Below are 57,671 nucleotides of genomic sequence, written 5' to 3' on the forward strand. Positions count from 1 at the left end.
CTCTATTTCGCAGCATTTTTATAAAGTTGCCGACAATGAAGAGCGTATACAAGCGTTACGTTTGTTATTATTAGAGCACCAACCAGAGTCTTGTGTGGTATTTTGTAATACCAAAAAAGATGCGCAAATAGTGGCGAGTACTTTAGTTAATTATGGCTTTAGCACGTTAGAGTTACATGGTGATTTAGAGCAAAGAGACCGAGATCAAACTTTAGTTCGTTTTGCCAATAAAAGCGCTAATATCTTAGTTGCAACCGATGTAGCAGCGCGTGGTTTAGATATCGACGCTCTTGATTGTGTGATCAACTTCCATATAGCACTCGACAGTGAAGTTCATATTCACCGCATAGGCCGTACAGGGCGTGCAGGTAGTAAAGGTATTGCTTGTTCGTTATTTAGTGAACAAGAAGGCCACAAGGTTGCATTGCTTGAAGACTATCTTGATAGAAAAATAGTGGCTGAAACTTTACCTGATTTTAATACCTTAAGTAATCCGGTTATGCGCCCAGATATGATCACTATTCAAATTGATGGTGGTAAGCGTGATAAAGTGCGCCCGGGGGATATTTTAGGTGCGTTAACCGGCGATAAAGGCATTAAAGGTGACCAAGTAGGTAAAATCAACGTGTCTCAAAACTTCTCTTATGTTGCAATAAAACGTGCAGCCCACAAAGTAGCTTTTAAAAAGTTAGAACAAGGTAAACTTAAAGGTAGAAAGTTTAGAGTTCGTGTTATTCGCGGCTAGAGCTCTATTAACCAGTTCAAGGCAGGGATTGTTTTATCTACCTCTGTCTTGATGCAAATACTTGCTATTATTCCATTAAGCATTATTTATGCTATCCTCAAAAGACAATGTTAATAATATATTACAACAACTTTGAGGATTAACCATGAAACCAATCTTATTACTGTTAACTGTTTTCAGTTTTGCTAGTGTTGCCAGTGAGCCTTTATCTCCACTTGAAGTTAAAGAAGTACAGAAGTTACTTGCTGAGGCAGCAAGTAAAGCTAAGTATGTGGATGAAATTTGTGAAATGCCTATCAGCGCTGAAAAATTTAAGGAACTATCTAAGATTAAAGCATTCAGTGAAGGTTATGAAACTATTGAAGGCATTAGTTGGGAAGCGGTTAAGGATATAGCCCTTAAAGAATATGATGAGTTGAAAAAACAAGCGCCAGATGGCCAATATTGTGATAAATATTTAGCAGACTTAAAAGGTAACTACCGCTTTTTAAAAGATACCAGCGGTAAGTAAAGTTTATCAATGCAAGATAAAGTAAAGGCAGATAGTAATTATCTGCCTTTCTTGTTTTAAGCGGTTTACAAGTCCGTATTGTTATTTTCGCTGCTTTTTAGCAATATATTTTGTCATCGTCTTACTTACAGCAAAAAAAGCAAAACTAGCCGTTACATGCGTTGCTGCGCCAAAACCACCACTACAATCTAAACGCATAGCGCCATCATTACTTTGCTTGGCTAAGCAAACTTCGCCATCGTTTTTCGGATAAATAAGTTGTTCAGTAGAAAACACCGCATCGATAGAAAACTTTCTCTTTACATTGCGAGGGAAGTTGTAATCTCGGCGTAATTGATTTTTTACCTTAGCAAGTAAAGGATCTTGATAGGTTTTACTTAGATCGCTAATTTCTATTTTAGTTGGATCTATTTGTCCACCGGCACCGCCTATAGTGACCATTGGCAACTTCTGGCGTTTACAATGTGCAATTAACGCAGTTTTTACCCGAACTGAGTCTATGGCATCAACCACATAGTCAAATTCACTAGTGATAAGCTCACTAAGGTTTTCCATAGTAATAAAGTCTTCAACTTCATTAACAATACAGTCAGGGTTTATTTGTTTAATACGCTCAGCCATTACCTCTACTTTGCTTTCGCCAATGGTATCGGCAAGGGCATGGATTTGGCGGTTAGTATTGGTTATACATATATCATCTAAATCAATTAAGGTTATTTGACCAACGCCATTACGGGCAAAGGCTTCAGCAACCCAAGAGCCAACGCCACCTATGCCAATAACGCAAAAGTGTGCTTGTTGAATATGTTTAGCACCATTAACGCCATATAAGCGTTCAATACCACCAAAACGTAATTGATAATCTGACATGTAAAATTAACCCTAGTAAAAAACGCCGCCATTATAACCAAAATCAAGGTGTCTGACACCTTGATTTTAATTTGATCAAAGTAGGTTAAGCTTTGATAACTTTACCAACAATAGCTTTGGAGTTGCGGATCATTATTGAGGTTTTTGCTTTTAGTCTTAATAATAAAACATAAGCAAGAGGCACTAGGTACAAACTCGTTATAGTTGAAAAGGTTAGCCCGCCAATAATGGCTATAGCCATAGGAGCGTAAGTTGGGCCGTCACCACCAACCTGGGTATTACCTAGTGCTAAAGGGATTAATCCTAAAATTGTCGTTGATACTGTCATTAAGATAGGGCGCAGACGATCTTTACAGCCTTGTATAACTGCAGGTTCGATAGCTACTCCTTTTTCAATAAGTTGATTTATCCTATCAACCAGCACTATGCCATTATTAACCACGATACCCATTAAAATAAGCATGCCTATCATGCCCATCACAGACATAGAATTACCGGTTAATAAGAACGCCCAAAATACGCCAACAAATGAGAATAATAACGATGTTATTACCGCTGTTGGCAGCAATAAGCTTTCAAATAAAGCTGCCATAACTATGTATATCATGCAGATTGCTAGGATCATATTTTGGCCCATAACATTTTCAGTTTCATCTTGGCGAGTAAAACTACCGTCTAAGTTATAGTGGTAACCACTTGGCAAGCTAACTGAAGAAAGTACTGACTCAAGCTTTTCCTTTGCTTCATCTAAGGTGATCACATCAAGGTTTGCTTGGATGGTAATTGCTGTTTGTCTGTTATAACGACGAATTTCACTTAACCTAGGTTTAACCGTTAAAGTGGCTAAATTATCTAGTGTTATGGTTTTACCGTTATGCTCAATAATTGGCAGTTTTTTAAACTCATCAATGGATTTACGCACTTTTAAGTCATAGTTAAGCCAAATATCAATTTCGCCAGTATCACCATGGCGGTATGTGCGCAGAGGTTGGCCTCGAAGTGCAAGTGCAATTGCACTGGCAACATCTTGTGTGCTCAAACCATGTCTAAAGGCTGCGGTTCTATCAACCGATATTTGCATTTCTTGTTTTTGGCCGCGTATATCAGAGGTAACATCGGTTATCCCGTCGATATGCTCAATCATTGGAATTAAGTTGTTTTTAAGTTCAATTAAAACATCGGTAGATAAGCCAGTTAAACTAATTTGAATGCCGCCACCATTACCTTGGTCAAAGCCAAAACGTGGTGTTACGCGTACAAACTTAGGCAGGTTTTCTCTAATTTTATCTTTAAGTTGATTCATCGAAAGCGGTAAATCGCCATCTTGTAATATCAAGGTTGTTTGTATGCTGTGACTTGCATAGTAGCTGTAGACAGAGTCTATTAAGAACTCTTCTTTATTGCTGTATAAATAAGCTTCCATCTTATTAATGATGCTTTCGGCAGTATCATAATTAAACTGGTCGTGTATTTCCCAGCTAATAAATAAGCGGTTGTCATTAAAGTTTTCTTCCTCATCACCGGTAACAAACTGCATAGGAATAGCAATACTAAATAAAATCAATAGAGCAATAAATGAAGTAATCACTTTGTGTTTGTGAGTCCAGTTTAAGCTCTGCAAGTAGTAAGCCTCGAAGCGACTTTGTTTAGCTTGCTTTACTTTAGCTTGGCTTTTAATTTTACTGGTCAGTAAAGGAATTAAGGTTTGAGCTATTATTAACGAAGCAAATAATGAGATACAAATGGCGATAGCGACATGCTCTAAAAAGATAGTAATATCTATTTTAGTGCCAACGATGTTAGGTAAAAATACAATCATTGTTGTTGCTGTACCGGCAATTACCGCAAGTGATACTTTATTAACGCCTTTCTTTGTTGCTTCAACAATATCATCTGATTTTTGTTTTTCTTGAAATATCGACTCAGTAATTACCACCGAATTATCAACTAACATACCAACAGCTAACAAAAGCCCCATCATAGACAGAATATTTAAGCTATAGCCAGCAAAGTACATTACACCAAGAGTGATACAAATTGAGATAGGCACCGATAAGACCACTATCATGGTGGTCACAAAGTGGCGTAAGAATAAATACAATACGCCGACTGATAAAAATGCGCCTAAGATACCTGCGTTAAGTAAATCTGATAATGAGTTGGTTACACCTTCTGCAGTATCGTCCATAACGTATAAGTTGATACCATTAAATTGCGGATTTTGGTTTACCTGATCAATTACTTCTAAAACACGTTTAGACACTTCAACTAAGTTGGCATTCGATTCTTTTAAAATATTCATGCCTATGGCATAAGTTTGGTCTAAATGGCGACCTTCCCAAGGGATTGGCAATGTCATTTCGATGGTGGCGATATCTTTAAGTTTGATATTATTTTGAATTATTAAGTTTTTAATTTCATCAACACTGCGATATTCACCAACAGGGTTAACCATTACTTTTTTGCCGTTATCATAAAAATGTCCAGCCGCCATCGAAAAGTTATTTTCATTAAGCTTTGCTACCAACTTATCCCTATCTATATGTAGCGCTACCATTTTATCTGGGTTTAAGCGGATCATTATTTGACGTTTATCTACGCCGTATAGTTCAACTTTACTTACCCCTTGGACACGCTCAATAGGGCGCTTAAGATTACGATCGAGCAGGTCATATGCCATTGATAAATCTTGTTCTGAAGAGATACGTAATTGAAAGATTGGCATGTCATTAGTGTTAAATTGATACACTAAAACACGCTCCACATCTCGCGGTAGTAAATGCCTTATCGCATCAACATTTTCACGAGCTTCAATGCTTTTGGCGTTGATATTTTCTTCCCAATCAAACTCTAATTGAATATCTGCACCGCCTTCATGAGAGGTGGAACGCATACGTTTGATCCCTGAAATAGTCGCGAGCGACTCTTCTATCGGTCTAGTAATTAAGCGCTCTACTTCCGCAGGAGAAGCATCTGGGTAGGGTACGTTTATCCAAAGCTGCGGGATATCAATTCCAGGGAATTTTTCAAGAGGTAGTAACTGGCTTGAAATTACGCCAGTTAATAGCATAGACAAAAACAGCATGATCACCGTAATAGGGCGCTTTAAAGCAAATACGGCTAAGCTTGCTCCAATTGACTCTTTCTTTTGCTCTGCGTTGATTGGTGCCTCTGCTTGTGCTGATGGTTTATTTAAATTAGTCATGAGCACCTCCAAAACGCTTACGGTCAAACAGGCTGTATAAAACAGGGATAAAGAATAGAGTAAGCAAGGTTGCAAATAACAAACCAAATATAACGGTAATCGCCATAGGTGAGCGGATCTCAGAACCTTCACCCATGCTGATGGCTAGTGGTAATAAGCCTAGCGTTGTCGTTAAGGTGGTCATTATGATTGGGCGTAAACGTGATGTCGCCGATGACATAATCGCTTGCGTCTTTTCCATACCCGATTCACGTAACTGATTTATTCTATCTACAAGTACAATGGCGTTATTAACCACAATACCCGCAAGCATGATCAAACCAATAAAAACAATGACACTAAGTGGGGTATTGGTTAAATACAATCCGTAAATAGAGCCTGAAGCTGCTAAAGGCACAGTGAATAAAATAAGTAATGGATGCAGTAAAGATTCAAACTGTGAAGCCATAACTAAGTACACTAAAAATACCGCTAATAATAAGGCAAATATAAGTGAGGTAAATGATACGTCCATTTCCTCATTTTGACCGGTTATATCGGCGCTAATATTTAGTGGTATTTGCATATCACTGATAATGGTTTTTAGCTCAGCTACCGCATCATTGATGTCGCCATAAGCAAAATTTGCTGACACTATTGCAGCTCGCTGTTGGTCTATACGAGTGATTTCACTTGGACCAACTGATAAGCGTACATCGGCCACTGCTGATAAAGGAATTGGTTTATCACTTTTTGGGTTAACGATTATTTGCTTAATATCAGTAACCGAGTCGCGGCTACTTTCATCTGCACGTACTAAAATATCAATTTTTTTATCTTTAATAGAGTACTGGCTAGCGATTGTGCCACCGACTTTAGTTGCTAATAGTTTTGATACTTGTGGCGCACTTAAACCAAGCTGTGCCAAACGTTGATGGTCAAAAAATATCTTGATTTCAGGATGACCATTTTGCAATGACGTTTTTACGTCGATAAAACGTTTGTGCTTGGTAAGCGTATCGTTAATTTTATCGCTATAGCGTTTTAATAAATCAAGATCATAGCCTGATAATTCAACTTCGATAGGTGGCTTAAAACTAAATAGTTCAGGCGTAGAAAATTTCATTTGTACACCGGCAATGTTTTGTAAATAATCTCGTAAACTCACCATAACGGCTTGCTCATCAGCTTTGCTGGCATTGTTTTTTAATACCACGTTCAAACGTCCCCAGTAGTCTCCTCCTTGTGCTGGCGATGCATTCATCAAACTACCGGTGCCTGCTAGGGCATAAGTGCGCTCTACTTGTGGCAGTTTATCTGCAACATTAGAGAGTTTAATTAATGTTTCATCCGTTTTTTCAAGAGGAGTTCCTGGTTGATGACTTACTTCGACAAAAAATTCACCCTGTGATAATTGCGGAATAACTTCCATATTAAGTTGCTTAAATAAAGGCAGTGCAGAAGCACTGATTGCAATAATACTAATTAAAACTAGAGCCGGTTTCGCTAAAGCTTGAGTTAACAGAGTTTGATAGAATTTGGCAAATGCGCCATAAAACTTATCAAATAACCAAAGTAATGGTGCAAACAGCTTACCTAATGCAAGTTTAAGTACTCTAAAAGCGAGGGTAATTAACATGGTTAGCAAAAGGGGAAGGTAATAAAATACTCCTCTAAATAGCCAAATAAAAGGTGAAGCTAAGTAAAAGCCAAGCTTTTTAAATAAGCTTGCATCTGGCTTTAACTCTCTTTTTGTCGATTTTTCATCGATAGTTTCTTCGGACTTGAAGTTTCGAGATGACAACATAGGGATCAGAGTTAAAGCAACAATTAACGAAGCTAAAAGGGCAAATGTTACGGTTAAAGCTTGGTCTCTAAATAGCTGTCCTGCAATACCTTGTACAAAGACTAATGGGAAAAACACCGCCATAGTCGTTAGAGTTGAAGCCATAATCGCAGTTGATACTTCTTTCGTACCTATGGTTGCGGCTAGTTTGTTATTGTCACTTTCATTCGATCTGTTATCAGCATTACTTAGCTGCTCTTTATGGCGAGCTATGTTTTCTAATACGACGATGGAGTTATCTACGAGTAAGCCTACCGCTAGAGCGATACCGCCTAAGCTCATTATGTTTAGGCTAATATCGTTACCGTACATTAAATTAAATGTAGCAATAACCGATACCGGAATAGAAATAGAAATGATCAGTGTTGCCCAAATATTTTTCAGGAAGAAAAACAACACCAACATAGCTAATAAGCCACCAACAATCGCAGCACTTTTTACTTCATTAATCGCATTAGCGATAAACGTTGATTGATCGTAAGTTTTGATTAACTCGAGATCGTCAGGAAACTCTTGGGTTAGTTGCTCAACTCTAACATCAACCTTTTTAGCTACATTAACGGTATTAGCATCACCTTCTTTGTAGAGTGCAACCTCTACTGCTTCAGTGCCATTAATACGTGTAATTGATGTACGCTCTTTATGAGCATCGATAACTTGAGCTATATCAGATAAACGGATGTGGTTACTACCTTCACTGGTAATGTATACATTACGAATATCGTCTAGATTTTTAAATTGGTTTAAGGTGCGTACTAAAAACTCTTGTTGGCCATCTTCAACCTTACCGCCAGATTGATTGATGTTTTCTTGTTGCAGGCGATCAATGATTAGCTGACTATCTATGCCCAGTTGGCTAATTTTGTGTTGGTCGATAAGAATTTGTATTTCTTTTTCTAAACCGCCACCAATTTTTACCGAAGCAACGCCGCTAACAGACTCTAGTTTGCGTTTTAATTCTTCTTCTGCATATTCTCTGATATTTTTTAATTTTGTCTGATCAAGAGTTTCACTACCTCGTTTAGTTTTTAAAGCAAAGCGGATAATAGGGTCTAGGTTAGGGTTAAACTTTAATAATAATGGCTTTTTGACATCTAAAGGTAAGCGAATAACATCGAGCTTTTCACGAACCTCTAGGCTAGCCATATCCATTTCTGTACCCCATTCAAATTCGAGTAATACATCGGATTGTCCAGCTTTAGATATTGACTGTACGTTGCGTACACCCTTAACAATACCTATTGCTTCTTCGATAGGCTTAGTGACTAATTGCTCTACTTCACCAGGTGCAGCGCCGATATAATCAGTACGGATCGTTAGAGTAGGGTAAGAAAGATCGGGTAATAAATTTACCGCTAATCTGGAAAGTGACACCATACCAAACAGTAATACAGCAAATGTAAACATCCATATAGTTACTGGTCTTTTAACTGCAACATTAACTATGTTCATCGCAAGTTCCTAATATTTATTATTGTTTTATACCAATTTGATAAATCAAATTGGCATTAGTTTTATTAAATAGCTTCTATTACTTGAATTACAGCTTGGTCTTTTAAGTTGTTTTGACCTGTTGTAACAACTTGCGAATTAACATCTAAACCTTCAATCACTTCAACAAACTGGTCATCTTCATAACCTAAGGTAACAATCGTTTTATGTGCTTTATTATCATTGATGGTAAATACGGTATGCTTGTTATCCATAGAAATTAGTGCGCTCTTTGGTAAAAGCTTTATATCGTTATGAGTGTCGTAGATAATTTTAACTTGCGCAAACATGCCTGACTTTAATTTGTTATCGGCATTGTTAATGGCTAATTTCACGCTAAATGTACCTGTATCTGAATCAACAACTGGGCTAATGCGTTCAACATGAGCAACAACATCTTCATTAGGAAATGCGGTAAAGCGTAATTTAGCGGCTTGATTTACTCGTAATTTACTTAACTCTTGCTCAGGTAAATTAACTGTACCTTCTAATACTTCTAGTTTTACAATATGAAAAAGTTTTTTACTTTGGTATTGCTCTACTAAGTTGCCTTCTTTAACGTAGCGTTTTGATATAAAACCTGAAATAGGTGCAAGTATTTTTGTTTCATGTAGGTTTAATTCGGCTAACTTAAGGTTTGATTTAGCGATTTCATACTGCCATTTAAGCTTGTCGAAAGTATCGGTTGAAACTAGTTTTTGACTATGAACCTTATTGATTCGATCAAGCTCTAGTTCAATGCTTGATAGCTCAGAGCGAGCTTTATCTAAGTTTAGTTGAAAACGTTCAGGTTCAATTTTTGCCAATAAAGTACCAGCTTCAACAAATTGGCCTTCTTCAACATATAAATTTTGAATAATACCTGATGCTTTAGAAATAACATCGGCTTCTTCTTTAGCCTCAAGTACTGTGGTTGTTACGTAGTTAGAGCTAATACTACCTTGAGTTACGCTAGCAACCTCTACCGGAATGGCAATAACTTCGGCAACTTTTTTATCTTTATCAACTGCTTCGGCATTATTACAACCAGATAATACTAATGAACCTGTCATCATAGTTACTAACAAAAATACATTTTTTACATTGAAGTTGGTGTTTTTCATCACTTTAAACCTATTAAATCTTTAATTGGTAGTTACGTTGCATCGAACGTGCCAAAATTTAATTGTTAATTTAATCGTTTAAAATCAGTGGCTTATTATGGTGAGTAGGGAGAGGTGATAAAGTTAAATAAATCTTAGTGGCGTAATTAACAATATATTAGCAAATATTACCAATTGTAAAATGTCAAAAAATCAAGGGGGTCAGATCAACTTGAAATCATCAGCTGGACTCGATGGAGGCAAGACAAGTTAAACAAATAGTTATTTCACTTGCTATTAGTACAGTCGCATCCTGAATTTGATTTCTAGATGGTTTAATGCTGAATGTTAAAATAAAAATGCGCTAACCATATTGGTTAACGCATTAAGTAAGACTAGCTAAGTTTTTCCTAACAAGTATTAGTAAGCAGGCATAGTTACGGTAAACTCAGTATAGGTATCATCAATAACAGTGAAACCAATACTACCTTTTTGAGCTTCGGTCATTAATTTGGCTGAGTAAGCACCTAAACCTGAACCTCTAATATGATTTGAACTTGAGTATTTTTCGAATAAGGTGTCTCTTAATTCAATTGGGATAGCACCTTTGTTGATCATTTTAAACTCAATTTGCTCGTTTGCTTCTCTAATAGTGATGTTTATTTCACTATCATCAGGTGAAGCTTCTACTGCATTTTTAATTAAGTTATTAAATATTGATAAACACAATAACTCTTCAGCATCCATATAGGTTGAGTTTTCAACTGAATCAATATTGATGGTAATATTTTTCTTAGTACACAAACCGTGAACCGCTTTAATTGCTTTATCTACTAAACGGTTTAAATCAACCATATCCGGGTTGAGTGGGTAGGTACCATTTTCTATTTTAAATATATCTAAAGTGTTATTGATCATATTTAAAACATTGTTTACTGATTCATCGATCGACTGGGCCACTTCTTTATCAGCAATTTTAGGTAACTCGAATAAAATTACCCCTAATGGACCTTTTAAATCGTGGTGAGTTAGTTTCTCAATGTCTTCACGTAATTTAGAGTTCTCAATTAAGGTCTCTACTTGCTTCTCTAAAGCAATTTGGCTTTGACGTAAGGTAACATGAGTATTGACTCGTGCTTTGAGTATTTCTGGTTGCAATGGTTTAGTAATGTAGTCTACTGCGCCAAGAGCAAAGCCTTTAGTGATATCGCCAATCTCTGCTTTTGCAGTTAAAAATATTACAGGTACATTGGCAGTTGCTTCATTTGCTTTTAATTGTGCACAAACATCATAACCGTCCATTTCAGGCATCATAATATCGAGTAATATCAAGTCGATATTACGGTCGGCTTGTGCAATTTTTAAAGCTATTTTGCCATTGGTTGCGGCTTTTACTTTATAGTTGTCTTTTAACAGAGCAGAGGCAATATCTATGTTGCCAGGTTCATCATCTACAACTAAAATTGTAGGTTTGTGCTCGCTCGAAGTTATTAAAGTTGTACTCACTGTTACCCTTTACTGTTAAATTTTCTTGGTTACATTTTTAATTTATTGGTTATTTAGAATTAAAGCAACATATACCGTCATTTCAATTAATTATTTTGATATTTATAACCCAAATAAGTGTTGATGAAATAGATAAATAAAGCTTTAAAAAGTAAAAAGGCAGCTACTAGCTACCTTTTTCAAAACATTATGTTTTGCTAACTCGTCAATAATAAATTATTTATGAGAATCTAATGGCGTAAATTCTTTATTTAATTCACCAGTGTAATTTTGACGAGGACGACCAATTTTTTGACCTGGTTGAGTTAACATCTCATCCCAATGTGCACACCAACCAACAGTACGTGACATAGCAAAAATTACTGTGAACATGCTTGTTGGGATACCAATTGCTTTAAGAATGATACCTGAGTAGAAATCTACGTTAGGGTATAATTTTTTCTCAACGAAATACGGGTCTTCTAAAGCTACTTTCTCAAGAGCCATTGCAACATCTAATAATGGATCGTTAATGCCTAACTCTTGTAAAACTTCGTGACATGTTTCACGCATTACTGTTGCGCGAGGGTCGAAGTTTTTGTAAACACGGTGACCAAAGCCCATTAAGCGGAATGGATCAGCTTTATCTTTTGCTTTTGCAACGTATTCATCAACACGGTCAACACTGCCAATTTCTTCTAACATAGTTAGACATGCTTCGTTAGCACCACCGTGAGCAGGGCCCCATAAAGAAGCAACACCAGCAGCAATACATGCATATGGGTTAGCACCTGAAGAACCAGCTAAACGTACAGTTGAAGTTGATGCGTTTTGCTCGTGATCAGCATGAAGGATAAAGATACGATCCATTGCTTTAGCAAGCGTTGGGCTAACTTTGTATTCTTCAGCAGGAACAGAGAACATCATGTGTAAGAAGTTTTCTGCGTAAGATAAGTCGTTACGAGGGTAAACAAATGGCTGACCGATGCTGTATTTGTATGCCATTGCTGCGATAGTTGGCATTTTAGCAACTAAACGGTGTGCACAACGTTTACGTTGAGCTTGGTCAGTAATATCTAAATCTGAGTGATAGAAAGATGATAATGCACCAACTACACCACATACCATAGCCATAGGGTGAGCATCGTGCATAAAACCGCGGAAGAAGTTAGCTAACTTCTCATGAACCATAGTATGGTTAGTAATAATACCTACGAACTCATCATATTCTTCTTGGCTTGGTGCTTTACCGTTAAGTAATACATAACATACTTCTAAGTAATCAGCTTTCTTAGCTAAGTCATCAATAGCATAACCACGGTGTTGTAGAATACCTTTGCCGCCGTCAATGAAAGTAATTTCTGATTCACATGAAGCCGTTGCTAAAAAGCCAGGGTCGTAAGTAAAGTAGCCTTTACTGCCTAAAGTGCGAATGTCGATAACGTCGTTACCTGCGCTACCTGAAAGAATTGGTAATTCTGCTACTTCCTGTCCTGCAATGCTCAGCGTGGCTTTATTGTCAGCCATAGAAAATTCCTCTCTAAAATGTTGGTGTTGTAATTAAGATTTCTGAATATATTTTATAATAGTTTTACGCGTAATCATTCACGAAAATATTGTCGTTACACTTATATAACACTTACGTTAATGAATTGTTATGCGACTTTAGTCAGTAATCATCTAGATTTAATTGCGTACATTCTACTCTAAATATGGGGTTAGAAGTCAATTGAAAAATGTGACAAATGTAATTTTTTGTGCAAAAACTCTAATTTTTCTTTTTTTAAGGCGTGATTAATTGTAATTCAATTTATACATCTATATAATTCTCCCGATCTGTTTGTCGGTAAATCATTTATCATAAGCTATAGATAAGCGGAAAATTTAACCTAAATACTTTACTAAAGTAGGGGTATCTTTTTTGTCAAATTATCGACAATAATAAGATACATTTAAAAATAATAGTTAGATCAACAACCCTTTAGGCAAGAAAACGTGAAAAAACAACGACCTGTAAATCTTGATTTGTCAACAATCAAGTTACCAGCAGCGGGCAAGGCATCAATATTACACCGTATTAGTGGTGTGATGATGGTTTTCGCTGTAGGTATTCTAATCTGGACCCTTTCAATATCTCTTTCATCTGCTGAAGGATTCGCTTCAGTTAAAGAATGTTTAGAAGGTGGCTTCTTTAAATTCATCATCTGGGGCATCGTTTCAGCTCTTACTTATCATATCGTTGGTGGCTTCCGTCACTTAATTATGGATATGGGCCATTTAGAAGAAAAAGGTTCAGGCCAAACAAGTGCTAAATTTGTTATTGCTCTTTGGATTGTTCTTTCAGTATTAGCAGGAGTTTGGATATGGTAGGCAACGTAGCAACTTTAGGCCGCAATGGTATTCACGATTTTATTTTAATTCGTGCAAGTGCTCTTGTATTGGCAGCATACAGCATATTTATGCTGTGCTTTTTCATCTGTACTCCAACAGTAACTTATGAAATTTGGCAAGGACTTTTCGCTAACCTTGCAATGAAAATATTTACAATTCTTGCCGTTATTGCAGTGCTTTTCCACGCTTGGATTGGTATTTGGCAAGTATTAACAGACTACGTAAAAAATATTAAAGTACGTGGTTTATTACAATTTATCTTTACTATTACGCTATTCGTTTATGTTTTAGCTGTATTGTTAACAGTGTGGGGTGTGTAAGTGAACAACGTTCCTGTTCGTGAATTTGATGCCGTAGTGATCGGCGCTGGTGGTGCAGGTATGCGCGCCGCTTTAGCAATCACTGAGTCAGGCCAATCTTGTGCCTTGATTTCAAAAGTTTTTCCTACTCGTTCTCATACGGTATCTGCGCAAGGTGGTATCACTGTTGCTCTAGGTAACGCTCATGAAGATCATTGGGAACAACACATGTACGATACGGTTAAAGGTTCTGATTTTATCGGTGACCAAGACGCAATCGAGTACATGTGTAAAACAGGTCCTGAAGCAATCATTGAGTTAGACAGAATGGGTTTACCTTTCTCTCGTACTGAAGAAGGTAAAATTTACCAACGTCCATTCGGTGGCCAATCTAAAAACTTTGGTGGTGAACAAGCTGCTCGTACAGCTGCTGCCGCTGACCGTACTGGTCACGCGCTGCTTCATTGTTTATACCAACAGAACGTTAAAAACAAAACTAACGTATTTTCTGAGTGGTACGCACTAGATTTAGTTAAAAATGATGACGGTAACGTTGTTGGTTGTACTGCTGTTTGTATCGAAACTGGTGAAGTAGTTTACTTCAAGTCTCGTGCTACTGTTTTAGCAACTGGTGGTGCAGGTCGAATTTTCGCTTCTACTACTAATGCTCACATCAACACTGGTGACGGTGTTGGTATGTCACTTCGTGCTGGCGTGCAAATGCAAGACATGGAAATGTGGCAGTTCCACCCAACAGGTATTGCCGGTGCTGGTGTACTTGTTACAGAAGGTTGTCGTGGTGAAGGTGGTTACCTTCTAAATAAAGACGGCGAACGTTTCATGGAACGTTATGCACCAAATGCTAAAGATTTAGCAGGTCGTGACGTTGTTGCTCGTTCAATGATGACAGAAATTCGTGAAGGTCGCGGTTGTGACGGTCCTTGGGGTCCACACATTAAGCTTAAGCTTGACCATCTTGGTAAAGAAACGCTTGAAAAACGTTTACCAGGTGTTTGTGACTTATCAAGAACGTTTGCTCATGTTGACCCTGTAGAAGAACCAATTCCAGTTATCCCTACATGTCATTACCAAATGGGTGGTGTACCTTGTAACGTTAACGGTCAAGCTTTATCTGTTGCCCCTGATGGCACAGAAACTGTTGTTGAAGGTTTATTCGCTGTAGGTGAGATTGCTTGTGTATCTGTACACGGCGCTAACCGCTTAGGTGGTAACTCATTACTTGATTTAGTTGTATTTGGCCGCGCAGCAGGTAACTTCTTAGGTACTTACTTAAAAGATACTGAGAGCGGAAAAGATGCTAGTCAATCAGATCTTGATGCGGCACTTGCTCGTTATAATCGTTGGGAAGCTAGCGATAAGGGTGAAGACCCAACGCAAATCCGTAAAGACTTACAACAATGTATGCAATTAAACTTCTCGGTATTCCGTGAAGGTGATGCAATGGCGCAAGGCATGAAAGAGTTAACGGAAATCCGTGAACGCTTACAAAATGCTCGCCTAGACGACAAGTCATCTGAATTCAACACACAACGTATCGAGTGTTTAGAATTAGATAACTTAATGGAAACAGCTTTCTGTTCTGCAAAAGCGGCTAACTTCCGTACAGAATCGCGTGGTGCACATGCCCGTCAAGATTTTACTGAACGTGATGATGAAAACTGGTTATGTCACTCAATTTATTCACCTCAAACTGAAGAGATGACTAAACGTGACGTGAACATGAAGCCAGTACACCGTGAAGCTTTCCCACCGAAAGCAAGAACATACTAAGGAGCCGTTGACATGATTCAGAAGTTTTCAATTTATCGCTACAACCCTGATGTTGACGCGAAACCTTACATGAAAGAATACTCACTGGAAATTCCAGAAGGTTCTGACATGATGGTATTAGATGCTCTTATCTTATTAAAAGAGCAAGATCCTACATTATCTTTCCGTCGCTCATGTCGTGAAGGTGTATGTGGTAGTGATGGTTTAAACATGAATGGTAAAAATGGCTTAGCATGTATTACGCCATTATCAGATGTTAAAGCGAAAGTTATCGTTTTACGTCCATTACCTGGTTTACCGGTAGTGCGTGATTTAATTATTGATATGACTCAGTTCTATAATCAATATGAAAAAATTAAGCCATACTTAATTAATGATGGTCAAAACCCTCCAGCTCGTGAGCACCTTCAGTCGATTGAAGAGCGTGACAAGCTAGATGGTTTATACGAGTGTATTTTATGTGCTTGTTGTTCAACTTCTTGTCCTTCGTTCTGGTGGAATCCAGATAAATTTATCGGACCTGCTGGTTTATTACATGCTTATCGTTTCTTAATCGATAGCCGTGATACTGCAACTGATGAACGTTTAGACGATTTACAAGATGCGTATAGTGTATTCCGTTGTCATGGCATCATGAACTGTGTTGACGTATGTCCTAAGGGTCTTAACCCAACTAAGGCCATAGGTTCAATTAAGTCTATGTTGTTACAAAGAGCGGTATAACTAATACATTAAATTTTAGTTTTTATAGCTAAAATATATAAGGTATATCGCCGGGTCTGTGAAAGCAGACCTGGCATTTTAGTTTTAACTTAAATAGTTTATAACATTTACTATAGCTGCATTAAACTATTAGTCTTGTTATGAATGTTTGATTAAACGTCTATTGGTTATAACCAATTTATAGGAACAGGAAATGCCTGAAGGTGTAATGAAGGCTTGGTTAGAGTCTTCCCATTTTAGCGGTAACAACGCTGAATATATTGAAGAGTTATACGAATCTTACCTAGAAAATGCACACTCTGTATCTGATGAGTGGCGTAAAGTGTTTGATGAATTGCCAAAAGTTGATGGCGTAAATACTGAAACGAACCACAGTGTTGTTCGTGCAGAATTTCGTCAATTAGCTAAAGAGAACGTGAAACACGTTACCGTTGGCTCTGAATCTGATGCAAAGCAAGTTCGTGTACTACAACTTATTAACTCATACCGTTTTCGCGGTCATCAAAATGCCAATCTAGATCCTCTAGGTATTTGGCAACGTGAACGTGTTCGCGACCTTGAGTTATCTCATCATGATTTATCTAAGTCTGAGTTTGATAAAGAATTCAATGTTGGTTCTTTAGCCGTAGGCCAAGAATCAATGAAGTTGGGTGATATCTACACTACGTTAAATAATACGTACTGTGGTTCAATCGGTGCAGAATACATGCACATCACTTCAACTACCGAAAAGCGTTGGTTACAACAACGTCTTGAATCTGTGCAATCAAAACCTAAATTCAGTAAAGCAGAAAAAACTGAAATTTTAAAAGGCTTAATTGCAGCAGACGGTTTAGAAAAATACTTAGGTGCTAAATTCCCTGGTGCAAAACGTTTCTCATTAGAAGGCGGCGATAGCTTAATTCCAATGTTAAAGCAGTTGATCACTCGCGCAGGTGAGCATGGCACTAAAGAAGTCGTACTTGGTATGGCTCACCGTGGTCGTTTAAATGTATTAGTTAACGTTATGGGTAAAAACCCAAGCAAACTTTTTGACGAATTCGCCGGTAAAGTAGATCAAATCGGTTCCGGTGATGTTAAGTATCACCAAGGTTACTCTTCTGATTTCGTAACCCCAGGTGGTAATGTTCATATCGCACTAGCGTTTAACCCGTCTCACCTAGAGATAGTTAACCCAGTTGTTATTGGTAGCGTACGTGCTCGTTTAGACCGTCGTGATTGTGACAAAGGTGACTTAGTATTACCTATCACTATTCATGGTGACTCAGCTATTGCTGGTCAAGGTGTAGTACAAGAAACCTTCAATATGTCACAAGCTCGTGCATATAAAGTAGGTGGTACTATCCGCATCGTAGTGAACAACCAAGTTGGTTTTACTACTTCCAAACCAGAAGATACACGTTCAACTGAATACTGTACTGACATTGCAAAAATGGTACAGGCACCAATTTTACACGTTAATGGTGACGATCCTGAAGCGGTTATCTTAGCAACTCAAGTTGCTCTTGATTACCGTAACAAGTTCAAGCGTGATGTGGTTATCGATTTAGTTTGTTATCGCCGTCATGGCCATAACGAAGCTGATGAGCCAAACGCAACACAGCCGTTAATGTATCAAAAAATTAAAACTCATCCGACACCTCGTCAAATGTACGCTGATAAATTAGATGCAGAACGTACAATGACCAGTGCTGAGTCGAAAGAGTTAGTTGCTTATTACCGTAAGCTGCTTGATGAAGGCCAATGTACTGTTGAACAATGGCGCCCAATGACAGAGCACTCTGTTGACTGGACTCCATACATTGGTCACGACTGGGATGATGAATACGATCATAAAATTGACGTTAACAAGTTAAAATCACTTGCCTCTAGCATCAGTGTTTACCCTGAAGATCATAAACTACAATCACGTGTTAAGAAGATATACGATGATCGTAAGAAAATGGCTACGGGTGAAAAATTACTGGACTGGGGGTTTGCTGAAAACTTAGCTTATGCTTCAATCGTTGATTCTGGTGATCGAGTTCGTATTACTGGTCAAGATGCAGGGCGTGGTACATTCTTCCACCGTCATTCTGTACTTCATAATCAAGACGATGCGTCTACTTACATGCCTTTACAAAACATCAGTAAAGAGCAAGGGCCATTTGAAGTATACGATTCTGTATTATCAGAAGTTGCGGTATTAGCATTTGAATACGGCTATACAACGGCTGAACCAAGTGGTTTAACTATTTGGGAAGCACAGTTTGGCGATTTCGCTAACGGTGCCCAAGTTGTATTTGACCAATTCTTATCATCTGGTGAGCAAAAGTGGGGCCGTTTATGTGGCTTAACTATTTTATTACCACATGGTTATGAAGGTCAGGGGCCTGAGCATTCATCTGCTCGATTAGAGCGATTCTTACAATTATGTGCTGATCACAACATGCAAGTATGTGTGCCTTCTACTCCGGCGCAAGTATTTAACATGTTACGTCGCCAAGTGGTACGCCCAATGCGTCGCCCATTAATTGTAATGTCGCCTAAGTCTTTACTTCGTCATCCTTTAGCCGTTTCTTCGTTAGAAGAATTAGCTGACGGTACTTACCATAATGTTATTGGTGAAATCGACGAGCTAAAAGCAAAAGATGTAACACGCGTTGTATTGTGTTCTGGTAAAGTTTACTACGAGCTACTTGAACAACGTCGTAAGAACGATCAGAAAAACGTAGCAATTGTTCGAATTGAGCAATTATATCCGTTCCCTGAAGCAGAATTAAAAGACGTTATCGCACAATATCCAAACGCGAAAGATTTCGTTTGGTGTCAAGAAGAACCTCAAAACCAAGGTGCATGGTACTGTAGCCAACATCATTTCCGCAGTGCAATCCCTGAAGGTTCAACATTGACATATGCTGGTCGTAAAGCGTCAGCAGCACCAGCATGTGGCTATATGTCTTTGCATGTTAAAGAACAGCAAGCATTAGTAAATGATGCGTTAACTATTAATAAAGCTTAACTGCAAAGCAGTTAAGCAATTTGAATTTAAGATTTCTAAGGAATAAAAATGACAACTGAAATTAAGGTTCCAGTTTTACCAGAATCAGTTGCTGACGCAACGGTAGCTACATGGCATGTACAAGTTGGTGATGCAGTATCACGTGATCAAATCCTAGTTGATATTGAAACTGATAAAGTAGTATTAGAAGTAGTAGCACTTGAAGATGGTGTTATTAGCGAAATTAGCCAAGAAGAAGGCGCAACCGTACTTGGTGACCAAGTTATCGGTGTTATCGCTGCCGCAGATGCAAAAGCTGCTCCTGCGAAAGCAGAAACTAAATCAGCAGCACCAACAGCTGCCGGTTCAGTAATCGATATTAACGTACCTGTTCTTCCAGAATCAGTTGCTGATGCAACAGTTTCTACTTGGCACGTTAGCGAAGGTGAAGCGGTAACTCGCGACCAAAACCTTGTTGACATCGAAACAGATAAAGTAGTTCTTGAAGTTGTGGCTCAAGAAGATGGCGTAATTGGTAAAATCATCCACGCTGAAGGTGACACTGTTTTAGGTAACCAACTTATTGGTCACTTAAACGCTGGCGCAACATCAACAGCTACAGCGGCTCCTGCTGCTGAAGAAACAGCAGGTGACGATATTGCATCTCCATCTGTTCGTCGTTTATTAACTGAAAACGGTTTAACTACCGCTCAAGTTAAAGGCTCAGGTAAAGGCGGTCGTATTTCTAAAGAAGACGTTGAAGCACACTTAGCTGCTGCTAAAGCGCCAAAAGCTGCAGCTCCTAAAGCCGCTGCTGCAACTGCTCCTGTTGTTGCACAAGGCGAGCGTAGCCAAAAACGTGTTCCTATGACACGTCTTCGCAAGACTATTGCAAACCGTTTATTAGAAGCGAAAAACTCTACAGCAATGCTTACTACGTTTAACGAAGTAAACATGAAGCCTATTATGGACCTTCGCGCTCAATACAAAGATTTATTCGAGAAAACTCATGACACACGTTTAGGTTTCATGTCTTTCTACGTTAAAGCAGTTACTGAAGCGCTTAAACGCTACCCAGCAGTTAATGCATCAATTGATGGCGATGATATTGTTTACCACAACTTCTTCGATATCTCTATTGCTGTATCAACACCACGTGGTCTTGTTACTCCAGTATTACGTGACGCTGACCAATTAGGTATGGCTGGTATTGAAAACGGTATCCGTGATTTAGCAATTAAAGGCCGTGACGGCAAGCTAACTATGGACGAGATGCAAGGTGGTAACTTCACTATCACTAACGGTGGTGTATTTGGTTCACTAATTTCAACGCCAATCCTTAACTTGCCACAAGCGGCAATTTTAGGAATGCACAAAATCCAAGACCGCCCAATGGCGGTAAATGGTAAAGTTGAAATCTTACCTATGATGTACTTAGCATTATCATACGATCACCGCTTGATCGACGGTAAAGAGTCAGTAGGCTTCCTAGTAACAATTAAAGAGTTACTAGAAGATCCAGCTCGCCTTCTTTTAGATATTTAGTACTAGATATTTAATTTAGATATTTAATCGTAAAATTAAGAAGCCGCTTTTTAGCGGCTTCTTTGTGTCTGGATTTTGTAAAATCAAAGACCGCGCTCAAATGTGAAGTGAAGGGAGCTTCTTAATATAAGCCGTCTTCCCGTCATGTTTTTGGACGGGATCTCCTGTAATAGATAGTGCTTATGTAAAAACAATTTCACTAACTTACTGCTTAATTCAATTGCACATTGTTAATACCCAATTGCTACATCATAGAACATCGATCAATATTTTTTGTTTAACCGCTGCTGTAAGTTGCTGATATTTATAGGTTTGATTGTTTGGCATAAACTTTGAATAGATTCATTGGTATTATTATTATGTTCAGCAATTTATGAAATCAAAAAACACTCTTTCACTTGCAAGTAAACTTAAAGTATTACTTGTTGAAACAGACAGTGATAAAGCACAAATTTTAGAAGGCGTGTTGCAAAGTGCTCGATATGACGTTACGCGAGTGATTAATTCTGGTATCCCTTTACTTAAACAAGTAGAGACTACGCAGCCTGATATCATTATTATTGATATGGAGTCACCTGACAGAGATATGCTCGAAAACTTACATCGTATATCTCACTCAACGCCAAAGCCTGTTGTTATTTTTTCAGAAGAAGAAGATCAAAATACCATAACACAATTGGTTAAGTCAGGGGTAAGTGCCTATGTAATTGGCGGGATCGATTACAGCAGGGTTAAATCGATAGTCGATATTGCCGTTGCACGTTTTGCCGAATACCAAGGTTTAAAAGATGAACTCAAACTTACCAAGCAAAAGTTAACTTCACAAAAAAGCATAGAAAAGGCGAAATTATGGTTAATGCAAAGTCGCAACCTTTCCGAAAATGATGCTTATCATTTTATTCGAAAAACAGCGATGGATAATAGCCAGAAAGTTGAAGATGTCGCTAAAAATATGCTTGCCATGGCCGACATGTTTGCAGGGGAATCTGCTTAATGGTGGATTATCAATTACAAAAAAAGAGCCATAGCTCCATTGAAAAAGTAAAATTAACGTTAGGTTTTATGCCACTTACTGACTGTGCTCCTTTAATTGTCGCCAAGGAATTAGGTTACTTTGCAAAGTTTGGCCTCAATGTCTCCTTGAGTAAAGAAAACTCATGGGCAAGTATGCGAGATAAACTGGCTACTAACGTATTAGATGCAGGACAATTACTTGCTCCAATGCCTTTAGCAGGTGCTTGTGGTTTTGACCCTCATTGCCAGGACTTAGTTGCTCCATTTGTTTTAAGTCGCAATGGTAATGCTATTACCTTAAGTCGTAAATTATTTGAAGCCGTTAACCCAACAAGCAGTACAACATCTTCGTTAAATGCTAAAAGTCTTTATCAACAAGTCTCTGAGCTAAAAAAAGTGGGTAAGAAACTCACCTTTGCAACCGTGTATCCATACAGTTGTCATTACTTACAATTGATCAGTTACTTTAAACAAGGCGGTATTGATCCTAACGATATTAATATCGTTATTATATCGCCAGTGAATATGGTGTCTGCATTAAGGCATAATGATATTGATGGTTTTTGTGTTGGCGGACCTTACAACGCTAAAGCTGTTAGGGAAGGGGTTGGGGTTACAGTTGCTACATCGATGGATATATGGCCTGATCTTCCTGAAAAAGTATTAGCGTTTAAACGCCAATGGTATGTACAAAATCCGACAACGGCTTATGCTTTAATTAGTGCATTATCATTAGCCTGCCAGTGGCTAAGTAATATCCCTAATCGTTTTGAAGCCGCAAAATTGCTGAGCCAAAAGCAATATATCAATACGCCAATTGACGTGATTGCGCCAAGTTTATTAGGCAGTTGTTTAACTATGCAAGGCGAAGCTCCTAGAAGTGTTGATTTATATAATCGTTTTACTTCTAGCGAAGATATTTTTGCTAATCAACCCCTAGAATCTGATGTATATCAGTTGCAGGAGTATTTTGCATCGGCCTTTGTCGAACAGGGAGCTGATGCAAACAAGTTAACGATCATAGAATTAAAAAATATATACAGTGCCAGTATTTACCAACAAGCGATGGACTGGTTGCAACAATACGAACAAGCGTGCGATAAAAATGTTGAAATTGACGCACTAAAACAGAACGAGTTTGGGCAAATTTGATGCAATTAAGATCTTTTTAAATAAGAAGATATCGTGCAAAGCCCTAGTTTACGGCTTATTAAAGTTTGGCACAGTAACTGCATTGTATACTGTAGTTAAGTTAAAAGACTCTTTATTGCTCCAACAGCGGAGGTAAAGAGTACCGCTAAAAAGTTTATCCTTTTAGCACATACAAAATTCAAAACTAATTAACTGCAACGACGTAGTTTTACATTAGTTTGGCATAGAAGCCTGTCACTCTCCATTTGTTATGGATAAGAGTGCCAGGCTTTTTTTATTTTTAAGTTTTAGTGATGAGGAATAACACATGAAACATTCAGTAAAAAAAATAAAGCAGCAAGTATGTCAGGCCGTGTTTGCGGCGACGGTTGCTTTGTCAACAATTAGCGTAAGCATGTCTGCTTCAGCAGAGAAGTTAGGCTACCCAGAAAAAGAAGAATTAAAGTTTGGCTTTATTAAGCTTACCGATATGGCGCCTATTGCGGTTGCTTATGAAAAAGGTTTTTTTGAAGATGAAGGCTTGTACGTAACCATTGAAGCACAAGCAAATTGGAAAGTATTACTTGATGGCGTTATTGATGGCCGTCTTGATGGCGCACATATGCTTGCAGGTCAGCCCATTGCTGCCAATATTGGTTATGGTACAAAAGCCGAGATTATTACTCCGTTTTCAATGGATTTAAACGGTAATGCGATTACTGTTTCTAATAAGATCTGGCAAGAGATGAAAGGTAATATACCAAAGCAAGCAGATGGTAGACCGGTACATCCGATCAAAGCAGATGCACTTAAACCTGTTGTCGATAAATACCTTGATCAAGGTAAGCCATTTAACATGGGCATGGTTTTCCCAGTATCTACCCATAATTATGAACTGCGTTATTGGTTAGCCGCTGGCGGTATTCACCCTGGCTTCTACGCTCCTGAAAAAGGTGATACATCAGGGCAAATTGATGCCGATGTTCTGCTTTCGGTAACTCCGCCGCCACAAATGCCCGCAACTATGGAAGCCGGTACTATCTACGGATATTGTGTTGGTGAACCTTGGAACCAACAGGCCGTATTTAAAGGCATTGGTGTACCTGTCGTAACCGATTACGAAATTTGGAAAGATAACCCTGAAAAAGTATTTGGTATTACTAAAGATTTTGCTGAGAAATACCCAAATACGACTATCCGCTTAACTAGAGCCCTTATTCGCGCTGCTAAATGGTTAGATGAAGAGAACAATGCCAACCGCGGAGAAGCGGTAAAAATTCTATCTCAATCAAATTACGTTGGTGCTGATGCAGAAGTTATTGGTAATTCTATGACTGGAACATTTGAATACGAAAAAGGCGACAAACGTGCCGTACCTGATTTCAACGTATTCTTCCGTTACAACGCAACATACCCATATTACTCAGATGCCATTTGGTATTTAACACAAATGCGCCGCTGGGGACAAATTAGCGATGACAAACCAGACTCTTGGTACAAAGATGTTGCTGCAAAAGTGTATCGCCCAGATATCTATAAAAGTGCTGCTGAGTCTTTGATTGCCGAAAAACTGATGAGTGCCAGTGACTTTCCTACACTTGCTACTGACAACGGTTTTAGAAGCCCACAAACACACTTTATCGACGGTATCGTTTATGACGGTAATAAACCAAATGATTACATCAATAAATTCGCAATTGGTTTAAAAGCCGGCGATAAAATTTAATTCGCTAATAAGTATTAGTCTCTGGAGACGAAAATGACCACATTAATTCGCAAGTTTACTGTTAATACAGTCAATCTACCCGATTGGTTTATAAGTATAGGTCGTAATTTTACTGCGCTTATCATGCCTTTTATCGGAATTGTTTGCTTCTTATTTCTTTGGTCGTTATCGGCCAGCTATATTGATACATCACTAGGTAAGTTTCCTGGACCAAGTGCCGTTGCCACGCAAATAGGTAACCTTTATCAAGAGCATATTGATGAACGCAGCAAGGAAGACGCGTTTTATCAACGACAAGAGTTACGCAATAGCGAAAGGCTTGCTAACGATCCAAACTACGTTGTTAAAACTAGGAGTTACACTGGTAAAGAAACCTTTATTGACCAAATAGCCACTAGCTTAGTAACGGTTATGTCTGGATTTATTGTTGCCGCAGTTATTGCCATTCCTATGGGAATAGCGATTGGTTTAAGTAAAACGTTAAATAATGCGATTAACCCAATTATACAAATATTTAAGCCGGTGTCGCCATTAGCCTGGTTGCCACTAGTGACTATGGTTGTTAGTGCTGTATATGTGTCAGACGATCCTTTATTTGCTAAATCATTTATTAACTCAATGATCACCGTAACTTTGTGTTGTATTTGGCCTATGGTTATTCAAACTTCTGTTGGCGTTGCTTCAATTAATAGTGACTGGCTCAACGTATCAAGAGTGTTACGACTGCCAGCTCTTACTCATATTCGCAAAATTGTTTTACCCGCAACCATACCGGCAATATTTATTGGTATGCGAACCTCGCTTGGTATTGCTTGGATGGTACTTATTGCCGCAGAAATGCTAGCGCAAAATCCGGGTCTTGGTAAGTTTGTTTGGGATGAGTTTCAAAATGGTAGTTCGCAATCACTTAGTCGAATTATGACGGCTGTCATTGCTATCGGTTTAATTGGTTTTCTACTTGATAGAGGTATGTTGATGTTACAACGCAAATTATCTTGGGATAAAACCAGTGCAAGTCGCTAAAGCATAAATTGATAGGACGCATAGGAGAAAATTATGAGTACATTTTTAGATATTAGTAAAATTGATATGGTGTTTCCAACACCTAAAGGTGATTTTACCGCGCTTAAAGAAGTCGACTTAAAGATTAACAAAGGCGAGTTTGTATCACTTATTGGCCATTCTGGTTGCGGTAAGTCTACGGTATTAAACGTGGTAGCTGGCTTATATCAAGCCAGTAAAGGCGGTGTGTTATTAAACAATCGCCATGTTCTAGGCCCAGGTCCTGAGCGTGCGGTGGTATTTCAAAACCATTCTTTATTACCGTGGTTAAGTGCATACGAAAATGTTGAGCTTGCGGTAAAAGAAGTGTTTAGTAAAACCATGAACAAAGCCGAGATGAAAGAGTGGATAGAGCACAATCTTAAGCTAGTTCATATGGAGCACGCGATGCATAAACGCCCAGATGAAATTTCGGGCGGCATGAAGCAACGTGTAGGTATTGCTAGAGCTCTAGCAATGCAACCGCAAGTGTTGCTGATGGATGAGCCTTTTGGCGCTCTTGACGCATTGACTCGTGCCCATATGCAAGACTCGCTTATGGAAATCCAAGATGAATTAAAAAATACCGTAATTATGATCACTCACGACGTTGATGAGGCCGTGTTGCTAAGCGACAAAATAGTGATGATGACCAACGGACCTGCCGCCACTGTTGGCGAAATTCTTGAGGTAACGCTGCCTCGCCCTCGCGATCGAATCGCCTTAGCAAATAATACGGAATATAACCGCTTACGCTCTGCCGTGCTGACGTTTTTATATGAAAAACAGCGCAAGGTTGAAGTGATCAGTAATAAATCAGCCACTGCAACTAAAGGTGAAAATAAAACACCGAAAATTGAAGTTGCTTAACTCATGTAACAAGAACATGTAACAGATAATAAAATTTTTCAGGGAATAAATATGAAACTCAAACATATAATTAACAATAATAATAAATCACTATTTGCGGTTTGCGCTTTAGCGTCAAGCTTACCGTTTATGTCAACTACTGCTATCGCTGCTGACGCGGCTGCAAACACAAGCAAAGCATTCGTTGATTTTCGTCTACGCTTTGAATCAGTAGAGCAAGATAATGCGCTAAAAGATGCTGAGGCATTAACATTGCGTACCTTGTTACATTATCAAACCAAGGATTTTAGTGGCTTTTCTGCTGTCGTTGAGTTTGAAGACTCGCGTGATGTAAACGACGTTGAAGACTATAATGATGCTAACGGTACTAATCCTGAATATTCAGTAATAGCCGATCCTAATACCACAGAACTAGACCAAGGGTTTGTGCAATACAAAGCAAACGGTATTACCGCCAAAGTAGGGCGTCAAGTTATCACATTTGATGGACATCGTTTTGTCGGTCATGTGGGCTGGCGCCAAGATAAGCAAACATTTGACGGCGCTACTTTTAACTACAGCGCCGATAAATTAAGTGCAAGTTATGCTTATATCAACAAACGCAATCGTATTTTTGCCGAAAGCAAAGATATTGAATCAAAAGATCACTTAATTAATGCCAGTTATAACTTAGGTTTTGGTAAAGTTACCGGTTATGGCTACTTGCTTGAAGTGGACCAAGACACAGATAACGCATTAGATACTTTTGGTGTTAGTTTTGCTGGTAAAGGTCAGTTATTTTCTAAAGATGTAAATTATCGCCTTGAATATGCTACCCAAACCAGTGAAACCGGAACAACAGAGTTCGACGCCGATTACATTAACGTTGAAGGTGGCATTGCGCTAGGTAAATTTAATCTTAAATTAGGCTTAGAGGCGTTAGGTAGTGATGATGGTCAATACGGTTTTTCAACCCCGCTTGCAACGTTGCATAAGTTTAATGGTTGGAGCGATCAGTTCTTAGGTACACCTAGTGTTGGCTTAAACGATATTTATGTAAGTGCAAGCACTAAGTTACTTGGCGGTAGTGTACTTGTTGCTTATCATGACTTTACAGCCAATGACGACGGTTACGGTATTGATGATTTAGGCTCTGAATTAAACGTACAGTACGCGGCAAAATTTGCTACTTATTTTAATGGTGGGATCAAATTTTCGGCATACTCAGCCGGAGATGATGCCGCTGGTAAAGTAGATACCGATAAAGTTTGGTTATGGGTAGGTGCACGCTTTTAAGGTTTTGAGCCAATTCTTTTCGTGCACTGTGCAATGTGCACTGAAAAGAAGGGGATAATAGCAAAGCATAATACCAAGTTAATTAATCAAATTTGTATGGAATATTGCGATAATAATCGAGAGGCTGTTACAGAGCTTGATTATAACTACTATCGACAGGCTCTTGTTATTTTACCTCGCATCAATCGCCAAATATGGAAAGGGTTAATAGCCAACTGAACGTTTATTTATAAGCCGTGCTCACCAGTAACTCGGTTTATTAACTCTTGTGATAAATCCGGAATATAAAACATTTATTTTCTTTATTATGCATCTGAGCATAGTACATTTATATACATAAATTTAGTCGATACGACTAAAGTATAACTCTCTAAAAGCCTGTATTTTTAGGCTTTGAATGTAGGTTTGTAATTAAACGTCACGAATCTGTAACAAGGGGGTTTAATAAGCGTCAGTTTCCCTATATAATCACCGCCAATTATAACGGTTAGTGTATTTACTCAAGGTTTACATTTGAGCAATACGGTAACTTCATTTCAAATAGCAATTGGGAAACATCATGAATTTACATGAGTATCAAGCGAAACAATTATTCGCTGAATATGGTTTACCGGTTTCTGAAGGTTTCGCTTGCGATACACCTCAAGAAGCTGCAGAAGCTGCGGATAAAATTGGCGGAGACATGTGGGTTGTTAAAACTCAGGTTCACGCTGGTGGTCGCGGTAAAGCTGGTGGCGTTAAGCTAGTAAAAACTAAAGAAGAAATCAAAGAGTTCGCACAAAACTGGTTAGGTAAAAACTTAGTTACATACCAAACAGATGCAAACGGTCAACCGGTTTCTAAAATCTTAGTTGAAAGCTGTACAGACATCGCTAACGAATTATACCTAGGCGCTGTTGTAGACCGTGGTACTCGTAAAGTTGTATTCATGGCATCTACTGAAGGTGGTGTTGAGATTGAAACTGTTGCTGAAGAAACTCCAGAGTTAATTCACAAAGCTGAAATCGATCCTCTTGTTGGTCCTCAAGCTTACCAAGCACGTGAATTAGGTTTCAAGTTAGGTTTAAACCCAACTCAAATGAAGCAATTTGTTAAGATCTTCATGGGTCTTGCTAACATGTTCAATGACTTTGATTTCGCATTATTAGAAATCAACCCGTTAGTTATTACTGACGAAGGTAACCTACACTGTTTAGACGGTAAAATTGGTATTGATGGTAACGCTTTATACCGTCAACCAAAAATCCGTGAAATGCACGATCCATCTCAAGAAGATGAGCGTGAAGCACATGCTGCACAGTGGGAATTAAACTACGTTGCTCTAGACGGAAACGTTGGTTGTATGGTTAACGGTGCTGGCCTTGCAATGGGTACAATGGATATCGTTAACTTACACGGCGGCAAGCCAGCTAACTTCTTAGATGTTGGTGGCGGTGCTACTAAAGAACGTGTTGCTGAAGCATTCAAAATCATTCTTTCTGACGACAACGTTAAAGCTGTTTTAGTTAACATCTTTGGTGGTATCGTACGTTGTGACATGATCGCTGAAGGTATCATTGACGCTGTTAAAGAAGTTGGTGTTCAAGTTCCTGTTGTTGTACGTCTTGAAGGTACAAACGCTGAAGCAGGTCGTGCGGTATTAGCATCTTCTGATGTTAACATCATCGCTGCTGAATCATTAACTGACGCTGCACAAAAAGTTGTAGCTGCTGCGGAGGCTAAATAATGTCTGTATTAATTAACAAAGACACTAAAGTAATCTGTCAGGGTTTCACTGGCGGTCAAGGTACTTTCCACTCTGAGCAAGCTATTGCTTACGGTACGCAAATGGTTGGTGGTGTATCACCAGGCAAAGGCGGTCAAGAGCACTTAGGTTTACCTGTATTTAACACAGTTCGTGAAGCTGTAGAAGCAACTGGCGCAACAGCTACAGTTATCTACGTACCAGCTCCTTTCTGTAAAGATGCTATTTTAGAAGCTATCGATGCTGGTATCGAGTTAATCGTTACTATCACTGAAGGTATCCCTACATTAGACATGGTTGATGTGAAAGTTAAACTTGAGCAAACGGGCGTTCGTATGATCGGTCCTAACTGTCCAGGTGTTATCACTCCAGGTGAGACTAAAATTGGTATCATGCCAGGTCACATCCACTTACCAGGTAAAGTAGGTATCGTTTCTCGCTCTGGTACTCTTACGTACGAAGCCGTTAAACAAACTACTGATGCAGGTTTCGGCCAATCTACTTGTGTAGGTATTGGTGGTGACCCTATCCCAGGTACTAACTTCATCGACGTTTTAGAAATGTTCGAAAACGACCCTCAAACTGAAGCAATCGTTATGATTGGTGAAATTGGTGGTACTGCTGAAGAAGAAGCTGCTGAATACATCAAAGCAAACGTTACTAAACCTGTTGTTTCTTACATTGCTGGTGTTACTGCACCAGAAGGTAAGCGTATGGGTCACGCTGGCGCAATCATCGCTGGTGGTAAAGGTACTGCTGACGAGAAATTCGCTGCATTAGAAGCTGCTGGTGTTAAAACAGTTCGCTCTCTAGCTGAAATCGGTTCAGCTCTTAAAGAAAAAACAGGTTGGTAATAGCCAAATAATGTATGAACACTCTCTTATTACCTTCCATGGTGCGAGAGTATAAGTACATCCCTGTACAAAAGGTCGCTAACGCGGCCTTTTTTGTTTTCCAATAAACCAAAAAAGATTGTTCCTTAGCCTATTCACATTACCTTAACATTTTGTTTCCTAAAGATAGCAATTGACTACACCTTTAGTTTTATTAGCATTTTATACTGCCTAATCAAATTATTAATTTTAAGGTTTTCGATGTCACCTATCCGTACTATAAACTTGATATTTATTACATTTTTAGCTTTATCCGCAGGCGGTTGTAGTGATGATAATAAAAATCAAGAATCACCAGAGCAAATTACTCCTATAGATCCTGAGCTTCCTGAAACTCCAGAAACTCCAGAAACTCCAGAAACTCCAGAAACTCCAGAAACTCCTGAAGTTCCAGACGTTCCTGAGTTACCCGAAGTTCCTGAGATTCCTGAAGAAGGCGAGCAGTGTGAAATTAATGTCGAAACTGGAGATAATTATATTTGCCGCATAAACCCTGTTAATTTCTCAGCAACAGACTTTAGTATCGAAAACCCGCCTGAAGGTCTTTATATTCAGCCTAAAACAGGGATTTTGCATTGGAGTCCAGCTGAGCATCAAGTGGGAGAATATACTCTAGAAATAGTTGTAAGTAATGGATCTTCTTCAGAGATTGTCACTTTAGAGCTTACTGTGACTCTTGGTACCCCCGATCCAAAGGGATATTATGTATCAACACTTGGTAATGATGATACTGCAGATGGTAGCCCGACGAACCCTTTTACTACTATCCATGAGGCACTACGTTATGTTAAACGTACTGGTGAAGTTGGATTTACTTTATATATAAGAGGCGGAACATATATAGACCCAGAATATGGTTTACCTTTTGATGGAAATCGTGCAAACCAAATGGTGCGAATTGCTGACCATTTAGGTACGGAATCGGCATGGAATACAATTCGTCCATTAGGTAATGAGTACGTAAAAATAGTTTCAGATGCTACTATTTTTTCTTTTGTTCGTTCAAACTATTGGATTGTCGAAAACCTTGAATTGCAAGGTACTGCTCAGGAATATGACTTAGATAAAGTTTTACCGTATTGGTGGGTTGATGGCCCTCAGATATTAAAGTCACGTGGTATAAGCAATGGTACTTCAGAACATTTACTGATCAGAAATAATGTGATTCATGACTTTATGGGAGCGGGTATTGGTACCAACTATGGTGATTTCGTTACGGTTGAAAATAATATTTTATATAATAATGCTTGGTGGTCTACATCAGGAACTCATGGCGTAAGTAACTCAACCTTAACAACAACTGACTTTGATTCAACAGAAGAAACTAAAATGATCCAAAGAGGCAACTTAGTTTTTTCTAATGCCTCATTGATTGTATCGCACGTGTTTAATAAAGGTTTTGTTGACCTTACAATCGATGAAGGCCATGGCTTACATTTACAAAATGATTCAGGAACCTACTTTGGGAAAAACTTAGTTGAACATAACTTACTTATATTTAATGGCAAGGCTGGCTTAGGCTTAAATACTATTGACGACACAACAGTTCGTAATAACTCGCTTTATTATAATAGTACAATCATAAGAGGAATTGGTATTAGTGCGTCTGAAATTTCTATTTGGGACTCTACTTCAGCACAAGATACGATAAATAATAATATCATGCAGCCATTTAGCGATAGCCACTCAATAAAAGACTATCAAAAGATGTATGATGGCATTGCTGATAATGTGACTACGCCAGCAATAGATGATGACATGTTACCTGAAAAAGTAGTTACGGTTGAAAAAGCCTTTGTCGATGCAAATAGCTTTAACTTTAGACCGAGTGAAGAAGTCCCAGAAGGTATGGGGGTAGGCATTGAATATCTTGAATATATGGAAGCGAGAGTTGCTGAATTTGGTATTGAAATCAATCCTATTCCGCATCAAGTTGATGATGATTATCTATTAAAAATTCAACAATATATTTTTGATACTTGGCCTACCGAGTATCTTCATGGTAGTAACCCTGAAGGAGACCCTACAACGCTTATATTGCATGTTAAAATTGATGGTGTGAAGTATGAGTACTCATATGAACAACGTTGTTCATTCCCTAATCCTCCTGAGGTTGTCGAATGTAACTAAGTCGCAAAGATGCTATTGTTGAAAAGGTCGCTATGCGACCTTTTTAGTATTTAGTTGAGTTTTAAATAGGATGCCTATTTTCTTTTGAATTTAGAAGTTACTCGCTACTTCAAAGCTTAATTGTTTTTTAGTAATTGGGTGGCTAATTTTTAAATATTGGGCATGTAAATGTAGTCTATCGGCTTTATTACCATAATGAGCATCGCCAACAATAGGCATATTTAAACCGAGAATATGGGCACAGTGTACCCGCAATTGGTGAGTTCTACCTGTTTTTGGTGATAACTGTAATCTGGTTTTACCTTCAAATCGTTCGAGTACTTTATATGTTGTAAAAGCAGGCTTACCAGTATCAAAACATACTTTTTGTCTTGGCCTATCATCTATGTCTAAAGTTAGTGGTAGGGTAATTTCCCCTTCGTTTTGCTGGACAATGCCCTCAATAACAGCCACATAATACTTCTCTGTAGTGCGCTCAACAAATTGCTGTTGCAAAGCTTTATTCGCTCTAGAGTTTAGTGCTAATACCATTATGCCAGAGGTAGACATATCTAACCTATGTACAATAAGAGGACCGGTAGCAGCAGGAAACTGTTTTTTAATACGCGTATAAACTGAATCATTGATTGATTTCCCTGGTACAGAGAGTAACCCCGATGGTTTATTTACCACAACAATATCTAAATCTTGATAAACAATAGGCATATCTAAATCAGTTGCCGGGTTGATAAGTAGGGGATTATCTTCAACATCAATTCCCTCTAACATATGACTGAGTATTGCTTGGCATTTACTGTAACAAGGAGGGTAATATTTTTTATGTTGGCGTACATTCGTTTTCGGTGATTTCCCCCACCAGAACTCTGCCATGACAACCGGCGTTAGATTATTGCTAAAAGCGTATTGCAAAAGTTTAGGCATAGCACATTCACCCGAGCCTTGTGGCGGTACTTTAAATGGCGAATCTTTAAAGATTTCATTAAGATCTTTAGTCTCACCATAAGCATTTAATAACTGGTACTGGGCAAATAGTTGCTTTTGTAACTTGTTATTGAGCTTTCTATAAGTCTTACCAAGATTTGCTAATTCTTGCTCTACGATTAAAAGCTCATTACTTGCCTTATCAATACGCTCTTGCCAATAAAGTTTTAAGTCTCTTAATTTAAGTTTTTCAATGATGCTTTGCTGACTTAACTGTACTAGCAGGGCGCTTTTATCTTGTGCAGACAAGTTTTCTGTAGCATGTAGCCTTTGTTGTTTGCGCTCATCTTTGGCCGTACTTATTTGTTGTTTAAGATTGCTAAGTTGTTTAGCGTAGCTATTAACTTCTTTATCTTTAACCGCTTTTAATTGCGCTAATTTTTGGCTGTTTTTTAACGATTGGTACTCGTTATATACTTTATTTATTAATGCTAACTCGTTTTTAAAAAACTCATCTTTGCTTAATAAATCAAAAATCGGTGGTACAAACTTGCTGTGGCTATTACTTTGCCCTAAGTAGCCAGAAAATGCAGATATAAACCCAAGCTCACCATGGCTATTTTTAACAACCAATACACCAAACATTTTACCAACCGCATCATCGCCTTTATCAGTTAAACTGACTTTTCCTTGGTTATCTAAACCAAAGTCATGCAGAAAATTACTTTGGCTGAGCTGCTCTTGTAGCAGTTTACTAGCCTCAATTGCTAACGGGTGCGCTTGGTAATAAAAAGGATAAGTAAACTTTTCAGGTAACAGGATCGAACTTACATTTTTTGATAAAGGTGTGAAGTAAGGATCTGATTTAGACAAGGTCATGATAAAGCGCTAGTTAGTGATTGGTTAGAAGTGATTTAATTTTAACACCTATGGCCTTGTTAGGTCATTAAATAATGAAACAAACAAAAAGTAGGCGGATATTTACAAAATAACGTAAAGTTAGCAATGTTAACGCTATAAGATAAATAAAACTGTTGTTATAATGTTTGCCACTTATGCCAAATTAATTTAATTGGCAAATTATTTTCCTATTCACTTTTTTTTGAGGTTCACTAGATGTCGGAAGTTGAAAACCGTCCTAGCAATTTTATTCGTAATATCATTGATGCAGATTTAGCCAGTGGTAAGCATACTGCTGTGCAAACTCGTTTCCCGCCAGAGCCAAATGGTTACTTACATATTGGTCATGCTAAATCTATTTGCTTAAACTTTGGAATCGCTCAAGATTACCAGGGCTTATGTAACTTAAGATTTGATGATACGAATCCTGAAAAAGAAGATATTGATTACGTTAACTCGATTCAAAAAGACGTACAATGGTTAGGTTTTGAATGGGCAGGGGATGTTCGTTATTCATCAAACTATTTTGATCAACTTTATGCATATGCGGTAGAGTTAATTGAGAAAGGTTTAGCATTTGTGTGTTTCTTAACACCAGATGAAGTACGTGAATATCGTGGCCCGTTAAATGCGCCAGGTAAACACAGCCCGTATCGAGATACATCAGTTGAAGAAAACTTAGCTTTATTTGCCAAAATGAAAAATGGTGAATTTAAAGAGGGCGAATGTTCATTGCGTGCAAAAATTGATATGGCTTCAAGCTTTATCTGTATGCGTGATCCGGTTTTATATCGTGTTAAATTTGCACATCACCATCAAACAGGTGACAAGTGGTGCATTTATCCAATGTACGATTTTACCCATTGTATTTCGGATGCAATTGAAGGCATAACTCACTCGCTTTGTACATTAGAATTCCAAGACAACCGCCGTTTATATGATTGGGTTATTGAAAATATTTCAATTGAAACTCAGCCTCATCAATACGAGTTTTCTCGCTTAAACCTTGAATACACTGTGATGAGTAAGCGTAAACTTAATCAATTGGTTACAGAAGAATTAGTTAATGGTTGGGACGATCCTCGTATGCCAACGATTGCCGCTTACCGCCGCCGTGGCTATACACCGGCATCTTTACGTGAATTTGCCAAACGTATTGGCGTAACAAAAATGGACAACACGGTTGAGATCAGTGTTTTAGAAGCTTGTATTCGTGAAGACTTAAACGACAATGCTCCTCGTGCAATGGCTGTTCTTGATCCGATTAAACTCGTAATTGAAAACTACCCTGAAGGGCAAGTTGAAGAGCTGAACGTTAAAAACCACCCTAGTGATGAAACACAAGGCTCGCGTATCGTGCCATTTAGCCGTGAGCTTTACATTGAAGCTGAAGATTTCCGTGAAGAAGCGAATAAAAAGTACAAGCGCTTAGTACTTGATAAAGCGGTTCGTTTACGTGGTGCGTATGTGATCACCGCTGTTCGTTGTGATAAAGATGAACAAGGTAACGTAACAACGGTTTACTGTACTTATGATACCGAAACTTTAGGTAAGAACCCAACGGATGGCACTAAGCCAAAAGGTGTAATTCACTGGGTAAGTGCAAATGAAGCTCTTGATGCGGAAGTGCGTTTATACGACAGGTTGTTTACTGTGCCAAACCCTGGCGCAGAAGAAGACTTCCATAGCGTAATTAACCCAGAGTCATTAATTACTATTACTCATGCTAAAGTTGAACCGTCACTTGCTAATGCTAAACCTGAGCTTGCATTCCAGTTTGAACGTCAAGGCTATTTTTGCTTAGATAATAAAGATGCAACAGCTGAGCACTTAGTGTTTAACCGTACGGTTGGTTTGCGTGATACATGGGGAAAATCAGGTCAGTAACTGATTCAGCGATAACTTATTTACTGCTGTTCGCATTATGCATTTAAGCTAAACTAAAGCTTTATACTGTTAAAAATATCCTTCTGAAAGGGCATAAAAAAACCTGCTGATGCAGGTTTTTTTATATCTTAAATCGCTTATTATTTATAAATGATCTAATCGATATTGTTCACAAGCCACTTCGTCTTCACATTCACCGTAAAGGTATAAGCTATGGTTGGTTAGCTTAATTTTGTTATGTTTAGCAATATCAACTTGGCGTTGCTCAATAACGTCATCTTCAAATTCAACTACTTTACCGCAGTTTAAACAAACTAAATGATCATGATGTGCTTTTTGGGTAAGTTCAAATACAGACTTACCGCCTTCAAAATGATGACGGGTAACAATGCCTGCATCATCAAATTGGTTTAAAACTCGGTACACAGTAGCAAGGCCAATTTCTTCATGCTGCTCTAAAAGTATTTTATAAACATCTTCAGCGCTGATGTGTTGGTTATCTGGACATTGTAAGATGTCTAAGATTTTAACTCTTGGTAAAGTTACCTTTAACCCAGCTCTTTTTAATTCTTCGTTATGCTCTGGCATGGAAACCTTTCTATTGTTTATTTTGATTGCTGAAATTATAGGGATTATTTGCCGAGGTTAAAAGAGCTAATTGATAATTATTTGCAATTAGATTGTTTTGTACAAATGTTTGAACGATATTTCATCAGTTTAAATTCAGATATAAAAAAGCCCCGCATTTGCGAGGCTCAATTGATGTTTAGTTAAGCTTAATCTAAAAGCTCAGCTAAACACATTTCGTCATTAAGTTGCTCAATCCAAGCATCTACACGAGATTCAGTTAGCTCTGGTTGGCGATCTTCGTCAAGCGCTAAGCCAATGAAAGTATTCTCATCGATTAATGCTTTTGAAGCTTCAAATTCGTAGCCTTCGGTAGACCAGTTACCAACAACGATAGCACCTTTTGCTTCAACGATGTCACGGATAGGCGCCATAGCGTCAACAAAATATTCAGCATAATCTTCTTGGTCACCAAGACCAAAGATTGCTACTAATTTGTCAGTAAAGTCGATTTCTTCTAGCTCTGGTAAGAAGTCATCCCAGTCACATTGGTTTTCACCGTAGTACCAAGTAGGGATGCCAATAAGAAGTAAATCAAATTCTGCGATATCTTCTTTAGTGCTTTTAGCAATATCCTTAACTTCAACGTTCTTTTTACCCAGTTTTTTCTGGATCATTTTGGCTACTGCTTCAGTATTACCTGTATCACTACCAAAAAAAAGTCCGACTGTTGCCATGTTAAAACCCTTAAATTCTCTAAATTACTGTGACTAATCGAGTCATTAGACTCAATTAATTTAATCTTTTGCTAAAGCTTCGATGATCAATGATTCAATTAATTCACTGCGGCTTACGCCTTTATCTTTAGCTAACGTATCTAACTGTGCAAAAACTTCATGATGTAGTTTAAATTCTACTCGTTTTAAGCCTTTGCTTTTATCTCTTTTTACTTGATTTCGCTTGTTGATTTTAACTTGCACTTCCCTAGGATAAGGATTGGTCTTTGGTCGACCAGGGCGCTTTTCATCAACAAATAAATCAAAGGTGGTTAAATCTGCTACTTCTTTAGCCATAATTTTAGCCTATACCATTACTTTCCCATATGACTTGGATCACACCTTTTGCAATAAAGCCGGCACAACCAAGGAATAATACAAAATAAACGACTAACTTTCCTTTCTTAGGTACATTGTTTTTGTTCATTACGTCATGAATAGACATACCGATGAAGAAAAAAATAACTAAAAAGAATAAATTTAAGCCAATTGATTCAATTAATTCTATATTTTCGGAAAGCATACAACACCCTAAATTTAATGGCAGGACTATAGCATAACTAAGTTTAAAAAAACACGGATAATCAGGTCGCTAAAGCACATTTATTAAATTTTTATTTAGCCAAAAAATCTTTCACTATTTTATTAAATGCAGCAGGCTTTTCTGCATGCAACCAATGGCCAGTACCTTGAATAATTCTGCCTTTAGAATTTGGAAACAACTGCGCAATAGTTGGTTTATGTTCAGCTAAAATATAGGTCGAATTGCTGCCTTTAATAAATAGCGTATCCCCTAAATAAGGAGTAGAGCTGACTTGCCCTTTGGCAATGTTTTGGTAATCTTCATTTACCGCATTGATGTTAGCGCGCCAGAAAAAGCCCTGTTCGCCTTTAACCAAGTTTTTCAGTAAAAATTGCCTAACACCAGGCTCACTAACATACTTAGCTAATTGTTTGTCAGCATCTTGTCGGTTAGAAATACCAGATAAATCAATGCTTAATAAACCTTCGATAATTTGGTTGTGGTGTGGAGGGTAAAGCACAGGAGCGATATCCGCTACAATCAGTTTGTCTATTCTTTGTGGTGAAGTTAGCGCGCACTGCATTGCTATTTTTCCACCCATTGAATGGCCTAATACCGCAATCTTTTCTATTTCTAAATGGTCAAGTAAGGCGAAAATATCTGTTGCTAGATCGTTATAATCCATAGACTTGTGATGAAAAGAGCTACCATGATTACGAACATCAACACTGATGACTTGGTAACTAGTTTCTAGCTCACGAGCGACCATGTTTAAATTTTCTAAACTGCCAAATAAACCGTGTATAAGTAATACCGGACTGCCTTCACCACGAATGGCAAAATTTAATAATGGTTTTGATATCTCGGACATATGTAAGGTTAGTAATAAAAATAATTGTCCGCTATTTTAAAGATTTACCCTAGTTTCGGCAATGATTGTTTAATCATTCTTTAATCAGCTATCAATTAATCTTAAAAAAATTAAAATTGATTGTAAATCAGGGTAGAGAGTTACTGATAAGCACAGTATAATCTTTAACTTTCTAAGAACAATTCTATTGGAAAGTACATGAAATCCATCGAAATTGATGAAGAAATTTATCAATACATCGCCAGCAATACTAAATTCATTGGCGAAAGCGCCTCTAGTATTTTAAGACGCTTGTTAGCGCTTGAATCAGTTGCCGCTGAAGAAACTATTGAAGCTCAACCTAAAACAACAACGATTAAAAAAGATAAAGTTGTAGTAAAACCTAAGCCTGCCCAAACCACTAAAGCACAAAATCAAACAAGTGATATTGATGACAAAGCCAATGCTGAAAATGCTAGCTCTGTTACTTCAGGTCAAAGTATTTTTGATTTAATTAATAAAGAAGAGTTGGCAATGCAACGCGGCGCAGTTGGTCGATTTTTATTAATCCTGTCTAACTTGTATCGTGTTCATCCTAATCAATTTTCTGCGGTATTAGATATTCGTGGTCGAGACCGTTTATATTTTGCTGAATCTGAAAACGAATTATTAGAAAATGGTCATTCAACTAAACCAAAACAAATACCAGAAACTAATTATTGGGTTACTACTAATTCGAATACGACCAGAAAAAAATTGATGCTTACCGATGTTGCCAACGTACTTGGCTATACTAGTGAAGAAGCTGAAATTATTCGTGATTTTCTATAATAAACACTAACTGTAAACTAAAGCTATTAAAGGAATAACAATGAGCGAACACCCACATGCTGGTAAACCTGCAAGACCAGTCGACAGAATTAATATTGGCCGCTTAACAAGTGAGTACTATTTATTAAAGCCTGACGTAAATATTGCGGCTCAGCAAGTGAGTTTTGGTACCTCTGGGCATCGCGGTAGTGCCGCTAAAATTAGTTTTAATGAAAACCATATCTTAGCTATTTGCCAAGCGGTTGCAGAATATAGAACGCAGCAAGGTTTTACTGGACCGTTATTCTTAGGCAAAGATACGCACGCACTTTCAGAGCCTGCGTTTGCTTCAGCGATAAGTGTACTTATTGCTAATGGTGTACCTGTTGTTATTCAACAAGATGAAGGCTTTACGCCAACGCCTGTTATTTCACGACTAATCATTGTTCATAACAAAGAAAATACAGCACAAGCGGATGGTTTGATCATAACACCATCACATAATCCGCCAAGTGATGGTGGTATTAAATACAACCCTCCACATGGTGGTCCAGCAGAAGGTGAAATAACTAAGCTTATTGAGCAACGAGCCAATGAGATTTTAGCTAATGACTTAGTCGATGTTAAGCAATTGCCTTTTACTCAAGCGATGCAATCACCTAATTTAGCTAAGCAAGATTTTATTCAGTTTTATACCCAGCAACTCGCGCAAGTTATTGACATGGCAGCCATAAGTAAAGCGGGTATCCGTATTGGTGTTGATCCACTTGGTGGCTCAGGTATTGATTATTGGCCTGAAATTGCTAAACAATATAATTTAAATATTGAAGTCGTTAATCCGGTAGTAGATGCAAGTTTTGCATTTATGCCATTAGATAAAGACGGCAAAATTCGAATGGATTGTTCATCGCCATATGCTATGGCTGGTCTTATCGAAATGAAAGACAAATTCGATGTCAGTGTTGGTAACGATCCTGATTTTGACCGCCATGGTATTGTTACCCCTGGTGGCGGTTTAATGAACCCAAACCATTACTTAGCGGTTGCCATAAATTATTTATTGACCCATCGTAGTTGGCCAGAAACAGCTAAAATTGGTAAAACCTTAGTGTCTAGCTCTCTTATTGACCGATTAGCGCAAAAACTTGATAAGCCCTTGTCCGAAGTACCTGTGGGTTTTAAATGGTTTGTTGATGGTCTTAAAGATTCTAGCTACGCTTTTGGCGGCGAAGAAAGTGCGGGTGCATCTTTCCTTGCTTTAGATGGTAGTTGCTGGACCACAGATAAAGACGGTTTTGTAATGTGTTTACTAGCAGCAGAAATGTTAGCTGTAACAGGTAAAGATGCGTATCAATGGTTCCGCTTTTTAGCGCAAGAATTAGGTGAGCCTAGCTATGGTAGAGTAGAAGCCGTTGCTACTACAGCGCAAAAGCAGGTATTAACGTCATTATCAAAAGCCGACATCAGTCAAGACACCTTAGCAGGCGAGAAAATTACAGCTGTGCTTAGTCATGCTCCTGGTAATAATGCTGCAATAGGCGGTGTAAAAGTCGTTACTGATAATGGTTGGTTTGCCGCTCGTCCATCTGGTACGGAAGAGATCTATAAAATTTATGCCGAAAGCTTTATCAGTGATGAGCACCTACAAACCATTATAAGTGAAGCGCAAGTACTTGTGAGTGCTGCATTTAAAAACGCAGGGTTATAGTTCCCATTAGATAATAAGTCAAAACCTTGAGACGGTAACGTTTCGAGGTTTTTTTGGCAAAAATTAATTGCCTTTAACGGCTGAAGGTAGAGGTTTTTTTCCAGTGTTTACCAAGGTAATCCGTTGTTTTCTGCTTGGTAGAATTAACCCAAAAATCAGTTCTGTTAAACATATATTGTGGAAAATAATTTTGACTAATTGCGGCTAACGGGTAATGATTCCAAGACTTTCCTGAGCGTTTACTCGTAGCTTCTAATAAATATGTCTTATTATTTTTATTTACTACAACCCAAGCGTGTCCTTCAGTTTTATATTTCCCTAAGGCTACTCTCGCATCAAGACCTTCTGAAATTAGCCAGTCAGCAAGAGCAATAGCATGATCTTCACAATCACCTCTTGGTAAGCGAAAAGCCTGAGCAGAGTTTTGCCATAAATCTCTTGCACCATATTGTTCATCATCTAATTGATAGGTTTTTATCTGGGCTAATGTATACAATGGCAGCCAATGATTTTTTACTGCAAAAGGGCGAATTCCAACCAAGTAGCTGTTTACGAAATGGTGTTTCCAATCTAGCCCCATTGAAGATGCGGTAGCATAAACGCCATTACTATCTTGCCAAGTTAGAGTATAAGCAGGCATCCTTTTTGTGTTGTTTCGACGGTCTACCGCTGCTTGGATACCCGCCTCAGTCCAGGTTTGACCATTGCTGGCAAAGGTTATGCTTCCTTTTTGATTTGCGTTAGTGGTTAGTTTTGCTGAAATTTTATCTGCGGCTTGTTGTGCCTTGATGATCAGTTGCTGATCGAAGGCATCGACTTCTCTTGGTTTAAACGTTGCAATAATGAATACAGCAATAAAAAATAAAATAAAATATTTCATTACAACTATGATTTCAAACCAAAACAAATGATTAGAGCAACAAAAATTAATATCGCAGAGGCAAATATGGCAACAGCTAAATTATTTTGTTTTAACTCGTTTTGTATATCGACACCTTTTAATAATTTTTTATCTATGATTATTAACGCGCTCACCGCGACAAACAAAGCAATTACGGTGTAACTCAAGTTGATTGCTAAGTTGATCAAACTCGCAGAAATAAAATCCCATTCCATCATGTGTTCCTTTTATTATTATATTTTTCAATTAGATATATTATGGTAAGTCATTTTTATATCCTAATTATGAGTAAAAATAAACCACTTATAAAATTAGCATTAGACCATTCGATATAAAATTGCAGAAGCTAGGATAAAAAAGCCTTATTATTAATAAGGCTTTATACTGTATCTGAGATATAAAACAGCAGTATTAACGCTTTGAACCACCATGCTTTTTCATTTGTACTACTTTTTGCGCTATTGCTAATAATTCTGGCGCAATGTCATCTGCACCATTTCTTATTAATTTACTTACATCGCCAGATGAAAATAATCCTCGCTCTGATTGCACTCCTAATGCACGAACAAAGTCTTTAGTTTTACCTGTGCTAGCAGTATCAATATATTTGAGGATAATTTCCTCATTAACACTTGCTGGCTCTCGTTTTAAAACACTCACTGTATTTGTTAGTTCTTGTATGTCGGCTTGTAGTTGCTCAATTAGCTCAGCAATATTGGTATAAGGTTTCATTAAATTTAGCTCTTAGTTGCGCAAGGGGAGGGTTTGATTAATAGTTAGTATAACGCTAAAACCAGTCTTTAACCGTATTAACGAGTTTACTCTTAAATCTGGTGGTTGTTGCGTTTACATTACATCAGCGCACTATTTAACTTTGTTATTAATTAGCAACCTAGGTGATATTAACCTAAAATAGCAACATCATTTAGCAAAGTGTTTTTATCGTGTCACAAATCCAACAACAATTACTGAAAACCGGCGATTTTCTTGCTATTACACGCCAATACCCACAGCAACTACCTGAAGCATTTAGCTTTACTCTTACTCATCCGCAATCTCAATTACAAACTTTGGTTAGCGTGCTTGATACTGGCGTAATTAGTTTTGAGCCAATCGAGCAGTTTACCGATAGTGATGTGGTGTTATCGAGTGCCATACATGGTAATGAGACTGCGCCAATTGAAATTTGCCAACAACTTATTCAAGAACTGATTTTAGGTAAAATTGAGTTAAAACAAAGAGTTTTATTTTTATTTGGTAATCCTGAGTCCATTAATATTGGTGAGCGTTTTGTTGAGGAAAATTTAAATCGCTTATTTTCTGGTGCCCATAGTGATGGCGAGGGTTTATTTAATAATGAGCGTAAAAGGGCGCTAGCATTAGAAAATTATGTGCGTGACTTTTTTGATCAAGGAGCGATTATTTCTGGTGACAGACAGCGCTTTCATTATGATTTACATACTGCGATTCGCGGCTCTAAAAATGATAAGTTTGCCGTTTATCCATTTTTAAATGGTAAAGCTTATAGCAAACAACAATTACAGTTTTTACTAAGTTGCGGCATTAATACTATACTGTTATCACATAGCCCAACAACAACGTTTAGTTATTTTTCGGCTAATGAATTTTCTGCACATGCTTTTACCGTAGAGTTAGGCAAAGTGGAGCCTTTTGGGCAAAACGATATGACTAAGTTTGCTAAAACTAAGCAATCATTAACAACCTTAATTACTACACACAATCCGTGTTTTGGTGAATTTAATGGTAGTGAGTTTAATATATTTGAAATATATAAAATCATTAATCGTGAGCATGAAAACTTTACTTTTACCTTTGCCGACGATGCGCAGAACTTTACCGATTACCCTGTTGAGCATGTACTAGCGATTGATGGTTCAACCGAGCATAAAGTAACAGTTCCTGGAGAAGCTATTATCTTTCCAAATGCTAATGTAGCTCTCGGTCAAAGAGCGTTATTAACGGTGATACCAGTTAAAGTAAGTGATTTAGTTTTTACTGATAAGTAATTTTAAATTACTTTGGCGACAACAATAACTCCTATAATAAGCGCCTCTTGCTTGTTTAAAGTGTAAAGCTAGATTGCCAGTAAAAGTGTTCTTGTAAGGCCTAATTTAGGCAAAAAATTGCAACTCATTTTTGCTGGCGTTAAAGTCTCGTGAAATTTACAACAATAAAAATAATCACAACAACGTAACCATAATAGTTCAGTACTCGATACTGAAAATCTAATAATACGACGTTTGAATTATTTTATAAGCCATTTAGGCGAAAACAAAAGAGAAGCTTATGGACGCAGAAATGTATCAAGAAGGCCGTACTATTCATCAAGTTGAATTTATTGACGGTCATTCTGTCGAAATCCCAATTCTAAAAATTCTAAAACAAGACGGCAGTGTTTATGACAATGCTGATATGCCTGAAATTGATCAAGCCTTAGCGACAAAAATTTATAAAACTTTGGCTTTTCACCGTGTACTCGATGAGCGTATGGTTGCCTCACAACGTCAAGGTCGCTTAAGTTTTTATATGACAGCGCTTGGTGAAGAAGCCGCAAGTGTTGGTAGCGCAGCTGCCTTAGATGATAAAGATATGATCATGGCGCAATATCGTGAGCAAGGTGCGTTAATGTTCCGTGGCTTTCGTTTAGAGCAGTTTATGAATCAAATGTTCTCTAACGAGTTAGATCTTGGTAAAGGTCGTCAAATGCCTATCCACTATGGTTCACAAGAATTGAACTATATGACCATTTCATCACCTTTAGGTACACAAATCCCGCAAGCTGCAGGCTATGCTTACGGGCAAAAGCTTAAAGGCAATCAAACCTGTACTATTTGTTATTTTGGTGAAGGCGCAGCATCTGAAGGTGACTTCCATGCCGGCTTAAATATGGCTGCAGTTCATAAAGCGCCTGTTATCTTTTTCTGTCGTAACAACGGCTACGCAATCTCTACACCTTCATCACAACAATACATGGGTAATGGTATAGCTAGTCGCGGTGTTGGTTATGGTATTAAAACCATTCGTGTCGATGGTAATGATTTACTTGCTGTTTTAAAAGCAACGCAAGTTGCTCGTAAATACGCTATTGAAAATAATGCACCAGTGGTTATTGAAGCCATGTCTTATCGTTTAGGGGCGCATTCAACTTCAGATGACCCATCGGGCTACCGTACAAAAGAAGAAGAAGCTAAATACGCTGAACACGACCCAATCTTACGCATGAAAAACTGGATGCTAGCAAAAGGTTGGTGGGATGAAGAACAAGAAACTGCCACGTTTGAAGGTTTAAGAGAAGATGTGTTAGCAGCAGTTAAAGTGGCTGAAGTTATCGACAAGCCTAATTTAGAGTCAATGTTTGATGATGTTTATGACGTTCCAACACCACAATTAAAAGAACAATTAGCCGAACTAAAAGAGCATATTAAAAAGTACCCAGATGCTTACCCAGTGACAGCAGGGAGAATAAAATAATGGCGAAAATGAATCTACTACAAGCGATAAATAACGCCTTAGATATCGCGATGACAGAAAATGACTCAGCAGTTTGTTTTGGTGAAGATGTTGGTCATTTTGGCGGCGTATTCCGTGCTACCAGTAATTTACAAGAAAAGTTTGGTAAAGACCGTTGTTTCAATACTCCGCTTACTGAGCAAGGCATTATGGGGTTTGCCAATGGTTTAGCTGCACAGGGCAGCGTACCTATTGCTGAAATACAATTTGCCGATTACATCTTCCCGGCTTTTGATCAAATCGTTAATGAATCAGCAAAGTTCAGATACCGTAGTGGTAATGAATTTAATGTAGGTAATTTAACTATTCGCACACCTTACGGTGGTGGTATTGCTGGTGGTTTATACCACAGTCAATCTCCTGAAGCGTATTTTGCTCATACCCCTGGTTTGAAAATTGTTGTTCCTCGTAACCCTTATCAAGCTAAGGGCCTATTACTTGCGGCAATTCGCGATAAAAACCCGGTGGTATTTTTTGAGCCGAAAAAGTTATACCGTGCATCAACAGGCGAAGTACCTGAAGAGGACTACCAATTACCACTAGGTAAAGCTGAAGTTGTTAAATCTGGCAGTGATATAACTTTGCTAGGTTGGGGCGCTCAAATGGAAACTATTGAGAAAGCCGCTGAAATGGCTGAAGCTAAGGGCGTTTCATGTGAGATTATTGATTTACGTTCAATACTTCCTTGGGATGTTGAAACCGTTGCTGCCTCTGTGAGCAAAACTGGCCGTTTGCTGATAAATCATGAAGCACCATTAACCGGTGGATTTGCTGGCGAGATAGCTGCAACAATCCAAGATAAATGTTTCTTACACTTAGAATCTCCTATAGCACGAGTATGTGGTTTAGATACGCCTTTCCCATTAGCGCAAGAAAAAGAATACATGCCTGATGAATTAAAAACTTTTGAAGCCATTATGGCCTCAATTAACTACTAGGAATTTACCGATATGAGTATTGATTTTATTTTACCTGATATTGGCGAAGGTATTGTTGAGTGTGAATTGGTTGAATGGTTAGTTAAAGAAGGCGATAGCATTGTTGAAGACCAACCTGTTGCTGATGTTATGACTGATAAAGCGCTAGTACAAATTCCAGCAATGCATTCTGGTGTTATTGATAAGCTTTACTATGCCCAAGGTGATATTGCTAAAGTACATTCACCTTTATTTGCGATGACTCCTACTGATAGTGCACCTGCTCAAACAACCGCTCCAGCCCTAGTTGCAGAAGTAGCTGAGCCAGTTGTACAAGAAACACAAACAGCACAAGCTGTTACAGGTGCGAATGTTGTCGAAGACTTTATTCTTCCTGATATTGGCGAAGGTATTGTGGAGTGTGAAATTGTTGACTGGTTAGTTAGCGAAGGCGATATAATTGAAGAAGACCAAGCGGTAGTTGATGTAATGACTGATAAGGCATTAGTTCAAATACCAGCGAAACATGCGGGTAAGGTAGTTAAATTACATTACGGAAAAGGTGATATTGCCCAGGTTCATAAACCTTTATTTGCTATTGAAATTGCCAACAGTGCATCGACATCTGTTTCTATCTCTGCAAAAGAAGAGGTTGTTACTCCTGAGGTAGCTGCAGCGTCTGCAACTGCTGTTTCTGCACCTGTGGTAAACACTCAAAGTACTAATACTGTTGTTAATGGCAAAGCATTAGCAAGCCCAGCAGTTCGCCGCGTAGCTCGCGAGCTTAATGTAAACATTCACGAAGTTGCAGGCAGCGGACCTAAAGGACGCGTGTTTAAGCAGGACGTAGTTAACTTCACCGCACCTCAAGCGAGTACGCAAGTTAAAGACGTTGTTGCAACATCAACGAGCACTCGTACTGAGCCTATCCGCGGTATTAAAGCGGCAATGGCAAAAGCTATGGTTGCGTCTGTTTCTACGATTCCGCACTTTACTTATTGTGAAGAAATTGACATGACCAACCTTATTGCGTTACGTGGTCAGTTAAAAGAAGTGTATGCGAAGCAAGACATTAAATTAACTATGATGCCATTCTTTATGAAGTCGATGTCGTTAGCGTTAAAGCAATACCCATTAATGAATAGCAAAGTAAATGACGATTGCAGTGAAATCACTTACTTTGATGATCATAATATTGGTATGGCAGTTGATTCTAAAGTTGGTTTGTTAGTACCAAACGTTAAAAATGTTGAGTCAAAATCAATTATGGATGTAGCAAAAGAAGTTACACGTTTAACTAACGATGCTAGAGAAGGGCGTGTTGCCTCAGCCGATATTAAAGGCGGCACAATAAGTATCTCAAATATTGGCGCACTCGGCGGTACGGTTGCTACGCCAATCATTAACAAACCAGAAGTGGCTATTGTTGCTTTAGGCAAGCTACAAACACTGCCGCGTTTTGATGAAAATGGTAATGTTGTTGCTCGCTCTATTATGCAAGTAAGCTGGTCTGGAGATCACCGCGTAATTGATGGTGGCACAATAGCTCGCTTTAGTAACTTATGGAAGTCATTCCTTGAAGAGCCAACCTCGATGCTAATGCATATGAGTTAATTGCGTATTAAACCAATGTGCATGCATTAAAATGTTAATTAGAAAGGGCTTTCAGTATTGAAAGCCCTTTTCACATTTGTTTCATAGCAATTTTAGATAAACATCTTGCTATAGAATAAGAAGCGATTTAATTTAACTAACATCTATAAATTATAATCTGTAACTATGAATAAGTTATTTTCTTTACTTTTTGTTGTTATGACACTATTTATCGGTGTTAATGGAGCAGCATACTCTAAAAATAAGCTGGTTGTATTTGATAGTGATAATTTTGAGCCAGCTGTAGATTTAGTAAAAGTAGATAAGTCTTCTAGGCGTATGTATTTATATGCCAATAATACCTTGATTAAAGAATATCACATTGCCTTAGGGCCTCAGCCCAAAGGCCATAAAGAGCAAGAGGGCGATGGTCGAACACCTGAGGGCACTTATACCTTAGATTATAAAAAAGAAAATTCAGCCTTTTATCGCTCTATGCACATCGACTACCCAAACCAGCAAGATATTGCCAATGCGAAAGCTAAAAATGTCGACCCGGGTGGATTTATTATGGTTCATGGGCAAAAGACATTAAGTGTTAAACAAGCGCTAATAAGACAAAAATATAATTGGACCGACGGCTGTATCGCTTTAACCAATGCTGAAATGGATGAGTTTATGGACTTAGTCGATACCGGTACAAAAATTCAAATTAAGTGGTAATTATTAATTTAATTAACCAATTAATAATAAAAAATAAGAATAAATGATATGAACAACAAACAAGCAGAAAATAATTTAGTTCTTGGCGGCGGTGGTGTTACCGGTATTGCCTGGATGACAGGGATCCTTGCCGGCCTAGAAGAAAATGGCTTAGATTTATCTATATTTGATTCAATAGTTGGTACATCTGCTGGCTCAACAGTTGGCGCACAAATATCAAGCTCTACAAGCTTAACTGAGTTATTTGAACGTCAAGTTGATAAGAGCAAACAAAACCATGAGCTTGTACCTAAATTGAATAAATTAGCTTTGTTATGGAAACTACTTCCTGCATTAAGGTATTGGAAGAGCCCTATAAAGTTTCGTCAATGTATTGGCAAAATAGCTTCTAAAACTAATTCAGTACAACCAGAAAAGCGATTAGAGGTTATTCACGCAAGATTAACCGAGCACAACTGGCCGAGCGGAGATTTAGCCCCAACGTTAAATATTATTGCTATCGATGCTCAAACAGGGCAACACGTTATCTTTAATCAAGACTCAGATATCAGTTTAACCAATGCTGTTGCTGCAAGTTGTGCCGTGCCAATCGTTTGGCCAGCCGTGCGAGATAATAATCATGTATTTGTTGATGGCGGTATCCGTTCAATGAACAATGCTGATTTGATCACCGGCTGTAAAAAGGTATTAATCATCTCGCCAACAGGCGCAGGCAAAAAAGGCATGCCGTGGGCAAACTTGCAAGATGAAGTTGCGCTGTTAAAAGCTCAGGGTGCGCAAGTACACGTGATAATCCCTGATGAATACAGCTTGAGTGAAATGGGCAAGAATCCATTGGATCCTAATAAACGTACCGACTCTGCTTTAGCTGGCAAAAAACAAGGTTTGGCTATTTATCAAGATGTCGTGGATAGCCTAAAGCTTTAAAAAGAGACATCGAAAATTGGAACACACATCCTAGTTAAGCTACTGCGTTATCCCAACGAGCTATGAAGTAGCCCCGCAAAAGATGAGTCTGAACGGTAATTTAGTTCCACTCATAGTCACTTGCAAAATCAAAAAAAAGCGCTGTAAAATAACTGGAAATAGAAAAATACAACGTCATCCCGTTATGCTTTTAAACGGGACCTCCTCCTGGGTATTGTGCATCGATAAATTAAACTTTCAGCTTAAATTAATTGCCCATTTATTATTGGGTAAAACCTATTTATTGCATCTTACTATAAACCGACTACCTTTAAAGCGTGATATAAAACTCTCTGTTTTGTCCTTATTGCATTCTTAAAAATAATTTAAAATATCAAAGGGAAATTATTATGACATCAGCTTTTATTAAAGCTTTATCGTTAATGACTGTGCTTGGATTTAGTGTAAATGCATTTGCAGATGCACGTATTGAGCAAGTTTGGTCTTGTACACTTAAAGAAGGAAAATCTATAGAAGATGTAAAAGTTTTAAATAGCAAATGGGTAGCTTATGTAAATAAAGCGGTTAAAGGTGGGGATATAAGAAGTTATGTTGTAACACCTATAGTAGGTAATCTTGGTACATTTGTATTTGTTGATTCATTTCCAAATATGGAATCTTGGGCTGCTAAAAAAGCTGTTATGGAAACTGACGAAGGTAAAAAAATAGATGAATCTTTTGCAGATGTTTCTGAGTGCCAAAAGAACTCTTTATACTCCGCAGAGCAAAGTTAGTTCTAAGCAATATGGTATGTAAAAGTAATTTTGTATTACCTAAATTGTTTTCTTTAGAGCCTAACTCTAGTAGCTAGGCTCTTATCATAAACTTTGCGTTAATCAGCCTGTACCGTTTTTAAGTGATGTAGTAAAAATTCAACCTCGTTTTTAAAAGCAGTTTTGTTTCCTGGGTACGTTAGGTGTGCCTCAATCCCGTTTTTCTTAAGCTGTTCTTGCATTGCTAAACCAAAATTCACATGGTGTATAGCCCAGCCCCTAACTGATTTACGCTTCTTGGGTATTTTAGCATCTGGTTTCATGCCATAACTCATGAAAGTAGGGGGATCATCTGCGCTAATGTGATTAATAATTGACAGCTCTTTGATCATTTCAGCAACGCCTGGCTTTGAGCTATCTGCGTACTTACTAAACGAACGTTGATAACCAGGGATATTTTCCACCCACCAATTTAGATCCATAGTTGACTGCGCGCCTCTTGGTGCAACAGCTGTTAAACGAGATGATTCACGTGATATTGGGTCTTCGCTTAATGGATCTGCAAAGTCGTCATGCCAAGCTAAATAAGACACAAGTTGGCCCCCAGCGGAGCCGCCATAAGCTGCAATTCTATTTTTATCTATATTCCATTCATCCGCTTTACTTCGAATAAATTGCAAAGCGCGAACCACGTCTTCATGGGCAGCAGGAAAGTTTGCATGTTTTAGTAAGCGATATTCAATCGAAGCGTGATGCACGCCATTTTTAAGATATTTTTCAATTTTTTTACCATCAACTTTATCGTGTGACCCACCTCTAAAACCACCTCCATGAATATAAATAACTAATGGGGCAGGCTCTTTGGTATCAGCTTTCCAAAAATCGATTATTTGATTAGGGTGTTTGCCATAAGCAATATTTTCATAAGTAATGGTTGCTGACATGTTTGAGTTTGCTTGCACTGCTATACAAGAGCTAGCAACTATTAATAATGTACCAATAAGATATTTAGATATGTGTTTAAGCGACAAAATAATTCCTTATCAATAAAGTCTTTAGATATTCATAACTTAGCATGCAGGTATGGTAGAGTTGAAAATTATTTACCTTTCTTTACATCAGCTGTGTTAATGCTGAGCGAATATTTTTAATAAAATTAAGCCATTAAAAAGGCGAACGGCCCATTAATAGGAGCGTTCGCCTTATCTTTTATAGCCAAGAGCTATTCGGTGTAAATTACATTACACGTTGGCCAGGCTGTGCACCATCATCTGGATTTAAGATGAAGATGTCTTTACCGCCAGGGCCAGCAGCAATGATCATACCTTCTGACATACCAAAGCGCATCTTACGAGGCGCAAGGTTAGCAACAACAACTGTTAATTTACCTACTAAATCTTCTGGTTGATAAGCTGATTTAATACCCGCAAATATTTGACGCGTTTCGCCGCCTAAATCTACTTCAATGCGCAATAATTTATCTGCTTTTTCTACGTGCTCAGCAACAACAATTTTTGCTACACGTAAATCTACTTTAGCAAAATCTTCAAAACCAATTTCATCGGCGATCGGATCGTCTGCTAAAGGGCCTGTTACAGGCTCTGCAACGTCTTGTGTTGCAACTAAGTTGTCTTTTGAATCATCAACCATAGCGTTTACTTTATCCATTTCTACGCGTTGTAATAACGCTTTAAATTTATTTACTTTATGATCAACTAGTAAGGCTTTATGACCTTCCCAAATTAACTCATCATTTAAGAAACCTGCAGTTTTAGCAGCAAGCTCAGGTAATACTGGCTTAAGGTAAATCATTAAGATACGGAACAAGTTAATACCTAGTGAACAGATATCTTGAACTTCTTGTTGTTTACCTTCTTCTTTAATTAACTGCCATGGCTCTTTAACGGCAATATATTCGTTAACTTTATCTGCTAATGCCATAATTTCACGCATTGCACGGCCAAACTCTCTACTTTCATAAAGTGCGGCAATTGAGTCACCAGCATTCATTACTTCATCAGCAAGCTCTTGATCATCAATGTTCGTTGATAACATACCGTCGAATTTCTTCGAGATAAAGCTGGCACAACGAGAGGCAATGTTTACTACCTTACCCACTAAGTCAGAGTTTACACGCTGAGCAAAGTCTTCAAGGTTTAAATCTAAATCGTCAATACGGCTAGTTAATTTAGCGGCAAAGTAATAACGTAAAAATTCAGGGTTTAAGTGATCTAAATAAGTACGACCTTTAATGAAAGTACCTTTTGATTTAGACATCTTACGACCATTAACCGTAACAAAACCATGAGCGTAAACCGATGTTGGCTGGCGGTAATCAGCGCCGCTTAACATCGCAGGCCAGAATAACGAGTGGAAATAGATAATATCTTTACCAATGAAGTGGTAAAGCTCTGCAGTAGAGTCTTTTTCCCAGAACTCATCAAAGTTAATGCCACGCTTATCACATAAGTTTTTAAAGCTACCCATGTAACCAATTGGCGCGTCTAACCATACGTAAAAGAATTTACCCGGAGCGTTTGGAATTTCAAAACCAAAATATGGTGCATCGCGTGAGATATCCCACTGTTGTAAACCAGACTCAAACCATTCGCCAAGTTTATTGGCCATTTCTTCTTGTAGAGAACCACTACGAGTCCATTCTTTTAGCATTTCTTCAAATGCAGGTAAGTCGAAAAAGTAATGCTCTGAATCTTTTAATACTGGTGTCGCACCAGAAACAACAGATACTGGATTAATTAAATCTGTCGGAGAGTAGGTTTCACCACAGTTATCACAGTTATCGCCGTTTTGATCTTCACTCTTACACTTAGGACATGTACCTTTTACGAAACGATCTGGCAGGAACATTTCTTTTTCAGGATCGAATAATTGCTGGATAGTGCGAGTTTTAATATGACCTTTAGCGTGCAAACGATTATATATTTCTTCAGCAAACACACGGTTTTCATCACTGTGTGTTGAATGATAGTTATCAAACTCAATATTAAAGCCAGCAAAATCAGCCATGTGCTCTTCACGCACATTGTTGATCATTTCTTCCGGTGAAATACCTAACTGCTGCGCTTTGAGCATGATTGGCGTACCATGAGCGTCATCAGCACAAACGTAGTATGCTTCATGGCCACGCATTTTTTGAAAACGTACCCAAATATCAGTCTGAATGTACTCTAATAAGTGACCTAAATGGATTGGTCCATTGGCATAAGGTAGTGCACTGGTCACAAGAATTTTGCGATTTTTGCTAGTCATAGATCGAACTTGCCTAATTTATGAAAAATTTAATAGTAATATGGGCAGGGATAGTACAGAATTTAACGTGTTTTTTCATCAATAATTATCATAAATAGCAATAAAAGCCGGACATTATGTTTAAAAAGCTGTTTTCTAAAGGCGAAAAGCCTGCACAATTTACTCAAGACATTGAGGCTTACCTCAATGACTATCGCTCACAATCATTTCCTGATGGCGTATTAGCGAGCGTTAATCAGTTTAATATTAAGCTGGAAGACAATACTTATATTTTAGAATTCACTCTGCCGTTTCCTTGTCAGGGGGAGTTAGAAGATATTGCTAGAGAGTTAGTAAGTAAATTCGATATCGATATTGAGTTATCGCTAGCTTTAGATATAAAGCCTGTGCGTCGTCATAATATTAACGGCATTAAAAATATTATTGCTATCGCATCTGGAAAAGGCGGAGTAGGGAAATCAACTACTGCGGTTAACCTTGCTTATTCTCTTATTGCTGAAGGGGCTAAGGTAGGAATTTTAGATGCCGATATTTACGGGCCATCTATACCAACTATGCTAGGTTTACAGGAGCAAAAGCCGTCATCACTCGATGGTAAAACTATGCAACCACTTGAGGCTAATGGTTTAACCGCTATGTCGATTGGCTTTTTAGTTTCTGACTCACAAGCCACCGTATGGCGCGGCCCAATGGCAAGTACTGCATTTAATCAATTACTCAATGAAACCGCTTGGCCTGATTTAGATTATCTTATTATAGATATGCCTCCGGGCACTGGCGATATCCAGCTAACGCTTTCACAAAAAGTACCTGTTGCGGCAGCTACCGTTATTACTACGCCACAAGATATTGCCCTTATTGATGCGATAAAAGGTGTCAGCATGTTTGATAAAGTACAAGTACCAGTACTTGGTATTATTGAAAACATGAGTTATCACATCTGTGAAAACTGTGGTCATCAAGCTCATTTATTTGGTCAAGGTGGGGCAATGCGCATTGCTAAGCAAAATAATGTTGATTTATTAGGGCAATTACCACTTAATATGCAAGTAAGAGAGGACTGCGATAGTGGCATTTCTACAGTTTTTGCAAATTCAACTGGCGAAATTACCCAAATGTACCGTAAAATAGCTCGAAACATGGCAGCAACGCTTTATTATCAACTTGATGCAAATAGCCCTTATACAACCAATATAACTCACACAAATACCACAGAAGAATAAAATCATGAGACTTTGCGATAAAGATATTCAAGAATTACTTGACCAAGAAAAAATTGTTATTGTACCTAAACCTGATGAATCAATGATTTCAGGGGTAAGTGTTGATATTTGTTTAGGTAATAAATTTCGAGTGTTTGAATCACATAATGCACCATTCATTGATTTGAGTGGGCCGAAAGCGCAAGTACAAGATGCGATGAATACGGTAATGAGTGATGAAATTCACGTTGAAGATGGTGAAGCATTCTTTCTTCACCCTGGTGAGTTAGCTTTAGCGGTAACTTATGAGTCGGTTACTTTACCTGATGATATCGTTGGCTGGTTAGATGGTCGTTCATCATTAGCTCGTTTGGGCTTAATGGTACATGTTACTGCGCACCGAATCGATCCAGGTTGGTCTGGGCAAATTGTTTTAGAGTTTTATAACTCAGGTAAACTTCCACTAGCGCTTAGACCTCGTATGAAAATCGCAGCTTTAAATTTTGAAACTATGTCTGGCTCAGCGCTTCGTCCATACAATAAGCGTACAGATGCTAAATACAAAGGCCAAACAGGCGCTGTAGCGAGTCGAATTAGTGAAGATGATAAATCATAAGATTTAAACAATCTGTACTACCAAATTGTATTAAAACGCAAAAGGCCCGATCTATGATCGGGCCTTTTGATTTTTATTGTTTAATAGCAATTTAATCAATGTGGTATAACTATAACCGTTAAGAATTTACCGCTTTTACTTGTTTGTCTTTAAGATCGCATTCAATAGCTTGTTCTAACGCATCAATTAAACGTACTTTATCGTGATGGTATTCAACTTTTTGACTGGCTAAAGGTTGTTTTATTAAATGTACAAAATCAGATTTAGCATCCATATCGGCTGTGATAATCGTATCAACAGGCTGACAGCCAATGTTATAAGTTAGCCATTCTAATTTCTCATCTAATGAAAGTTCGCCAGCGGGGCTATTTTCTTTGACTAAGTTATCAATAAGAATACATCGTGCTTTGCTTGTGGCAATCGCATTAGCGATATCTCTTACTAACAGAGGAGGCACTATTGAAGTTAAAAAGCTGCCAGGCCCTAATATAATTAAATCAGCTGCGGCAATAGCATTTAAAGTTTCAGGCATCGCTTTTACTAAAGGAGCTAGCATCATATTTTTTGGCATGCTGCCCATGTCATCAACCGATATTTCACCGACACGACAACGGCCTTCTTCATAAAATGCCATTAAGTCTGTTGGCGTTTCAGACATAGGTTGAACACGAGTTCTTACGCGCAGTATAGCTCGCATTAATTTGATTGAGTCAAGTGGGCGAGAGTGTAATTCATTTAGGCCGTAAAGAATAAGGTTACCTAAATTGTGACCTTCAAGTTCATCAGAGCCATCAAATCGAAAATTTAATAGTTGGCTACCTATAGAGTTTGAGTCAACCAATTGCGTTAAACAGTTACGTAAATCGCCCCAGGCGATTGAGCTACTACGCTTACGTAATTTACCCGTTGAACCACCATTATCTGTAGTTGCTACAACCCCAGTTAACTGATCTCCTAAAAAGGATAGGGTAGATAGTACTCTACCTAAACCATGGCCGCCGCCAATGGCAACGACTTTTAAATTTTTAATCTTCATTTATATATTTAGCCTTACAAACCTAGAAAGAAAATAAGTAATGAGAATAGGTTTGTGTTATTAATTTTTTTAATATCTACAATGTATTATAGAAAAGTATTTTTATATTTTTCACTATTCTAATGTTAAAACAACAAATTAAGCTATAAAAAAAGTGTAACCTTAATAATAGAGATGTTTTTATTGGCTGCTTAAATTTAATTAGTTAAGATGAATCGAAACAATAGTGCTTTGTGTAACAAAATTAGTCAAAAAGTCATCAAAGCGATCGAATTATGAGCGGTTAATCAAAAAAAAGGTTTTTTTTACCGTTTTCTTAAAAAAAGGTGTTGACAGTTTTACATGGGGTGTCTAGAATTCGCCTCGCTTTCAAGGAGTCTAGGTCGCTCATGAAAGTAAGAAGTCCCGGGGCTATAGCTCAGCTGGGAGAGCGCTTCGCTGGCAGCGAAGAGGTCTGCGGTTCGATCCCGCATAGCTCCACCAACTTACTTCTT

47 protein-coding genes and 1 tRNA gene (1 of these 48 running past the window's edge) are annotated in these 57,671 nt (G+C 38.1%); 30 read left to right on the forward strand and 18 right to left on the reverse strand.

Annotation, left to right across the window (positions count from 1 at the left end; genetic code table 11):
• Both dbpA and FNN08_RS03215 read left to right on the forward strand, forming a co-directional pair.
• Positions 1–745 carry the 3' portion of an ATP-dependent RNA helicase DbpA gene (gene dbpA / locus FNN08_RS03210; protein ID WP_143583313.1) on the forward strand. It extends 644 nt beyond the left edge of the window, so only the last 745 of its 1,389 coding nucleotides appear in the window; its start codon lies off the left edge, out of view; it ends in the stop codon at positions 743–745.
• A 145-nt stretch (positions 746–890) separates the two neighbouring features.
• Complete coding sequence (locus tag FNN08_RS03215) at positions 891–1,256, forward strand: hypothetical protein (protein WP_143583314.1); 366 nt, start codon at positions 891–893, stop codon at positions 1,254–1,256.
• 81 nt (positions 1,257–1,337) lie between these two features.
• Here FNN08_RS03215 and tcdA read toward each other — a convergent pair whose 3' ends face one another.
• The 6 genes from tcdA to FNN08_RS03245 form a co-directional block, all read right to left on the reverse strand.
• Positions 1,338–2,126: a tRNA cyclic N6-threonylcarbamoyladenosine(37) synthase TcdA gene (tcdA, locus tag FNN08_RS03220; protein WP_143583315.1), complete on the reverse strand. Its 789-nt coding sequence runs from the start codon at positions 2,124–2,126 to the stop codon at positions 1,338–1,340.
• An 85-nt stretch (positions 2,127–2,211) separates the two neighbouring features.
• Positions 2,212–5,331 (reverse strand): efflux RND transporter permease subunit, encoded by a 3,120-nt coding sequence (locus FNN08_RS03225; protein WP_143583316.1) that lies wholly within the window; start codon positions 5,329–5,331, stop codon positions 2,212–2,214.
• Positions 5,324–8,608, reverse strand: coding sequence for an efflux RND transporter permease subunit (locus FNN08_RS03230; RefSeq protein ID WP_143583317.1), 3,285 nt, complete (start codon positions 8,606–8,608; stop codon positions 5,324–5,326). Before FNN08_RS03230 ends, FNN08_RS03225 begins: the two co-directional genes overlap by 8 nt.
• Before the next feature lie 65 nt (positions 8,609–8,673).
• The gene (locus FNN08_RS03235; RefSeq protein ID WP_143583318.1) at positions 8,674–9,750 is read right to left on the reverse strand and encodes an efflux RND transporter periplasmic adaptor subunit; all 1,077 of its coding nucleotides are present in this window, start codon (positions 9,748–9,750) and stop codon (positions 8,674–8,676) included.
• Between the two features lie 399 nt (positions 9,751–10,149).
• Complete coding sequence (locus FNN08_RS03240; RefSeq protein WP_143583319.1) at positions 10,150–11,235, reverse strand: response regulator; 1,086 nt, start codon at positions 11,233–11,235, stop codon at positions 10,150–10,152.
• 216 nt (positions 11,236–11,451) lie between these two features.
• The gene (locus FNN08_RS03245; RefSeq protein WP_143583320.1) at positions 11,452–12,741 is read right to left on the reverse strand and encodes a citrate synthase; all 1,290 of its coding nucleotides are present in this window, start codon (positions 12,739–12,741) and stop codon (positions 11,452–11,454) included.
• A gap of 468 nt (positions 12,742–13,209) precedes the next feature.
• Between FNN08_RS03245 and sdhC the strand changes: the two genes are divergently transcribed.
• The 15 genes from sdhC to FNN08_RS16435 all read left to right on the forward strand — a co-directional run bounded on the left by sdhC (position 13,210) and on the right by FNN08_RS16435 (position 32,767).
• The gene (sdhC, locus tag FNN08_RS03250; protein WP_143583321.1) at positions 13,210–13,584 is read left to right on the forward strand and encodes a succinate dehydrogenase, cytochrome b556 subunit; all 375 of its coding nucleotides are present in this window, start codon (positions 13,210–13,212) and stop codon (positions 13,582–13,584) included.
• Entirely contained in the window at positions 13,578–13,925 is a 348-nt protein-coding gene (gene sdhD, locus FNN08_RS03255) for a succinate dehydrogenase, hydrophobic membrane anchor protein (protein WP_143583322.1), read from the forward strand. Before sdhC ends, sdhD begins: the two co-directional genes overlap by 7 nt.
• On the forward strand, positions 13,926–15,695 hold the full coding sequence (sdhA, locus tag FNN08_RS03260; RefSeq protein WP_143583323.1) for a succinate dehydrogenase flavoprotein subunit: 1,770 nt from the start codon (positions 13,926–13,928) through the stop codon (positions 15,693–15,695).
• A 12-nt stretch (positions 15,696–15,707) separates the two neighbouring features.
• The gene (locus FNN08_RS03265; RefSeq protein WP_143583324.1) at positions 15,708–16,418 is read left to right on the forward strand and encodes a succinate dehydrogenase iron-sulfur subunit; all 711 of its coding nucleotides are present in this window, start codon (positions 15,708–15,710) and stop codon (positions 16,416–16,418) included.
• 193 nt (positions 16,419–16,611) lie between these two features.
• Positions 16,612–19,419, forward strand: coding sequence for a 2-oxoglutarate dehydrogenase E1 component (locus tag FNN08_RS03270; protein ID WP_143583325.1), 2,808 nt, complete (start codon positions 16,612–16,614; stop codon positions 19,417–19,419).
• Positions 19,420–19,467: 48 nt separating this feature from the next.
• Positions 19,468–20,943, forward strand: a complete 1,476-nt coding sequence (odhB, locus tag FNN08_RS03275; RefSeq protein ID WP_143583326.1) for a 2-oxoglutarate dehydrogenase complex dihydrolipoyllysine-residue succinyltransferase — start codon at positions 19,468–19,470, stop codon at positions 20,941–20,943.
• A 373-nt stretch (positions 20,944–21,316) separates the two neighbouring features.
• Positions 21,317–21,937, forward strand: a complete 621-nt coding sequence (locus FNN08_RS03280; protein ID WP_143583327.1) for an ANTAR domain-containing response regulator — start codon at positions 21,317–21,319, stop codon at positions 21,935–21,937.
• A complete protein-coding gene (locus FNN08_RS03285) occupies positions 21,937–23,109 on the forward strand; it encodes a CmpA/NrtA family ABC transporter substrate-binding protein (RefSeq protein WP_143583328.1) in 1,173 nt (390 codons plus the stop codon). Before FNN08_RS03280 ends, FNN08_RS03285 begins: the two co-directional genes overlap by 1 nt.
• A 394-nt stretch (positions 23,110–23,503) precedes the next feature.
• Positions 23,504–24,814, forward strand: a complete 1,311-nt coding sequence (locus tag FNN08_RS03290; protein WP_409574598.1) for a CmpA/NrtA family ABC transporter substrate-binding protein — start codon at positions 23,504–23,506, stop codon at positions 24,812–24,814.
• Positions 24,815–24,937: 123 nt separating this feature from the next.
• Positions 24,938–25,837 (forward strand): ABC transporter permease, encoded by a 900-nt coding sequence (locus tag FNN08_RS03295; protein ID WP_260679292.1) that lies wholly within the window; start codon positions 24,938–24,940, stop codon positions 25,835–25,837.
• A 33-nt stretch (positions 25,838–25,870) separates the two neighbouring features.
• Entirely contained in the window at positions 25,871–26,725 is an 855-nt protein-coding gene (locus FNN08_RS03300) for an ABC transporter ATP-binding protein (protein WP_143583331.1), read from the forward strand.
• A gap of 51 nt (positions 26,726–26,776) precedes the next feature.
• Positions 26,777–28,000 carry an alginate export family protein gene (locus tag FNN08_RS03305; protein WP_143583332.1) on the forward strand — a complete coding sequence of 408 codons (1,224 nt, stop codon included), beginning with the start codon at positions 26,777–26,779 and terminating at the stop codon, positions 27,998–28,000.
• Positions 28,001–28,559: 559 nt separating this feature from the next.
• A complete protein-coding gene (gene sucC / locus FNN08_RS03310) occupies positions 28,560–29,726 on the forward strand; it encodes an ADP-forming succinate--CoA ligase subunit beta (protein ID WP_143583333.1) in 1,167 nt (388 codons plus the stop codon).
• Complete coding sequence (sucD, locus tag FNN08_RS03315) at positions 29,726–30,598, forward strand: succinate--CoA ligase subunit alpha (protein ID WP_143583334.1); 873 nt, start codon at positions 29,726–29,728, stop codon at positions 30,596–30,598. The genes sucC and sucD overlap by 1 nt, the downstream gene beginning before the upstream one ends.
• Positions 30,599–30,838: 240 nt before the next feature.
• Complete coding sequence (locus FNN08_RS16435; protein ID WP_221931763.1) at positions 30,839–32,767, forward strand: putative Ig domain-containing protein; 1,929 nt, start codon at positions 30,839–30,841, stop codon at positions 32,765–32,767.
• Between the two features lie 90 nt (positions 32,768–32,857).
• Here FNN08_RS16435 and FNN08_RS03325 read toward each other — a convergent pair whose 3' ends face one another.
• Complete coding sequence (locus FNN08_RS03325; protein WP_143583335.1) at positions 32,858–34,567, reverse strand: RluA family pseudouridine synthase; 1,710 nt, start codon at positions 34,565–34,567, stop codon at positions 32,858–32,860.
• A gap of 237 nt (positions 34,568–34,804) precedes the next feature.
• On the opposite strand from FNN08_RS03325, the gene glnS reads away from it, so the two are divergent.
• Positions 34,805–36,475, forward strand: a complete 1,671-nt coding sequence (gene glnS / locus FNN08_RS03330) for a glutamine--tRNA ligase (RefSeq protein WP_143583336.1) — start codon at positions 34,805–34,807, stop codon at positions 36,473–36,475.
• A gap of 144 nt (positions 36,476–36,619) precedes the next feature.
• On the opposite strand, the gene fur is transcribed toward glnS, so the two are convergent.
• From fur to FNN08_RS03355, 5 genes are all read right to left on the reverse strand, one after another.
• Positions 36,620–37,063 carry a ferric iron uptake transcriptional regulator gene (gene fur, locus FNN08_RS03335; protein WP_143583337.1) on the reverse strand — a complete coding sequence of 148 codons (444 nt, stop codon included), beginning with the start codon at positions 37,061–37,063 and terminating at the stop codon, positions 36,620–36,622.
• Positions 37,064–37,251: 188 nt separating this feature from the next.
• Positions 37,252–37,779, reverse strand: a complete 528-nt coding sequence (fldA, locus tag FNN08_RS03340; RefSeq protein ID WP_143583338.1) for a flavodoxin FldA — start codon at positions 37,777–37,779, stop codon at positions 37,252–37,254.
• 60 nt (positions 37,780–37,839) lie between these two features.
• On the reverse strand, positions 37,840–38,115 hold the full coding sequence (gene ybfE, locus FNN08_RS03345; protein WP_143583339.1) for a LexA regulated protein: 276 nt from the start codon (positions 38,113–38,115) through the stop codon (positions 37,840–37,842).
• A gap of 4 nt (positions 38,116–38,119) precedes the next feature.
• Positions 38,120–38,341: a DUF2788 domain-containing protein gene (locus FNN08_RS03350; RefSeq protein ID WP_143583340.1), complete on the reverse strand. Its 222-nt coding sequence runs from the start codon at positions 38,339–38,341 to the stop codon at positions 38,120–38,122.
• A gap of 91 nt (positions 38,342–38,432) precedes the next feature.
• Entirely contained in the window at positions 38,433–39,212 is a 780-nt protein-coding gene (locus tag FNN08_RS03355; RefSeq protein ID WP_143583341.1) for an alpha/beta fold hydrolase, read from the reverse strand.
• A gap of 198 nt (positions 39,213–39,410) precedes the next feature.
• On the opposite strand from FNN08_RS03355, the gene seqA reads away from it, so the two are divergent.
• Together seqA and pgm are read left to right on the forward strand one after the other, a co-directional pair.
• Positions 39,411–40,022 carry a replication initiation negative regulator SeqA gene (gene seqA, locus FNN08_RS03360; RefSeq protein ID WP_143583342.1) on the forward strand — a complete coding sequence of 204 codons (612 nt, stop codon included), beginning with the start codon at positions 39,411–39,413 and terminating at the stop codon, positions 40,020–40,022.
• Between the two features lie 40 nt (positions 40,023–40,062).
• Positions 40,063–41,709, forward strand: coding sequence for a phosphoglucomutase (alpha-D-glucose-1,6-bisphosphate-dependent) (pgm, locus tag FNN08_RS03365; RefSeq protein ID WP_143583343.1), 1,647 nt, complete (start codon positions 40,063–40,065; stop codon positions 41,707–41,709).
• A 73-nt stretch (positions 41,710–41,782) separates the two neighbouring features.
• On the opposite strand, the gene FNN08_RS03370 is transcribed toward pgm, so the two are convergent.
• The 3 genes from FNN08_RS03370 to FNN08_RS03380 form a co-directional block, all read right to left on the reverse strand.
• Entirely contained in the window at positions 41,783–42,589 is an 807-nt protein-coding gene (locus tag FNN08_RS03370; RefSeq protein ID WP_143583344.1) for a transglutaminase-like cysteine peptidase, read from the reverse strand.
• 5 nt (positions 42,590–42,594) lie between these two features.
• Positions 42,595–42,825, reverse strand: a complete 231-nt coding sequence (locus tag FNN08_RS03375) for a DUF350 domain-containing protein (RefSeq protein WP_143583345.1) — start codon at positions 42,823–42,825, stop codon at positions 42,595–42,597.
• A 196-nt stretch (positions 42,826–43,021) separates the two neighbouring features.
• Positions 43,022–43,342 (reverse strand): hypothetical protein, encoded by a 321-nt coding sequence (locus FNN08_RS03380; RefSeq protein WP_143583346.1) that lies wholly within the window; start codon positions 43,340–43,342, stop codon positions 43,022–43,024.
• Positions 43,343–43,554: 212 nt separating this feature from the next.
• On the opposite strand from FNN08_RS03380, the gene astE reads away from it, so the two are divergent.
• The 7 genes from astE to FNN08_RS03415 all read left to right on the forward strand — a co-directional run bounded on the left by astE (position 43,555) and on the right by FNN08_RS03415 (position 51,074).
• Positions 43,555–44,637: a succinylglutamate desuccinylase gene (astE, locus tag FNN08_RS03385; RefSeq protein WP_260679262.1), complete on the forward strand. Its 1,083-nt coding sequence runs from the start codon at positions 43,555–43,557 to the stop codon at positions 44,635–44,637.
• Positions 44,638–44,917: 280 nt separating this feature from the next.
• The gene (locus tag FNN08_RS03390; protein WP_143583347.1) at positions 44,918–46,102 is read left to right on the forward strand and encodes a thiamine pyrophosphate-dependent dehydrogenase E1 component subunit alpha; all 1,185 of its coding nucleotides are present in this window, start codon (positions 44,918–44,920) and stop codon (positions 46,100–46,102) included.
• Positions 46,102–47,079 carry an alpha-ketoacid dehydrogenase subunit beta gene (locus FNN08_RS03395; RefSeq protein ID WP_143583348.1) on the forward strand — a complete coding sequence of 326 codons (978 nt, stop codon included), beginning with the start codon at positions 46,102–46,104 and terminating at the stop codon, positions 47,077–47,079. The genes FNN08_RS03390 and FNN08_RS03395 overlap by 1 nt, the downstream gene beginning before the upstream one ends.
• A 12-nt stretch (positions 47,080–47,091) precedes the next feature.
• A complete protein-coding gene (locus FNN08_RS03400) occupies positions 47,092–48,672 on the forward strand; it encodes a dihydrolipoyllysine-residue acetyltransferase (RefSeq protein WP_143583349.1) in 1,581 nt (526 codons plus the stop codon).
• A 165-nt stretch (positions 48,673–48,837) separates the two neighbouring features.
• Positions 48,838–49,374 (forward strand): murein L,D-transpeptidase family protein, encoded by a 537-nt coding sequence (locus tag FNN08_RS03405; protein WP_260679263.1) that lies wholly within the window; start codon positions 48,838–48,840, stop codon positions 49,372–49,374.
• Between the two features lie 48 nt (positions 49,375–49,422).
• Positions 49,423–50,301, forward strand: a complete 879-nt coding sequence (locus tag FNN08_RS03410; RefSeq protein ID WP_143583350.1) for a patatin-like phospholipase family protein — start codon at positions 49,423–49,425, stop codon at positions 50,299–50,301.
• Positions 50,302–50,690: 389 nt separating this feature from the next.
• Complete coding sequence (locus FNN08_RS03415) at positions 50,691–51,074, forward strand: hypothetical protein (protein WP_143583351.1); 384 nt, start codon at positions 50,691–50,693, stop codon at positions 51,072–51,074.
• Between the two features lie 98 nt (positions 51,075–51,172).
• Here FNN08_RS03415 and FNN08_RS03420 read toward each other — a convergent pair whose 3' ends face one another.
• Both FNN08_RS03420 and metG read right to left on the reverse strand, forming a co-directional pair.
• The gene (locus tag FNN08_RS03420; RefSeq protein ID WP_143583352.1) at positions 51,173–52,084 is read right to left on the reverse strand and encodes an alpha/beta hydrolase; all 912 of its coding nucleotides are present in this window, start codon (positions 52,082–52,084) and stop codon (positions 51,173–51,175) included.
• Between the two features lie 205 nt (positions 52,085–52,289).
• A complete protein-coding gene (gene metG, locus FNN08_RS03425; RefSeq protein ID WP_143583353.1) occupies positions 52,290–54,323 on the reverse strand; it encodes a methionine--tRNA ligase in 2,034 nt (677 codons plus the stop codon).
• Between the two features lie 116 nt (positions 54,324–54,439).
• On the opposite strand from metG, the gene apbC reads away from it, so the two are divergent.
• Together apbC and dcd are read left to right on the forward strand one after the other, a co-directional pair.
• Positions 54,440–55,546, forward strand: coding sequence for an iron-sulfur cluster carrier protein ApbC (apbC, locus tag FNN08_RS03430; protein ID WP_143583354.1), 1,107 nt, complete (start codon positions 54,440–54,442; stop codon positions 55,544–55,546).
• Positions 55,547–55,550: 4 nt separating this feature from the next.
• Entirely contained in the window at positions 55,551–56,141 is a 591-nt protein-coding gene (gene dcd, locus FNN08_RS03435; protein WP_143583355.1) for a dCTP deaminase, read from the forward strand.
• 118 nt (positions 56,142–56,259) lie between these two features.
• Here dcd and yvcK read toward each other — a convergent pair whose 3' ends face one another.
• Entirely contained in the window at positions 56,260–57,177 is a 918-nt protein-coding gene (yvcK, locus tag FNN08_RS03440; protein WP_143583356.1) for a uridine diphosphate-N-acetylglucosamine-binding protein YvcK, read from the reverse strand.
• Positions 57,178–57,584: 407 nt separating this feature from the next.
• On the opposite strand from yvcK, the gene FNN08_RS03445 reads away from it, so the two are divergent.
• Positions 57,585–57,660 (forward strand) — tRNA-Ala (locus tag FNN08_RS03445).
• Positions 57,661–57,671: the final 11 nt, after the last annotated feature.

The sequence above is a fragment of the Thalassomonas sp. M1454 genome, from assembly GCF_007097525.1.
In the GTDB taxonomy this organism is placed as follows: Bacteria; Pseudomonadota; Gammaproteobacteria; order Enterobacterales; family Alteromonadaceae; genus Thalassotalea_A.

What these genes read in the sequence shown, in the direction of transcription:
- FNN08_RS03215 (WP_143583314.1), top strand. Translation starts at nt 891, where the DNA reads ATGAAACCAATCTTATTACTGTTAACTGTTTTCAGTTTTGCTAGTGTT.
- tcdA (WP_143583315.1), bottom strand. Translation starts at nt 2,126, where the DNA reads ATGTCAGATTATCAATTACGTTTTGGTGGTATTGAACGCTTATATGGC.
- FNN08_RS03225 (WP_143583316.1), bottom strand. Translation starts at nt 5,331, where the DNA reads ATGACTAATTTAAATAAACCATCAGCACAAGCAGAGGCACCAATCAAC.
- FNN08_RS03230 (WP_143583317.1), bottom strand. Translation starts at nt 8,608, where the DNA reads ATGAACATAGTTAATGTTGCAGTTAAAAGACCAGTAACTATATGGATG.
- FNN08_RS03235 (WP_143583318.1), bottom strand. Translation starts at nt 9,750, where the DNA reads ATGAAAAACACCAACTTCAATGTAAAAAATGTATTTTTGTTAGTAACT.
- FNN08_RS03245 (WP_143583320.1), bottom strand. Translation starts at nt 12,741, where the DNA reads ATGGCTGACAATAAAGCCACGCTGAGCATTGCAGGACAGGAAGTAGCA.
- sdhD (WP_143583322.1), top strand. Translation starts at nt 13,578, where the DNA reads ATGGTAGGCAACGTAGCAACTTTAGGCCGCAATGGTATTCACGATTTT.
- FNN08_RS03265 (WP_143583324.1), top strand. Translation starts at nt 15,708, where the DNA reads ATGATTCAGAAGTTTTCAATTTATCGCTACAACCCTGATGTTGACGCG.
- FNN08_RS03270 (WP_143583325.1), top strand. Translation starts at nt 16,612, where the DNA reads ATGCCTGAAGGTGTAATGAAGGCTTGGTTAGAGTCTTCCCATTTTAGC.
- odhB (WP_143583326.1), top strand. Translation starts at nt 19,468, where the DNA reads ATGACAACTGAAATTAAGGTTCCAGTTTTACCAGAATCAGTTGCTGAC.
- FNN08_RS03280 (WP_143583327.1), top strand. Translation starts at nt 21,317, where the DNA reads ATGAAATCAAAAAACACTCTTTCACTTGCAAGTAAACTTAAAGTATTA.
- FNN08_RS03285 (WP_143583328.1), top strand. Translation starts at nt 21,937, where the DNA reads ATGGTGGATTATCAATTACAAAAAAAGAGCCATAGCTCCATTGAAAAA.
- FNN08_RS03290 (WP_409574598.1), top strand. Translation starts at nt 23,504, where the DNA reads ATGTCTGCTTCAGCAGAGAAGTTAGGCTACCCAGAAAAAGAAGAATTA.
- FNN08_RS03295 (WP_260679292.1), top strand. Translation starts at nt 24,938, where the DNA reads ATGCCTTTTATCGGAATTGTTTGCTTCTTATTTCTTTGGTCGTTATCG.
- FNN08_RS03300 (WP_143583331.1), top strand. Translation starts at nt 25,871, where the DNA reads ATGAGTACATTTTTAGATATTAGTAAAATTGATATGGTGTTTCCAACA.
- FNN08_RS03305 (WP_143583332.1), top strand. Translation starts at nt 26,777, where the DNA reads ATGAAACTCAAACATATAATTAACAATAATAATAAATCACTATTTGCG.
- sucC (WP_143583333.1), top strand. Translation starts at nt 28,560, where the DNA reads ATGAATTTACATGAGTATCAAGCGAAACAATTATTCGCTGAATATGGT.
- sucD (WP_143583334.1), top strand. Translation starts at nt 29,726, where the DNA reads ATGTCTGTATTAATTAACAAAGACACTAAAGTAATCTGTCAGGGTTTC.
- FNN08_RS16435 (WP_221931763.1), top strand. Translation starts at nt 30,839, where the DNA reads ATGTCACCTATCCGTACTATAAACTTGATATTTATTACATTTTTAGCT.
- FNN08_RS03325 (WP_143583335.1), bottom strand. Translation starts at nt 34,567, where the DNA reads ATGACCTTGTCTAAATCAGATCCTTACTTCACACCTTTATCAAAAAAT.
- glnS (WP_143583336.1), top strand. Translation starts at nt 34,805, where the DNA reads ATGTCGGAAGTTGAAAACCGTCCTAGCAATTTTATTCGTAATATCATT.
- fur (WP_143583337.1), bottom strand. Translation starts at nt 37,063, where the DNA reads ATGCCAGAGCATAACGAAGAATTAAAAAGAGCTGGGTTAAAGGTAACT.
- fldA (WP_143583338.1), bottom strand. Translation starts at nt 37,779, where the DNA reads ATGGCAACAGTCGGACTTTTTTTTGGTAGTGATACAGGTAATACTGAA.
- ybfE (WP_143583339.1), bottom strand. Translation starts at nt 38,115, where the DNA reads ATGGCTAAAGAAGTAGCAGATTTAACCACCTTTGATTTATTTGTTGAT.
- FNN08_RS03350 (WP_143583340.1), bottom strand. Translation starts at nt 38,341, where the DNA reads ATGCTTTCCGAAAATATAGAATTAATTGAATCAATTGGCTTAAATTTA.
- FNN08_RS03355 (WP_143583341.1), bottom strand. Translation starts at nt 39,212, where the DNA reads ATGTCCGAGATATCAAAACCATTATTAAATTTTGCCATTCGTGGTGAA.
- seqA (WP_143583342.1), top strand. Translation starts at nt 39,411, where the DNA reads ATGAAATCCATCGAAATTGATGAAGAAATTTATCAATACATCGCCAGC.
- pgm (WP_143583343.1), top strand. Translation starts at nt 40,063, where the DNA reads ATGAGCGAACACCCACATGCTGGTAAACCTGCAAGACCAGTCGACAGA.
- FNN08_RS03370 (WP_143583344.1), bottom strand. Translation starts at nt 42,589, where the DNA reads ATGAAATATTTTATTTTATTTTTTATTGCTGTATTCATTATTGCAACG.
- FNN08_RS03375 (WP_143583345.1), bottom strand. Translation starts at nt 42,825, where the DNA reads ATGGAATGGGATTTTATTTCTGCGAGTTTGATCAACTTAGCAATCAAC.
- FNN08_RS03380 (WP_143583346.1), bottom strand. Translation starts at nt 43,342, where the DNA reads ATGAAACCTTATACCAATATTGCTGAGCTAATTGAGCAACTACAAGCC.
- FNN08_RS03390 (WP_143583347.1), top strand. Translation starts at nt 44,918, where the DNA reads ATGGACGCAGAAATGTATCAAGAAGGCCGTACTATTCATCAAGTTGAA.
- FNN08_RS03395 (WP_143583348.1), top strand. Translation starts at nt 46,102, where the DNA reads ATGGCGAAAATGAATCTACTACAAGCGATAAATAACGCCTTAGATATC.
- FNN08_RS03400 (WP_143583349.1), top strand. Translation starts at nt 47,092, where the DNA reads ATGAGTATTGATTTTATTTTACCTGATATTGGCGAAGGTATTGTTGAG.
- FNN08_RS03405 (WP_260679263.1), top strand. Translation starts at nt 48,838, where the DNA reads ATGAATAAGTTATTTTCTTTACTTTTTGTTGTTATGACACTATTTATC.
- FNN08_RS03410 (WP_143583350.1), top strand. Translation starts at nt 49,423, where the DNA reads ATGAACAACAAACAAGCAGAAAATAATTTAGTTCTTGGCGGCGGTGGT.
- FNN08_RS03415 (WP_143583351.1), top strand. Translation starts at nt 50,691, where the DNA reads ATGACATCAGCTTTTATTAAAGCTTTATCGTTAATGACTGTGCTTGGA.
- metG (WP_143583353.1), bottom strand. Translation starts at nt 54,323, where the DNA reads ATGACTAGCAAAAATCGCAAAATTCTTGTGACCAGTGCACTACCTTAT.
- apbC (WP_143583354.1), top strand. Translation starts at nt 54,440, where the DNA reads ATGTTTAAAAAGCTGTTTTCTAAAGGCGAAAAGCCTGCACAATTTACT.
- dcd (WP_143583355.1), top strand. Translation starts at nt 55,551, where the DNA reads ATGAGACTTTGCGATAAAGATATTCAAGAATTACTTGACCAAGAAAAA.
- yvcK (WP_143583356.1), bottom strand. Translation starts at nt 57,177, where the DNA reads ATGAAGATTAAAAATTTAAAAGTCGTTGCCATTGGCGGCGGCCATGGT.